This window comes from Streptomyces sp. NPDC050658 (genome assembly GCF_044457025.1).
Classification (GTDB): Bacteria; Actinomycetota; Actinomycetes; order Streptomycetales; family Streptomycetaceae; genus Streptomyces.
This window is the reverse complement of the sequence record NZ_JBITGM010000001.1, coordinates 608,164-663,616: the sequence shown is the minus strand read 5'-3', so window position 1 is coordinate 663,616 and position 55,453 is coordinate 608,164. Positions and strand designations below refer to the sequence as shown.

The window sequence follows — 55,453 nt, the reverse complement described above, 5'->3', positions numbered from 1 at the left end:
TCATCGTCGACGAGGCGCACTCCTCTCAGTCCGGCGACGCCGCGACCGCCGTCAAGTCGGCCCTGCGTGACCTCGGCCTCGACTCAGACTCGGACGACGCGGGTGCGACGACGGTCACCGTGACCGACCAGCTCAAGCAGAAGGCCGAGGAGCGCTCGCATGCCGCGAATCTCTCCTACTTCGCCTTCACCGCCACCCCGAAGGCCAAGACCCTCGAGCTTTTCGGCACGCCGGCCACGGAGAACGGCAAGGAGGTCTACCGCCCCTTCCACACCTACTCCATGAACCAGGCCATCGAGGAAGGCTTCATCCTCGACCCGCTCCGCAATTACGTCACGTACGACACTTACTGGAAGCTGGTGAACAAGAACCCGGACGAGATCGAGGTCGACCCCGCCAAGGCCAACAACCTCCTCGCCCGGTTCGCGCTCACCCACGAGCACACCGTCTCCCAGCAGGCCATCGTGATCGTCGAGCACTTCCTCGCGCACACCCGCGGCCGGCTCGGCGGGCGCGCCAAGTCCATGGTCGTCACCGCGTCCCGGCATTCCGCCGTACAGATGGCCCGCGCCATCAAGAGCTACATCCAGGACCGTGAGTACGACACCAAGTACCCGGACCTGGGCGTCCTGGTCGCCTTCTCCGGCTCCCTCACCATCGACGGCGAGGAGACCACCGAGACGAAGGAGAACGGCGGCCTCTCCGAGAGCGCGCTGCCCAAAGCCTTCGCGTACGTCCGTGCCGACGACAAGGCAGTGAAGGCGGGCGGCAAGGGGCAGCCCGAGTACAAGATCCTTGTCGTCGCGGAGAAGTACCAGACCGGATTCGACCAGCCGCTGCTCACGACGATGTACGTGAACAAGACGCTGACCGGCATCGCCGCCGTGCAGACCCTCTCCCGCCTCAACCGCACCGCCGACCGCAAGTCCCAGGCCGACCTCGCCGTGCTGGACTTCGTCAACGCCGCCGAGGACATAAAGGAAGCCTTCCGCCCCTACTTCGAGGAAGCGAACACTCTCCCCTCCGACCCGAACCTCCTCTACACCGCCCAGAGCCGCGTCATGTCCGCACCGATCATCTCCGAGCGGGAAATGGACGAGTTCGCCGCGGCCTACTTCGCGGCGAAGGAGAAGGCGGGCGGCTCCCAGGCCAAGTGGGAGAAGCTGCACGCCGAGCTGTACCGGCTGCTCTCCCCGGCGGTGACGCGTTTCGCCGCGCTGATTGAGGACGAGGACGACGAGGACAGCATCGCGACTGCGGAGGACTTCCGCGCCGACGTCAACGACTACGTCCGCAAGTACGGCTTCCTTGCCCAGATCGTGCCCTACAGCGACCCGGACCTGGAGCGGCTGCACCTCTACGGGCGCTATCTCCTCAGCCGCCTTCCCCGCCGGGCCGACGGCGGTGTCGACATAGGGGACGTGGATCTCAGCCACCTGCGCGTGGAGAAGACCGGTGAGTACGACGTCTCCCTCAACCCCGAGGGTCCGGCTGAACTCAAGGGCTTCGGCGATGGCACGGGCGGCGTGAAGGAGGCCGAGAAGTCGCTGCTGTCCGAGCTGATCGACAAGTTCAACGCGAAGTTCGGTACGGAGTTCACCGAGGAGGACGTCCTCCCCGCCTTCAACGCCGCCAAGAACGACCCGAAGGTCCGCGCCGCGGCCGTCGTCAACGACGAGGAGAACTTCGGCGTCGTCTTCGACAAGGCGTTCAACGGCTACATGATGGATCACGTCTCCACCGTCGACACGCTCGGCAAGCGCTACTTCGGCGCCGACCGCGGCTTCAAGTCCAACCTCGACCGCAGTGCGCGGAGGGCCGCGTGGCGGATGATCCGGGACGAGGAGGGGTTGGACGGGGAGTAGGCAGGGCTGAGGCACCGCTGTGCGCCTAGACAGGCGCACAGCGGTGCCTCAACGGCTGGACAGTGAGGCCATGAACCCGGTCCAGGCCTCAGCGCCAACTCCCAGTACGGGCCCGCTGGTTCGCTTCGAGTCGCGTACGAGTACGGCAGCAGGGGTGGTGGCGACCTCGACGCATTCGCCACCCTCTCCGCTGCTGTAACTGCTCTTGAACCAGGCCGACTCCGGCACCTTCGGTTCCATCCTCTGGCGGCTCATTTCTCTCCCAAGAGTCCCTCGACGAAGGCCAGCGTTTCGTGCGGCGTCAAAGCCTGCGCGCGAAGAGTCCCGTACTGTTCCTCGGCGTCTCGAACCACCGCCCGCTCGGTGTACAGGCGGCTGCTGCGCTGGACCTCAACGTAAGCCATCCTGCGTCCCTCCTGATCTTCGATCAAGGTGAATGGACCGGCCAACCCGCAATGTTCCGTGCGGTCGTTGGGCATGACTTGGATTTCCACGTTCCTCCGCCGTCCGGCCAGGAGGATCTCTTCAAGTTGGTCTCGCAATACAGTCCAACCGCCCATCGGCCGACGTAGAACCGACTCCTCTATGACGAAGCTCAGCGTCGGCATGGCAGTGCGCGAGAAGATCTCCTGCCGGGCCAGCCGTGCTGTGACGCGCTGCTCCACAGTCTCTTCATCGAGTAGCGGGCGCCGCATGGAGAAGACGGCCCGCGCGTAGTCCTCGGTTTGCAACAAGCCCGGGACTGCCAATGCCGCGTACACGTGAAGGGAGACTGCCTTTGCCTCCAGCCGGGCCATGTCCCGAAAGAACGCCGGATACTGAGCCCGAGCAACCTCCTCCTTCAGCGCCTTCAACACGCCCCCGGCATCCAGCACTTCATCCGCCCGGTCAATGAGCCGCGCCTGCGGAATCCGCCGCCCCTGCTCGATCGACGCGATCGACTGTGCCGCGTACCCCACCAGCTTTCCGAACTCCGCCCGCTCCAGGCCCGCCCGCACCCGCAGCAGCTTCAACTGCTGACCGAACGCGCTCACCACGCCCGATCCCGGATCGTCCTCCGGCCGCTGACCGACCTCGGCCCGTTCGCCCTCGTCCTGAGCGGTCATCGTGACTGCCTCCCGCCGAACCTGCCTCGCCCCGCACCACGTACAGGCGCCCGCACGCCGCGTACAACGGCCCCGCGACCGCGCGTCACCGCTGGTCACGCTACGCCACCAAGCCTCACCGTAGGGCCATGACCAGCAACCCCGCGAACAACACCCTCCCCGCCCAACTCCAGCTCCCCAGCCGCCACTTCGGCATGCGTTTCAGTCCCACCCCACGCGGCGCCCGGCTCGCCCGGCGGCTGTGCGGGGAGCGGCTCGCAGCCTGGGGCATCCCGTACGGCACGGACGCGCACGACACGCTCACGCTCCTCGCGGCCGAGCTGTGCGCCAACGCCGTCCGGCACGGCCGTGTCCCCGGCCGCGACTTCCGCGTGGATCTCACAGTCGAGCCCGCACCTGCTTCAACGGCGGTACGCATCTCCATCACCGACACCCTCGGCGACCGGTTCCCTGTCCCAGCCGCCCCCGATGCCGCCGACGACCGGACCGACGGACGCGGCCTGCTCCTCGTCGCGGCGCTCGCGGACGACTGGGGCTGCGATCCTCGCCCCGATGGCGCCCCCGGCAAGACGGTCTGGGCGCAGCTCGCCGTCAACGGCCCAAACAGGCCAACTCACAGCACCTGAGCCCGTACGGCTGGACGGAAGATCGCCGCTCCCGCGAAACTGGTGCCGACCACATCAGGCCATACCGGCACCGCAACAGCACCACCGTACGGCGCCGGGCAGGACGCTCGACGGGGGAACGGTGCCGGACAATCCGATCGCGGGACGCTACGAACTCCTCGAACCGCTCAGCCATGGCGGGATGGGGGACGTGTGGCGCGGATACGACTCCGTCCTCGACCGGCCCGTCGCTGTGAAGCTCATCCGGCAGCAGTCGGTCACCTCGCCCACGCTTGCCGAGGAGTTCGCGAAGCGGTTCAAGCGCGAAGCCCGCATCACCGCACGTATCCAGCACCCCGGCGTCCCTCAGGTGTACGACGCCGTACTGGACGACACGTACGAGCATCTCTATCTGGTGATGGAGCTGGTGGACGGAGTGCCGCTCACCGCGTACATCCACCCCGCCCTCCACGCCGACCCCGCGCAGCAGGCCCGGCCGCCGTTGCCCATCAGTTGGGCCGCCGCAGTCGCCGCCCAGGTCGCCACCGTGCTCTCCTGGGCCCATGACGTCCCGGTGATCCACCGGGATCTGAAGCCGGGCAACATCCTCGTCGCGCGCGACGGGACGGTGAAGGTCCTCGACTTCGGCATCGCGGCCATGCTGCGCACCGACGTCACCAAGCTGACGGCGACCGGCAGCCCCATCGGCACCTACCAGTACATGTCGCCGGAACAGGTGTGGGGCGGCCGGGTCACCCCGCAGGCCGACCTCTATGCGCTGGGCTGCGTCCTGCACGAACTCCTCAGTGGGTGCCTGGTGTTCACCGCCGACAGCGAGTACATGCTGATGTATCAGCACGTCAACGCGGAGCCGACCCCGCTGCGGAAGCTGCGCCACGATGTACCCGCCGACCTCGAGGCTCTCGTCCTCCATCTGCTGCGCAAGGCTCCCGAGGAGCGGCCCGCAGACATTCAGGAGGTGTACGAGCGGCTCCAGCCCTTCCTGCCGTCACCCGGCGAAGAGCCCGTGCCCCAGCAGGCGGTTCCAGGCCAAGTGCCCGACCCCACAGGGATCTTCCGTCGCCCGTACGCGCCCCGCCCGCGCGCCGGGGCGGCCCAGTCGCCGTACCCCGCGGTGCCGGACGCACCCGCAGCTCCCGCACCGCTGCCGGAGGCGCTGCGTGCGCAGATCAAGGAGGTCCACGCGCACTACGCCGCGTTGATGGAGGAGGAGCGCTACGCCCAGGCCGCCGAGGTCGTCGGCGAAATGGCCGAGCCGGCCGCGCGCGCCTTGGGCAGCGACAACAAGGCTGTGCTGGGGCTGCGCATGCGCCGCTCCGTGAGCCTTCTGCTGGGCGGGGACTTCCGGGCGGCCCTGCCCGAGTTCGACGCCCTTGCTGATGCGTACGCCAGGACAGGAGGGCCCACCAGCAGGCAGGCTCTCGACTGCCGTGCGCAGGCTGCCCGTTGCCGCGCCGAACTCGGCCAGGTGACCGACGCTCTCGCCGCACTGCGGGACGTGCTGGACGCTGTGCGGTCCGTCGACAGCGACGTCAGCGAGGACGCGGTCGTGCTGCGGCGCGACATCGGCATGCTGCTGCTCGCGCAGGGGAGGGCGGCCGAGGCGCTCGAGCTGCTTGAGCCGCTCCACTCGGACCTGCTCTTGGTCCTGGGGCCCGATGACGAACTCACTGCTGAGATCGCGGAGACCCTAGCCGTCGTACGCCTTGATCTGGACGGACCCGCGAGCGGCTGACGGCTTCCCGGAACTTGCCGGACGGCCGGTGACGGTGTGCGAGCATCAGGAAATCCAGGGTGATCGTGTGCGGCCATGGGCGCCACGGCCCTGCAGGGAGGGGACGGGCATTGAGCACAACCAATTCCGGTGGCCGTGAGGCCGACGTGACGCTGCAGGTGCGCCAGGTGGAGCGCGCGCTGCGGAGTACGTACGAGCACCTGCTCGACGTGAGCGACCTGGAAGGCAGGCCGTCCCAGGAACGGAACCCGCGGCTGCTCTCCCGCGCGCTGACCGCGCAAGCCGTACGGATCGTCACCGGGTTCAGCCCGCAGGAAGCCGCGTTCACCGTCATCGACGGTGTGGCCGATCAGGGCATTGACGCCATCGCGGTGGTGGACGGGCCGGAAAAGCACGTCTACCTGGTGCAAGCGAAGTGGAGTGAGCGAGGCAGGGCCTCCAGCGATCGCCAAGCCGTGCAGGAACTCCTCACTGGACTGCGCCTCATCGACGACGAGGACTTCGCCGAGTTCAACCCGCGGGGCCGACAACTGGCCGAGCACGCCAAGACGGTGATGTCGAGCGGGCCCGTTCCCGTCACACAGGTGATCGTCCTGATGCGGGCCGACGACGTCACCGACGGTTTCCGGCAGGCGCTGGACGTGGGGGAGCGGGAGTTCAACCGCAATGGTGATGTGCTCGACCACCGCATCATCCTGGGGCCGGAGGTGTGGGCATCCGTACGGCAGGATCTGGCCCCCAGATCCGTCGACCTCACCGCGGATCTCTTCCCCTGGTTCGCCGTGAGCTCGCCGTACGAGTCGTACCAGGGAGTCGTCCCGGCCGAGTGCGTGGCCGAGTGGATGGCTCATGGGGCTGACCTGTTCAACCTGCACATCCGTAGCCCTCTCGGCAGGACTCCGATCAATAGTGCGTTGACCGGAACTCTCACCCAGGAACCGGAGAACTTCTGGTACTTCAACAACGGCGTCACTGTGCTGTGCGAGTCTGTCGAGAAGAGATACCACTCCATGAGGGCCCCGGAACGTGTTCCCCTGGGCCTGACTCTGCGCAACGCACTCGTGGTGAACGGAGCACAGACCGTTCGGTCCGTTGCCGAGGCGCTGGCCGACGACGGGGCCGCCGCGACAGCGCAGATCGGTGTGCGGATCATCGTGACGGGCGGGGAACAGGGGTTTGGGAGGGAGCTCACACAAGCGACGAACCGTCAAAATCGGGTCGAGCCGCGTGATTTCATCGCACTCGATCCCGTGCAGGCATCGATTATGGAGGAGCTGCGGGCCGAGCTCGGTCTGGAGTACAGCATTCGGCGCAGCGAACTCGAACCCCAGGAGGCGATTGGTTGTTCCGTCGTGGAGGCGGCCTGTGCTCTGGCCTGCGCTCACGCCGACAGCCAGTACGCCGCCCGTATGGCCATCACTCTCGACGTGCTGTGGGAGCGCGGCACGCAGGGCATCTACGATGTGTTGTTCCGGCCCCAGCCGGGTGCCTATCTGGTGTGGAACGCGGTAGGGGTGCTGCGTGCGGTGCGCCGAACCCTCCACCAGTTGCGATCGCGGTACGAGGGGCGGGGCGCGGCACTGACTGAGCACGGCGTATACCTGCTCACCCATCTCGTCTTCCGTCTGCTGGACACCGAGGCCATCGACGAGCCCGACCCCGACCTGGAGTGGTGTGCCCGGGCCACCGGCCGGGTGCCGGAGCTTGTGGAGCAGCTGCTGCCGGTCCTGGCGGCGGCCATAGACGAGCGCTACACGGCACGGTCCCAGATCCGGGCCGTGTGTGCGGACCCCGTCCGCTGCCGTGAAGTCACCGACGACGTCATCGGCATCCTGACGGCGCCCGAGAGCCTCAGCGTCCCCGACACGTACCGCCGCGCCCGGACACAGCGCAAGCGCCGCAGACCCAACGCGGTCTCGGTCCTCATCGATCAGAGGCTCCTGGACGACGGGACGGCGCTCACCCTCCATTCCGCCTACCCGGTCGAGGTGGATGCTCTGCGGGTGTGGCTGGCCGAGGACGAACGGCGGGCACGGGCCACCTGGGTCAACCACCGCTCCAAGCCCATCCTCTGGGCGGCCGACGGCAAGCAGTACTCGCCAGCCGGCCTCGTCAGCCGTATATGGGAACTGGCCGAGTGGAAGGAACGGCCAGTGGCCAACCAGGGGACCGCCCGGTGGGTGACCTCCACCGGCGAGACACTTGCCGACCTGGCATGGCGGGCTCTCGAGGCGCTGGAAGACGCGCCCGAAAGCGAATCCGGGAACGATTGACGCGCAGGGCGCTCGGCGTTGCCCTCGGTGCCGCGCCCCGATCACGAGGAAGAAGCGACGACCATGCCCCACCTCGCCTTCGACATTGCCTTCTGCGCGCAGCTCGGCAAGTTGCAAGGACCTGTCAGGCAAGGTGTGTTCGATGCCTGGGAAAAGTTCGAGCGACTCACACTGGATCAGCTCTTCAAGGATCCCGGCCTGAAACTGGAGTCCTTGAAGCAGGCCCGTGACTCCCACATCCGTACGATCCGCATCGCTCAGGGCACCCGAGGGGTGGTCCTCGCGCCGACCAGCGGGCAGACGTTCGTCCTTCTGCGGGTGATGCCCCACGACAAGGCCATCGCCTGGGCCGTGAAACAGAAGGCGAGCATCAACACGGTCACTCGGGGCGTCGAGAGTACGAGGAGGCGGATCGGAAGGGACGCGGCAGTGCCCTCCCCGTCGCCGCTCGCCGGCAGGTGTGGCGAACCATCGAGGAGTTCACCGGGCGACTGGCCGCCGACGGGCTTCGCAGCTACCTCGGAACGTGTGCCGAGGCTGCCGACGTACTACAGGCGGAAGGCCCGCGGTACCGGCATATCGTCGTGGACGAGGCCCAAGACCTGCACCCGACGCAGTGGCGCCTACTGCGCGCCGCCGCACCGGCTCGTCCGGACGATCTGTTCATCGCGGGCGATCCGCATCAGCGCATCTACGACTCGAAGGTGTCCCTGAAGGCGTTGGGCATCAACATCGCGGGCCGCTCCACCAAGATGCGCAAGAACTACCGAAGTACACACGAAATCCTCAGCTGGTCCACGGCCCTTCTGGTCGGCCGCCGCTTCGAACAGCTGGCGGACGAGGCCCGGAACGAGACGCTTCTCGGCTACCGCTCGGCCCTGCACGGCAACGGCCCCGAGATGCACGGCGCCGCTTCCGAGGAAGCGGAACTTCATGCGCTCGTGGTTCGCGTCCGCCGCTGGGTGGACGACGGTGTGCCGCCCGGCGACATCGGTGTCAGCGCCCGGTTCAACAGGACCTGTGACCAGGCTGCCGACCGCCTCCGCGCCGAGGGCATCGCTGCGGTGCGCTTGCGTGCGAACGCGCTGGACGACGCGGACGCGGTCCGGGTCGGCACGATGCACTCCTTCAAGGGCCTGGAGTTCCGTTGCGTAGCCGTCATCGGTGCGCACGACGGAGCGATGCCCTTTCCTGGGGCGGTCACCTCCGCCGACGTGGACAGGCTCCAGCACGAGGCGGACATGACGGCCGAAAGGTGCCTGCTGTTCGTCGCGTGCACACGGGCACGCGACGGGCTGTACGTCTCCTGGCCCGGTACGCCGAGCCCGTTCCTGACGGAAGCCGGCGCGGTCTGAACGGCGTCGGACGAAGAATCCCAAACACAGTGCTCTAGTAGTGCGTCGGGGGTTCCTTCTACCTTCGGAGGCGTTGTTCGACGGCTCGGGGAGAGGTTAAGTGGGACTCAAGATGCTGTGGCTGCTGGTCATGGTGCTGGCCGCGCTTGTGGTCGCTCTGACGGCGTGCGTTGTCCAAGTGGTGGGAGGCGCCAGGGGTGCGGCAGTGGTTCAGAGCGCCGCACTCGCATTCGGCGGAGCCCTGACACTGGGCGTTGTGGTTGCGACATGGCTGGGGCAGTCGTGACGGCGGGCCAGGAGACCGAAGGCCCTGAACGTCAAGTGACCGAAGCACGCACTGAACTGAATGCGGTTGCCGAGGTCTGGAAGGCGCTGGATGCACTCCGCGGACAGGTGATACACACGTTTGAGTACCAGCTGACCCTTCGAGTGGTCGCGCTGAGTGCCTTGGCTGCTGCGTCAGGTTCGGGTGCCGATGAGCAGAATGACGAGGTGGTGGCGGACGGCTGGCTCCGCTTGGTGGATCACGCACAGCGCGTGGTCGAAGGGGCAATGCCCGAAAGTGCGGAGACCGTTCTTCGTGAGGTATGGGACGGGGCGAGGATCACCGAACGTGTAGGGCTGGCTGGACGAGGCCTCTTCGACATGCCCCAGCTCTCCGAGGATGCCTCTCAGAGGCTTTCGAAACTGATCCTGGCAGTGCATCAAGTGCCCTCAAAGGAAGACCTGTTCGCTGCCTGCTTGGATCTCTACTCGCGCCGCATGGGCAAGGGTGGGGACTACTTCACCCCCCAGTGGCTTGCCCGACTCATGGTTGAGTTGGCCGGGCCCAGGATTGGTGAGCGTGTCCTTGACCCCGCCTGTGGTTCCGGTGGGCTCCTGGTCGAGGCGGCGCGCCAGGTGCGTTCTTGGGTAGGGGATGCCGATGAACTCACCCTGGTCGGCCGGGACGTCAGCAGTGAAGCCAGGCAGGTGGCGGCGCTAAATCTGGCAACGCACGGCCTCCGTGGAGACCTGGGGAGAGGGCCCATCGACAGCCTCAACTCTGTTGAGAATGCGCTGGAATGCGACGTTGCGCTGGTCAACCCGCCCTTCAACGCGTCGGGTTGGGCGGGTGATGCCTTCGAGCATCAACGGCGATGGCGGTTTGGCGCGCCGCCCAGGAGCAGTGCCAACTTCGCTTGGCTCCAGCACACATGGGAGCAGCTGTCCAGTACTGGGCTCGCCGTGGTCCTGCTGGCCGACGGTGCAGCCACGGGCACTCGTCTCGGCGAACAGGTCATTCGGCAAAGGCTGGTGGAAGCAGACGCCTTGGCTGCCCTGATAGCGCTGCCCTCGGATCTCTTTCCGCATAACCGCAATTCGGCCTGCCTCTGGATCCTCAGCAAAGACAAGGGGCAACCGCGTTGGGGGCACAATCCCCGTCGTGAGCAGGTGCTCTTCATTGATGCACGCACGGTCGGCAAGGCGGCGGACCGGGGTCGCAGAGTGTTCACCGGCAACGACATCCACCGCATTTGCGCGACATTCGCCAGTTGGCGTGCGGACTCCATCGGCCCTGTGCGCCCCAACACGTACGAGGATGAGGACGGCTGGTGCCGTTCGGTTTCACCACAGGAGATCAAGCTCAATGGCTACGACCTGAAGCCGGCTCATTACGTCCCGAAGCTCAACGCGGGCGTTGTGGAACCCAACCCTGCAACGGGAACCCGGGCCCTGACTGCGGAGCTCTACGCACTCTTCGACGAGGCGCGTGACATCGAGTGGCAGCTGCGCACCTTGCTGGACGACGCATGAGGTCGGAGGACGCGGAGGCGCGGCTCTTGGAGTCGTCGGAATGGGGAGAGTACCGACTGGCAGACCTGCCGGGCGTGGACACCGCCACTTACGGGATCGTGGAGCCGGGGCCGTACTCCAGAGGCGGCTTTCCCTTGCTCCAAGCCCAGGGCATCGCCGATGGAGCTCTCCAACCCGACTCCGAACTTCTCATCAGTGCACGGGTCCATGAGATGCACCGTAGGACGTGGTTGACACCTGGGGACGTCGCTCTCGTGGTGGTCGGCCGCTTCGGCGCAGCGGCTGTAGTCGACGACGAACACAGTGGGTGGAATGCGGCTCGTTCCGTGGGTGTCATAAAGATCAACTCGGTGGGCAGGTTTCACCGCATGGGCCACTGGATCCGCCACTGGCTCAGGTCGTCAAGGGCTCGCGAATGGTGCGAGGGCCGGACAACGCAGTTTGCGAGGACGACGTTGAGCGTCGGTGCCCTCCGCCAATTGCCCGTCCCGTTGCCGCCGCGTGCCGTGCGCGAGCACACGCTCGACCAGCTGGATCTCATCGACCGGAAGACAGCGGTGAACTCCCGGATCGCAGCCCGCTCCGTAGATCTGGCCGACGCCTACTTCGAGGAGTGGAGGGGGCAGGAGGGCCATCCGCATATGCGACTGTGCGGCGAGGTAGCCCAGGTTCGCGGCGGGGTATCCGAGGGGGCGGTCGATCCCGTGGCTGACTCATTGCGAACGGTCGCGCACGTAGCCCCTCAGGAGATCCTTCAGAGCCCCACTCCGTACCTCGGCAGTCCTGCGCAGCAGATCACCGTCAGCGCCGCAGACGTCACGGACGGGTCTGGGCTCCTCGTCGCAACCAAACCCGGGGAGCTCAAGGTCCTCTGGGCTGCTGCACCTGTCGTCCCGAAACGCGGGGCTGTCGCAGTGCGGCCGGAGACCGAGGAGGACGGTCTGTGGCTGCTGCACGAACTACGCATGGCAGGACCGCAGCTGATGGCTCGAGAGCGACGTAGGCACACGCGTGAACTCAGCAGACGAGCCTTCTCTCAATTTCAAGTCCAATGGCCCAGCACGGACGTGCGAGCACGCTTCAGCCGTATCGCTGCACCACTGCACCACCGCGCCCAAACCGCGATCCAGGAGAATCGGATGCTTGCGGACCTCGCGGGCGAGGTGGTCAACGAGATGGCCGCTGAGGTGATGTGGTCGAGCTGAGAGGAGTCCAGCGGGGTCATCCGGTCCGGCTCGGTGTAGCCGGTCGTTCTGTTCGGCTTGCGGCCTGTGTCCACCTGGCGGTTGTCCGCAAATTGGAGGTAGGCGCTTGTGCCCGGGTCTGACGCCACGGTCGCGGCGGATTACGTGCGCTCGTGCACGTCTTGTGCACACCGACCACTTGGGTAGGGCGTCAGCTCAGGTACAGCAGGAAGCGATAGAACACCCGGCTATCCCCGGCGTACAGCCCGACTCGTCTGCCGCTTACGCCCCCGCTCCGGCCGGATCAGCGCCCCTCGTCGCGCAATGCCGAGCGCTCGCATTCGCGAAGGCGCAGAACCTGCTGATCGTCTCCTGGCAGCTGTTGGGGCTGTCGCAGAGGCTGGGGGCTCGTCCGGCGGTCCAGCGTTGCCAGGGGCCGTCCGGGGTCAGGAAGCGGGCCGCGCGGTCGGCTTCGTGTTCGGTGTCGAGGTGCAGGAGCGCGCCGAGCGCGGGCTCCTGGTCGTAGTCGAGATCGGGTCGGGGCAGGTAGTGGTCGAGGTAGGTGGCCAGGAGATCCGCGTCCGCCGGGGTGCCGAAGTCGGCGAGGGCGACGCAGTAGGCCTGGCCGGCGAAGCCCATTTCGCTGGCCAGCAGGAGTTCGCCGAGGCGTTCGCGGAACTCGGTCCTGCGGGCGACGGCTATGAACCAGGCCGCCGTCCGGCGCTCGCGCCATCCGCCTCCCAGGAGGATGCCCACTTCTCGGGGCGTGATCTCGGCGGCGGCCTTGCCGAGCCGACGCTCGAACCGGTCGCGCTCGCGGCCGGTCATGGCCAGGACGCGGCCGCCCAGGGCGAGGTAGCGCCCGTCCTTCGCGACGTATCGGGGGATCAGCCTGCCGAGTTCGGGATCTCTGTCGGGATGACGCATGCCCGCATTCTGTCGGGCCGTCGCCGGGGCGGCTGAAATTGGCCGTAGCATGTCAAGAATCATGGAGGTGTGTCTTGCCACCTCCAGGGCCCCATGCCTCAATGGCGGCTGTGCGAGTTACTGACTGGTTGTCATAACTCGTTCTCACCCCCCGCATTCCCCCCACCTGAAGGCAGGACCCCTCATGAGGCATGGCAGCAGTGTGTTCAGCGGCAGGCACGGAAGATTCGGGATCGGGCGCAGGGTTGGTGCCGGGTCCGCGTTGGGCGTCGGGCTCGTCGCCGTCGGGGCGATGGTGATGGCGCCCGCCGCCACCGCCGTCACCCCCGAGACCGCCACCATCTCCTTCGACTGCGGGTCGTACGGTTCGGGCACGGCCACCCTCAAGGCCACCCAGGACGGGACCGCCGCGACCATCAGCGTGTCCACCTCCGCGATCTCCGCGCCCATCGACATCGCGGCGGGCTCCGTACAGTCCACCCTCACCCTCACCAAGAACGGCTCGGACACGGCCACCTTCACCGGCAAGTCCAACCCGGCCATCCCCGCCGGCGGTGAAGTGTCCACCGGGCCGCTCGACGGGACCGTCGCCATCGGCGACAGCATGGAGGGCAAGTCCCTCAACGTCGTCGTCCTCGGGATCAGCGTGACCTGCAACGCCACCTCGGCGCAGGCTCCGGGGCCGTTCGTCTTCTGATCGTTTTCTGACCGTCTTCTGACGGACCCAGGGATCTGTCCGGCACACGGGACGGCATCGCTCAGCGGTCGGCGGTGTCGTCCCCTGACCCTGGCCTCGCCTCTTCTTTCAGGGGGCGCCAGTACTGGTTCTTGCTCTCGTCCCTGACCAGTACACCCAGGTCCTGCAGCATCTCCCTCAAGTCCCTCGCGTCCGTCCCCGCCTTCCGCTTCAGCGCCGCCTCCCGCGCCGCAAGCACCGCGTGGGCCTCCGTGGGCAGGTCCGGGACTCCCGGGATCCAGCGCTGGAAGAGGCGCGCGTGCGGGTCCGCCTCCCGCCACGGGTAGCCGTGCGCCCGGAACGACCTCGCCAGCTTCGCCGCTGATGCGGTGCGCGGGCCCCGCGCGAACTCGCGTGACGTTCCGTCCAGGATCACCAGGTCCTTGCCGTCCAGGAACACCGCCGACACGTCGGACCGTTCGATCGTCCGTACCCGGTCGCGCTGGTCCGTCTCCAGCCGTGCGTCCGTCAGCTTCAGCTTCAGGGCCTCGGTGATCTCCGTGACCGCGATGAGGAGTCCCGCCACCAGGCCCACCGCCGTCACTACGCCCGCCTGCCACGGCTTGTCCAGCGAGCCGACGAACGTGATGCCGTCCCGCCACGGCAGCACCGGCGACTCCGCCACCCAACGGGCCAGCGGCGGCAGGGCGACGGCAAGGAGCAGGCCCAGGACGGGCATGCCGATGAGTACGACGAGCAGGTCGCCGCGCGGGTAACCGAGCGCCGTCGTACGGTTCTTGGCGAGCGGGAGGGGGCGGCGCAGGACCTTCTTGCCGGGTGCGGGCGTTGCGTGCTCTTCGCGGGTCATGGTCATGACGCTAGGCGCGCGGGAGCCACCGGAGCTGCGGCCTAAAGTCGATGGGCCGCAGACTTCGGTAGCTGGCTCCCGCTCCCCGCTCCCCGTCTCCGGCTGCCCGCTCCCGGCTCCGGGCTTCCGGCTTCCGGCTTCTCTGCTCCTGGTTTCCGATTTCCGGTTTCCGGTCTCCGGCTTCCCCGCTCTCCCGGCTCGGAGCGTCAGACCTTCTCCAACGGGCGGTGCGGCCCCTCCGGCAGCTCCACCTCGATCACGTCGCCCGGGCGTACCTCGCCGCCCTGCCTCACCACGCTCATCACGCCCGTCTTGCGGACGACCTCGCCGGTGGTCTCGTCGCGGCCGACGACCTGCTTGAGGAGGCCCTCCTGGAAGGCTTCGATCTGGGCGCACGGATTGCGCAGGCCCGTGATCTCGACGACCGCAGTGTCGCCCAGGCGCAGCAGCGTGCCGGTGGGCAGGGCCAGCAGGTCGATGCCCGTCGTGGTGACGTTCTCGCCCAGCGCGCCCGGCGTCACCTCGTACCCCTCCGTCGCCAGCTCTTCGAACAACTCCCCGTGAATCAGGTGCACTTGGCGCAGGTTCGGCTGTGTCGGGTCATGCGCTACGCGTGAGCGGTGCTTGACCGTCACCCCGGAGTGCACGTCCCCCTCGACGCCCAGTCCGGCCAGCAGCGTGATGCTCTCCCGGTTCGGCTTGGTGAAGGAGTACGTTCCGTTGCTGCTGACCGCGGTGATGCTCGCGCCCATTGTGCGGGTCCCCTCTCGTGACAGGCGGCCTCGAAGCCGCCCGGTGTTGTCCGTGCCCGACCCAGCCGTCGAGCCTATCCGTCGCCCTCAGGCCACCGGCATCAGCGTCAGATACGCCAGGCCCAGGACGTTGCGATAACCCCGCAGCCAGCTGTCGCGCTGGCGGTCCGTCTTCTCTCGGGTCTCGGCGGCCAGCGGGTGGTCCGGGTTGGCGGCCAGCCACTCCTCCACGTCCGAGCGGTAGCCGGACTCGAACTCCTCCCACTCCTCCGCGCCCGCCGTCTCCACCCACAGGGGGCGGAAGCCCGCCGCGATCGCCGCGTCCACCAGTTCGGCGAGGTACAGGTGCTCGCCCGCGCGGGCGTCCGGCCACATTCCGGCGAGTTCCTCGGCGGTCGGCGTGCGCTGCCAGATGCCCTCGCCCAGCACCACGCGGCCGCCGGGGCGGACCAGTCGGCGCAGTTCGCGCAGGGCCTCCGTGGTGTGGTGGGGCGGTTCGGCCGCGCTGAGCGCATGGCTCGCGCCGATGCAGAGGACCAGGTCGGCGGGTTCGCGGGCGGTGTCCCGCGCCGACTCCTCGGCGAAGACGACGCGGTCCGCGAGGCCGCGCTCCTCCGCCGCCGCCCGGCCCCTCGCCAAGTCCTCCGCGTTCAGGTCCACGCCCGTACCGGTGGCTCCGGGCGCCGCCGCGAGGAACCTCAGCATCAACTCGCCCCAGCCGCAGCCGATATCGAGTACGGAGCCGACGCCCGGCGAGACCCGCTCGACCAGTCGCACGGCCCGCGCCTCGGAGAGCGGGCCGTGGAAGGTGAGGCGGGTCAGGCGGGGAGGAGGGCTGGTGCTGGTGGTGCCCGTAGTGGTGTCCGTCATGGGAGGGGACGCTAACTCGTCAACTCAAGCGGGGGACAGCCGATTTCGCCCGGCGTTCCCCGCGGCGCCTCACCGCCTCACCCCTGCCCGCCTCGCTCTTGCCCGCCTCGCTCTTGCCCGCCTCGCCCCTCACCCCTCCGGCGACGACGAGTACGCGTCCTCCTCCGAAGCCGCCGCCGCCTCCTGCTCCCTCACGTTCCGCTGCCGCGAGCCCACCGACACCAGTACCCCCACCGCCGTACCCGCGAGGGCGGCCGGCACCATCCAGGCCCGGTTGAAGGAGTGGCCGAGCGAGCTGTCGAGCGAGTAGGCGCCGGGGCCCGTGACGGCGAGGGCCGCGGAGACCAGGCCCAGGAACGCCGGGTATTCGTAACCGCCGCCCTGGCTGAAGAAGCCGTTGGGGGCGTGCACGGCGGTCGCGCCTGCCATCGCGCCCGCCGCCGCGGAACCGGCCGCCGGGGTCGCGAGGCCGAGCGCGAGGAGTACGCCGCCGCCCGCCTCGGAGAGTCCGGCGATCATGGCGTTCGCCTTGCCGGGCTTGTAGCCGATGGACTCCATGAACGCGCCGGTGCCTTCGATGCCGTGGCCGCCGAACCAGCCGAAGAGCTTCTGGGTGCCGTGCGCGGCGAGCACCGCGCCGGTGCCGGCTCGGAGCAGCAGTAGGCCCAGGTCGCGGCGGTCGAAGCAGGAGGTGGTCATGGTGTCTCCGGGGGCGCGAGGGGGAGGGGCGGTCATAGGTGAGGAGGGGGAGCGGCGGTCATACCCGTCCCCCCACTGCCTCCACCGTCCGTCACACCCGCCCCGCTCACCCCGTACGCTCGGCCGTCCGGGTGACCCGGCCCGAGTGGCCCCGTCCAGCGGTGGACCCGTCCAGTGGCGGCCCCCGGCGCCCGGTGTGAACGTAAAGCCATGAGCATTCAGGTAAACCGGCTCTCCGACCCGACGGTCTCGGCCTTCGTCACCGCCGTCAACGCCAACGACAAGGCCGCGTTCGAGGCACTTCTCACGCCCGGCGCGACGATGTCCGACGACGGTTCCGACCGGGACATCGCCGACTGGACCGACCGCGAGATCTTCTCCTCCAACGGCCATATGGACGTGGAGAGCGAATCGGACGGCGGCCGAACGCTGCTCGTCTCGTACCGCAACGACACCTGGGGCGAGATGCGCACGAAGTGGCGCTTCACCGTGGAGGGGGACAAGATCTCCCGCTTCGAGACGGGTCAGGCCTGACGTCTCGGCAGGGCAGCCGTTCCGCGCCCCGTTCGTGCCGGCCGCTCCCCAGCGCGGGCACTCCCGGAGTTTCGTGGCACGGCTGCCCTGCCCCCTCCCCCTCACAGTGGCTGGTGGGACTTCAGCGGGTCTCCTGGTGGGACTTCAGCGGGTCTCCCGGCGGGTCCTCAGCGGGTCTCGCGCCGGGTCCTCAGCAGGTCTCCCTCCGGGACCCCAGCAGGATCCGGCAGGACCTCAGCAGGTCCTCAGTGGCAGCTCTTGTACCCGCGGTCGCTCGTGCTCCACGAGCACGAGTCCTTCAGTGAACCGCTCGGCTTGATGAGGCGGGCCTTGTCGCTGGTGTTGTTCCAGACGTACGAGCCGCGGCCCCAGTAGCGCACACCGGACGCGTTCGTTCCCTTGCCCGTGCGGACCTTGACGGTCTTGCCCGCGCCGATCTTGTAGCTGCCGAAGGTGTACGTGTAGCCGGTGTTGTCCTTCAGCTTGTAGCCCTTGAGCTGGATCGCGGACCCGGTGTTGTTGTGGATGTTCACCCACTCGGCGTTCAGCGAGGAGTTGGAGCGGGTGTCCCGGCCCGGGCTGTCGTACTGGATGTAGCCGAGGTGCAGGCCGCTCTGGTGGCGCGCGGCCGCGGTCGCCGGTGATGCGGCGAGCAGCGAGACCGAGAGCGCGGAGGCGGCGAGGACGGCCGGGACCGCGGAACGTATGCGCAAGGTGTGCTCCAGGTGTGCTGTGAGTGTGCCCTCGATGTGGATTTCCCGTGGAGGGCTCGCTGAGCATACTGGGCGTGATGCGCGTAATTGACGCGGTGCGGGAAATTCCGCTTGTGAAGATATCGGCCGACCGTGAACACCTGGTCACGGTCGGCCACTTCAGGCGGTTCCCTAACCCCGCCCGATGAACGGCATGTTCGTGGCCAGCACCGTCGCGAACTGCACGTTCGCCTCCAGCGGCAGCTCCGCCATGTGCCGCACCGTTCGCGCCACATCCGTCACGTCCATCACCGGCTCGGCCGCCAACTCCCCGTTGGCCTGGAGGATTCCGGACTGCATCCGCTCGGTCATGTCGGTCGCCGCGTTGCCGATGTCGATCTGGCCGCAGGCGATCCGGTAGGGGCGGCCGTCCAGGGAGAGGGACTTCGTCAGGCCGGTCAGCGCGTGCTTCGTCGTCGTGTACGCGATGGAGTGCGGCCGGGGTACCTGGGCCGAGATGGAACCGTTGTTGATGATCCGGCCGCCCTGCGGGTCCTGCTCCTTCATCTGCCGGAACGCGGCCTGAGCGCACAGGAACGCGCCGTTGAGGTTCGTGTCGACCACGTGCCGCCACGCGTCATAGGGCAGCTCCTCGACGGGGACCCCGCCGGGACCGAACGTACCGGCGTTGTTGAAGAGGAGGTCGAGGCGGCCGAAGCCCTCGCGTACGGCTGCGAAGAGCGCCGTCACGTCTTCGGGGCTCGACACATCGGTGCGCACGCACAGGGACGTGGCGTCGGGGACCAGTGCCGCGGTCTCCTCCAGCGTCTCCGTACGCCGTCCCGCCAGCGCCACGGACCAGCCCGCCCGCAGCAGTTCGACCGCGACGGACCTGCCGATCCCGGATCCGGCCCCGGTGACGACAGCGGTCCTCGGATGCCCAGTTAGCTCTGCGTTCATGGCCCCGCAGCGTACGGGAGGGGCGTCCACGCGGACATCATCCGCCCGCCATATGGCTGTTGTGTACGCGACAGGCTGGCGTCGTCGCCCGCCACTTGCATGCCCCTGACACCAATCGTCAGGGGAGGGTCACATGACACCCGCAGGCAAGGACCGCACCGACGAACTCCAGGCCGCAGCGCGCCACTTGGGCCGCCGCCGCTTCCTCACCGTCTCCGGCGCCGCGGCCGCGCTCGCCTTCGCCACCAACCTGCCGACGGCGGGCGCCGCGAGCGCCGCCGAGATGGACGCGCGCAAGATCGCCGACGACCCGTTCACCCTCGGCGTCGCGTCCGGCGACCCGCAGCCCGGCTCCGTGCTGCTCTGGACCCGCCTCGCCCCGAAGCCGTACGAACCGGGCAGCGGACTGCCGAACGAGCGCGTCACCGTGCACTGGGAGCTCGCCCACGACGCCCGTTTCCGCCGGATCGCCAGACGGGGCTCGGTCACCGCCCACCCCGAGTTCAACCACTCCGTACACGTCGAGGTGGGCAATCTCGACAGCGCGCGGACCTACTACTTCCGCTTCAAGGCCGGCCAGTGGATCAGTGACACCGGCCGCACCCGCACCGCGCCCGCGGCGGGCAGCAAGGTCAGCGCCCTGACGCTCGCCGCCGTGTCCTGCCAGGCGTACCACGACGGCTACTTCACCGCGTACAAACACCTGGCCGAGGACGACGTCGACGTCGTCTTCCACCTGGGCGACTACCTCTACGAGTACGCCGTCAACGCGGTCGGCGGCGCGCGCAACTACACCGACCGCACGCTCCCCGCGCTCTACAACCGCGAGACGCAGACCCTGGAGGACTACCGGCTGCGGTACGCCCTCTACAAGTCCGACCCCGATCTGCGCGCCGCGCACGCCGCGCACCCCTTCGTCGTCACCTGGGACGACCACGAGGCCGAGAACAACTACGCGGGCGACCTCGACGAGAACGGCAACCCGCCCGCCCAGTTCCTGGTCCGCCGCGCCGCCGCCTACCGCGCCTACTGGGAGAACCAGCCGCTGCGCCGCCCGCAGCAGCCCGAGGGCCCTGACCTGCAGCTCTACCGCCGCGTCAAGTGGGGACGGCTCGCCCAGTTCGACATCCTGGACACCCGGCAGTACCGCTCCGACCAGGCCTACGGCGACGGCGCGGACATCCCGGGCCCCGAGTCGGCCGACCCGAAGCGCACCATCACCGGCGCCACGCAGGAGCGCTGGCTGATCGACGGCTGGCGCGGCTCGCGGGCGCTGTGGAACGTCGTACCCCAGCAAGTCACCTTCTCCCGGCGCAAGCTGGACCTGAACGCGCAGGCGAAGGTCAGCATGGACGCCTGGGACGGCTACAGCGCCTCCCGCGACCGTGTCCTCGCCGGGGCGAAGTCCGCCGGCATCGAGAACCTGATGGTGCTCACGGGTGACGTCCACGTCGGGTACGCCTTCGACATCAAGGCCGACTTCGACGACCAGTCGTCCAGGACCGTCGGTACGGAGATCGTCGCCACGTCCATCGCGAGCGGCAAGGACGGCGCGGACAAGCCCGCGAACTGGGACACCTACACCAAGGCCAACCCGCACCTGAAGTTCTACAACGGGCGGCGGGGGTACGTGACGGTCGCCCTCGGCCAGGAGTCCGCGCGGGCCGACTTCAAGACCGTGTCGGCGGTGACGACGCCGGGCGCGCCGATCACCACGGCCGCCTCCTTCGTGACGGAGGCGGGCAACCCGGGGCTGAAGCCGGCCTAGGAGTCCGGCCGGGGTGCGCTCACTCGCCCGGGTAGCGCACCCCGATCCGCTCGCGTACCTCGTCCAGGGTCCGCATCACCGCGAGGGTGCCTTCGAGGGGGACGAGGGGGGACTCGGTGTCGCCGGCGCGGAGCCGGTGCATGACCTCGGCGGCCTCGTGCTTGAGGCTGTCGCGGGGGCCGTCCTCGGGGGCGGCCGTGAACTCCTCGGGGTCGCGGCCGTCGCGGTGCAGCACGAAACGGTCCGGGAAGAAGAAGCCGTGCGGGATGTCGATACGGCCCCGCGATCCGGTGACGGAGGCGGCGACAGGGGTGCCCGCGTTGATGGAGCAGTGCAACAAAGCGTGAGCACCGCTCTCCCAAGAGAGCAGCATTCCCGTCTGGAGATCAACGCCCTCTTCCGAGAGCGCCGCTCTCGCGCTCACCCCCGACGGCTCCCCGAGCAGCAGCTGCGCGAACGACACCGGGTACACCCCGAGATCGAGCAGCGAGCCGCCGCCCTGCGCCGGATCGCGGAGGCGGTGCGAGGGAGGGAAGGGCCCGGCGAGACCGAAGTCGGCCTGCACCGTGCGCACTTCACCGATCGCCCCGTCGTCCACCAGCGCCTTCAGCCGCCGCACCAGCGGATGGCAGTACATCCACATGGCCTCCATCAGGAAGAGACCCCGCCGCCGCGCCAGCGTCACCAGCTCCCGCGCCTCCCGCGCGTTCAGCGTGAACGCCTTCTCGCAGAGCACCGCGCGGCCCGCCTCCAGGCACAGCCCCGCCGCCGCCCGATGCGCCGAGTGCGGTGTCGCGACGTACACGACGTCGACGTCCTCGTCCTCGGCCAGCGCGTCCCACTCGCCGTACGCGCGCGGTATCCCGAACCGCTCGGCGAACGCCTTCGCCGACGCCTCCGTCCGCGAGGCCACCGCGACGACCTCCGCGTCCGGCATGTCCAGGAGGTTCGCCGTGAACGACGCGGCGATGCCGCCCGTCGCGAGGACGCCCCAGCGCACGGGCTCACGATTCTCTTCCACTACGGGGGCCCCTGTCCGTACCGCGGCGTACCGCGGAAATGGTCTCAACCAGCACAGCTGAGCTGAGAGCATAGGTAATCGCACGCCTAATCGGGAGGGAATCCGCATGCCGGAGCACGGCAGCCGCACGACGAGTGGGTCCGAGGACCCCCTGATACGGCAGTCCCCACCGGCAGAGCCGAGCGCCCCCGGCACCCCGGGCCTCGCCGCCCGGCGACGCACCGGACTCCTCGTCACCCTCGCGCTCGGCGGCCTCACCGCGGTCCCGCCGCTCTCCATGGACATGTACCTGCCGGCGCTCCCGGAGGTCACCCGCGCGCTGCACACGTCCGCCGCGACCGCCCAGCTGACCCTCACCGCCTGCCTCACCGGCATGGCGCTCGGCCAGCTCGTCGTCGGGCCGATGAGCGACAAGTGGGGGCGCCGCAGACCCCTCCTCATCGGCCTGTTCGTCTACATCCTCGCCACCGCCATCTGCGCCTTCGCGCCCACCGCCGAGCTGCTCATCGGCTTCCGGCTGCTCCAGGGACTCGCGGGCGCCGCCGGCATCGTCATCGCCCGCGCCATCGTCCGTGATCTGTACGACGGCGTGGAGATGGCCAAGTTCTTCTCCACCCTCATGCTGATCTCCGGGGTCGCCCCGGTCGTCGCACCGCTCATCGGCGGCCAGGTCCTGCGCTTCACCGACTGGCGCGGCATCTTCGCCGTCCTCACCGTCGTCGGCATCGCCCTGACCGTGCTCGTCTGGCGGCGCCTCCCCGAGACCCTGGCCCCCGAGGACCGGCACAGCGGCGGCACCGTCGAGGCGCTGCGCACCATGAAGTCGCTCCTCGCCGACCGCGTCTTCACCGGCTACATGATCGCGGGCGGCTTCGCCTTCGCCGCGCTGTTCGCGTACATCTCCGCGTCGCCGTTCGTCATCCAGGAGATCTACGGAGCGTCCCCGCAGACCTTCAGCCTGCTCTTCGGCGTGAACTCGGTGGGCCTGATCATCGTCGGCCAGATCAACGGCAAGGTACTCGTCGGCCGGGTCAGCCTCGACAAGGCGCTCACCTTCGGACTCGTCGTCATCACCCTCGCCGCGACCGCGCTGCTCCTGATGACCTCGGGCGTCTTCGGCGACGTCGGCCTCGCCCCGATCGCGGCCGGGCTCTTCGTCCTGATGTCCGCGATGGGCCTCGCGATGCCCAACACCAACGCGCTCGCCCTGATGCGCACCCCGCACGCCGCGGGCTCCGCGTCGGCGCTGCTCGGCACCTCCTCCTTCCTCATCGGCGCGATCGCCTCACCGCTCGTGGGCATCGCCGGCGAGGCCACGGCCGTCCCGATGGCCGTCGTCCAACTGGTCTGCGCCCTGGCGGCGATCGGCAGCTTCGTGGGACTGTGCCGACCCTGGCAGCGGACGACGCGGGGGGAGGCGGACCACTGACCGCGCCACGTCTTCTGCGCCCCGGCACCCCGGACCGCGCGGGGCTCCGACCGGCCGGGATGGACCACCTGGTACGCGGGGTGCGCGCCCTCACGTACGGCGAGCGGCCCTGGTGCGCGGGCGCCGTGGTACTCGCGGGGCGCGGCCCGGTGATCGCCGTCGAGGAGGCCGCGGGCTTCGCCGTGCGCTACTCCGGATACGACCCCGTGGCCGACGCGGGCATCGAGCTGCCGCCCGAGCGGCGGGTGCCGGCCCGCACCGACACGCCCTTCGACCTGGCCTCGCTGACCAAGCTGTTCACCACTGTCGCCGCGATGCAGCAGCTGGAGCGCGGCACGCTCGGCATCGACGCACTGGTCTCCGCGTACCTCCCCGAGTTCACGGCCGCCGCCGAGCACCGGATCACCGTGCGGCAGCTGCTCACGCACACCTCGGGGCTGCGTCCCGAACTTCCGCTGTACGCCTGCCGGGACGACGGGGCACGGCTCGCAGCCCTGCGCGCGGAGGCCCCGTCCGCCGAACCCGGCGACTACCTCTACTCCGACCTGAACATGCTGCTCCTCCAGCACGTCCTGGAGCGCATCACCCGCCGCCCGCTGGACGTCCTCGTCCGTGACGGCATCACCCGGCCGCTCGGCATGGCGGCCACCGGCTTCGGACCGCGCCCGGACGCGGCGGCCACCGAGGACCAGCGCAAGCCGTGGGCCAAGGCCGACCGGGGCATGCTGCGGGGCCAGGTGCACGACGAGAACGCCTGGGCGCTGGGCGGCGTCGCGGGCCACGCCGGGCTCTTCTCCACGGCGCGGGACCTCGCGGTGTTCTGCCGCACGCTGCTGTGCGGCGGCTCCTACGGCACGGCACGGATCCTGGGCCCGGACTTCGTGGAGCTGATGCTGGCGGCGCCGGGGCTCGGCTTCGGGGTCGACCAGGAGTGGTTCATGGGGGAGCTGGCGGGGCGGGGCGCGGCCGGGCACACCGGCTTCACCGGTACGTCCCTCGTCCTGGACCCGGCCACGGACACGTTCCTGATCCTGCTGGCGAACACGGTGCACCCAAGGAGACGGGACGCCGACAGCGGACCTCGGGCTCAGGCGGCCACCCGTCTCGCCCGGGCTGCCCGCTGACCCCCGTCGAGGGTTCGTGAGTCGTTCCGCCGCCTAGAATCACGGGGTGAACGTCCCGACCTCCCCGGTCCCTCCGGCCGAAGCCCTCCGCGCCGCCCTCTCTGGTCTCCTCGCCGGCCTTCCGCCCAAGCAGGCCGCGCAAGCCGTCGACCGGCTGATCGGCAACTACCGGGGGCGCACCCCGACGGACGCCCCGATCCTGCGGGACCGCGCGGACGTCGCCGCGTACGCCGCGTACCGGATGCCAGCGACCTTCGAGGCGGTACGTTCCGCGCTCGGGGCGCTCGCGGACGCGGCGCCCGCGGGGTGGGCGCCCGGCAGCCATGTGGACGTCGGCGGCGGGACCGGTGCGGCCGTCTGGGCGGCGGGCGCGACATGGGGCGGCGAGCGGCCGGTCACGGTCCTCGACTGGGCCGAGCCCGCCCTCGCCCTGGGCCGTGAACTGGTGGCCGGCGTCCCGGAGTTGAAGGCCACGCGGTGGCAGCGCTCTCGTATCGGATCGGCGCTCACCATCGAGAGCACTGATCTCGTCACGGTGTCGTACGTGCTCAACGAGCTGACGGAGGCCGACCGCGAGGCCCTGGTGGACGCGGCGGCGGCAGCGGCCCAGCAGGCCGTCGTGATCATCGAGCCCGGCACCCCCGACGGCTACGCCCGCATCATCGCCGCCCGCGACCGGCTGATCGACGCCGGTTTCCGGATCGCCGCGCCCTGCCCGCACAGCTCCGCCTGCCCGATCGTGCCCGGCGAGGACTGGTGCCACTTCTCGGCCCGCGTCAGCCGCTCGTCCCTGCACCGGAAGGTCAAGGGCGGCTCATTGGCGTACGAGGACGAGAAGTTCGGCTATGTCGCCGCCGTGCGGTTCGACCCGGTGCCGGCCCCGCAGCGTGTCGTACGCAAACCGCAGATCCGCAAGGGCCAGGTCCTTCTCGACCTGTGCGCGGCGGACGAGACGCTGCACCGCGAGACGGTCACCAAGCGCCACGGGCCGCTGTACAAGGCGGCCCGCGACGCGGGGTGGGGCGACGCCTGGCCGCCCCACCCGGAAGGCTAGGGCCTGTCCGGCGGATCTTGCCCGGGACGCGGTGGCCCGGCACGCGCAGCTGCGGTGTTGTCGTCCATCGCCATCGCTGTCGTCCATCGCCGTCGCTCCGCGATGCCTCAGTCCTCCGCCTTGCAGCTGCACGCACCAGACCACCGCCCACCGGCAGAGACAAGGCACCGCCCACAGGAGCCGGCCAGATCCGCGGGAAAGGCCCTAGCCGCGCAGCTCCTGCGTGCAGCACTTCACGCTGCCGCCGCCCTTGAGCAGCTCGGTCAGGTCCATGCCGATGGGTTCGTAGCCGCGTGCCCGCAGCGGTTCGAACAGGCCGACCGCGGCCTGCGGGAGCAGCACGTGCAGGCCGTCCGAGACCGCGTTGAGCCCGAGGGCCACCGCGTCCGCCTCCTCGGCGATCAGCGCGTGCGGGAAGAGCCGCCGCAGCACCGCCCGGCTGCCCGGCGAGAACGCGGGCGGGTAGTACATGACGTCGTTCGCGGTGTCGTCCAGGACGGCGAGCGCCGTGTCGAGGTGGTAGTAGCGGGGGTCGACGAGGTCGAGTCCGAGCACCGGGCGGCCGAAGAACTCCTGGGCCTCCCCGTGCGACAGGGGGCTCGCCCGGAAGCCGCGTCCCGCCAGGACGCAGGAGGACGTGACGGCGAAGTCGCCCTCGCCCTCGTTGATGTGCGCGGGTTCATGGATGTCCGTGAAGCCGTGCTCCCGGAACCACTCCAGGTGGGCGACGGCCTCGGGCTCGCGCTCGGGGTGGGCGAACCGGGCGCCGAGCACACGGCCCTCGACGACGGTCGCGCCGTTCGCGGCGAAGACCATGTCCGGCAGGCCGGGGCGCGGGGTGAGCTCCTCGACGGTGTGGCCGAGCGAGCGGTAACGATCCCGCAGGTCCTCCCACTGGGTGACGGCGAGCGGCACGTCGACCGGTTTGGAGGGGTCCATCCACGGGTTGATGGAGTACGTGACCTTGAAGTGTGCCGGTGGGCACATCAGATAGCGCCGGGGTGTGGCGCGCCGAGGAAAACGACTCAACGAGGGCTCCTCACGTACCGCGGTGGTCAGCTGCCGCCTGCTGTGGGGCAGTTGCTGACCATGGTGCGGTGTGCGGAGCCCTCGCGCTGTGATCTGAACGGGTGGTTGTCATCACTCGTCGTGCGCCGAGCGGCCTTCCTGGAGTTTGCGCAGCAGCTCACGCTTCTGCGCCTGCGGGCTGAGCCCGCCGCCGATCTGTCCGCCGCGGCCCGCGCCGCGCAGCGTCTTGCGGGAGAGCTTGGAGCGCGTACCGCCGACGCCGAGCATGTTTCCTGCCGCACCTCGCGACATGTGCGTACCTCCGTGGTGGGTCGATGTGACCTGGTTAGACGAGACGTCTCGTCTCGTTTCATTGACTACTTTGAACGAGACGGAGCGTCTTGTCAAGGGTTCGAGAGACGGTACGTCTCGCCTCGTTCGCTGCTACATTCGGGCCATGGCCACGAAATCCGCCCCTGACCCCACGCGCCGCAGCGAGCGTTCGCGCCGCGCGATCTACGACGCCGCCCTCGAACTCGTCACCGAGGTCGGCTACGGCAAGGTCACCATCGAGGCGATCGCCGCCCGCGCGGGCGTCGGCAAGCAGACGATCTACCGCTGGTGGCCGTCCAAGGGTGCCGTCCTGCTCGACGCCTTCCTCGACCTCGGCGAGCAGGCGAACGAGGCGGTGAGCAACGAGGCGGGTGTCGAGCCCCAGCACGAGATCCCGGACTCCGGAGACCTGGAGGCCGACCTCAAGTACGTCGTGCGGGCCACCATCGACGAGTTCAAGAACCCCAAGTACGACGCGCCCTGGCGGGCGCTCGCCGCCGAGGGGATGATCAACCCGGAGCTCGGCGCCGAGTACGTGGAGAAGCTCCTCGAACCCTCGCTCCAGCTCTTCGTGAACCGCCTGGAGCGCGCCAAGGAAGCGGGCCAGGTCGCCCCCGGAGTCGACCCCCGCATCGCCCTCGAGCTGTGGTCGGGCCCGCTCGCCCAGCGCTGGCTGCAGCGCACGGGCCCGCTCACCCACGAGTACGGCGACAAGCTCGTCGAGTACGCCCTGTACGGCATCTCCCCGCGCTGACCGCCCCTTCGCTCAGGTCCGGTTGACCGGCCACCGGGACCGCAGCGCCGCGGTGCCCCCATTCTTCACGCCCTTCACGCCCTTCACGCCCTTCACGCCTTTCACCGGCGTCCGCGCGAGCAGCCCGGGCCGGTCCGTGATCACGCCGTTGCAGCCGAGCCGCAGCACCCGGTCACGCTGCTTCGGAGTGGTCACCGTGTGCGCCCACACCCGTGGGATGCCGGAGTTGACCGCCCGCACGAGATCGCTGTCCCGCGCCTTGTGGTCCACGTCCAGTACGTCCACGAACCGCGCCCAGCGCTCCGGCTTGTCGTCCCGCATCTGCGTGCTGGAACGCCACAGCTGGGCCAGCAGGCCCATCCGGTGCGCCCGCACGGCGACGGCCGGATCGTTGGAGTTCACGAACACCGACCGGGTCAGACCCCGGGCGCGGATCATCGAGCCGAGCGCGCGCAGACCCCGCGGGTCCTTCGCCTCCAGCATCAGCACGATCCGCCCGCCGAAGCGGTCCAGGACCTCCGCCACCGTCGGCGGCCGCTCGGGACGCCAGTTGCCGGGCAGCGTCACGCCCGGCCGCAGCCGGACGTTCTTCCACTCCCGCAGGGTCAGCGCGCGCACCGGCCCCGTGGACGTCGTCGTACGGTCCAGGGTCTCGTCGTGCATCGCGACGAGCGTGCCGTCGCGCAGCATCCGGGTGTCGACGTCGATGACCTGGGCCGTGCCGCGCTCGTACGCGGCCACCAGGCCGGACATGCTGTTCTCGGGGACCTCCAGGGCGCCGCCGCGATGGGCGGTGTAGACGACGCGGGGGAGCGCCTCGACGGTCAGGGGGCCGCCGCCCCATTCGATCGGGGCGACCGGGCCGCCGGGTGCCGAAAGGGCCAGCGTGGTGAGGCTGGTGAACCCGGCGAGGCCGCTGAGCACAGTCCTGGTGACCATGGCGAATACGGTAGGGGGGCATATCCCCAGTTAGTACGTAATGACGCGCGATGTCACCCAGCGGCTGGCATCACCCCCGCTACCCCGGATGTGGGCTCTGGCCCCCCGAGGCGCAGGATGGTGCGACCATGGGAGATGCTTCTCGGCACAAGTGTGAGGTGAGGGGATAGATGGGCGCGGAGTTCGATCGCCGTTCCGGCGGGCAGAGCAGGATTTCCCAGTGGCTTCGCCGACGCCCCCGTCCACAGGACGCGACGGGCGACGACGCGGGGCGCGAGGAGCTGCTGCTCGCCGCGGCCGCCGCGGGGCTGCCGCTCTCACCGGCCGCGCACCCTTCCGCGTACCGATGTTCCTGCGACCGCATCGGGTGTCCCACGCCCGCGCGGCACCCGCTCTCCTTCGCCTGGCAGACGCAGGCCACCACCGACCGCGCGCAGATCGAGCGATGGGCCCGGCACCAGCCGCAGGCCAACTTCATCACCGCCACGGGGATGGTGCACGACGTGCTTGACGTGCCGCTGGACGCGGGGCGCGCGGCGCTGGAGCGGCTCCTTGCGGACGGGGTCGAGGTGGGGCCCGTCGCCGAGTCCGAGGGAGTCCTCGACGAGGGGCGGATGCTCTTCTTCACGCTGACGCGGGGCACGCCGGAGGACGAGGACGAGTGGTGGCCCTGCGAGCTCGACTGCCACCCCGAGACGATGGACGAGCACCCCGGACTGCGCTGGCACTGCCGGGGGTCGTACGTCCTGGTGCCGCCGGCCCGGCTGCCCGGGGATCTCGAGGTCCGCTGGATCCGGGGCCCGGAGTTCGCCCTGCCGGAGCCGCTGACGCTGCTGGAGACGCTGACGGACGAGTGCGCTCGGGTCGCCGGGTCGCCCAGGGATGTCGCGGCTTGGCCGATGCGGGGCTGAGGCAGGGCCTGCGGGTCTGCTCAGCCCGAAGCGGGCTGGGGGCCTACTCGCCCTGTGCTCCCGTCAGCCCCTGGATCCGGCTCAGGAAGCTGACCTGGCCCGAGCCCTTCGGGTCCACCACCACCTGGTTCGAGACCCGCTCCAGGGTCACCGACTGCTTTACGTCGCCCTTCAGGAGCGGCTTCACGTCCGCGTCGACGGTGAGGCTGACGCCCTTCGCGGCGGTCTGCTTCTCGTAGTGGTGCGTCGAGAAGAACACCATCGCCCCGCCGTCCGCGGTGCGCAGACCCACGGGCGCGAACGTGCCCTCGTTCTGCGGCTCGTCGATGTACTGGACGGCGATGCCCCTGCGCTTGGTGTTCTTGTCGCGGAACGCCTTCCACGTCGACGTGTGGTCGCCCGGCGCGAACGTGTCGCCGCCCGACTTCAGATACTCCGTGTACTCCTTGCCGAGCTTCCCCGGCGCCACAGCCAGATCGGCGGAGTTCACCTCGACCGGCTCGGCCCAGCCGTCCTTGTCCTTCTTCAGCTCGGGCATCTTCGCGGGCGCCACCAGGTTCAGGTACGACGCCTCCCACAGCTGGTCCTTGCCGCCCTTGGTGAAGACCAGCACCCAGCGCAGGTCGCCCCGCCGGTTGGACTTCGTGTCCGCGACGAACCACCGGGGCCAGCCGGCCTTCTTCGGGATCGAGAACTTCGCGTCCGTCAGCTCCAGCGGCACTTGATTCGGATTGCCGCCGGGATTCTGCGCGCCCTTCGACTTCAGGCCCGCCTGATTGATGGCACTCAGCGGCCCCGTGACCCGCGCCGCGTCCAGAGCGGGGTCGTACGCCTTCTCCGCCTTGTTGTACGCGACGAGGAAGTCCTTCAGGGCGCGCTCCGCCTCGGCCTTCGTCGCCGTGGGAACGACTTCCCGCTCGCCGTGCACCGTCACGCACCCGCTCGCGGTCATCGACAGGGCGGTCACCGCTGCCGCCGCCGAAACCGGCCGGCCGAGCCTGCGAAGTCTGCGCACCTTACTCATGGGTCCCTCCACCTACGCCCTTCCCGGCCCCGAACCCTACCGGGGCCGGGAAGGGCGTCAGCAGGCGGTCAGACCTCTGGGCGGCCGGGGCCGCCGGAGGTCCTACAGGTAGTGGAACCAGCCGTTGTAGGTGGTGCCGGTCGGGGTGCCGTACATCCAGACGTTGCCGTGCTTGTTGGTGGTGTAGCAGACGGCGTAGAAGCTGCCGCGCGGAGGCACGTAGCCCTTCTTCTTGTACTTGACGCCGGGACCGTTGCGTATGTTGGCGCCGTTGAAGCCGACCTGGACGACCTTGTTCTTGATGTTCACCGTGCAGGCGGAGCCGCCGACGGCCGCGGCGGTGGGAGCCGTGGCCAGCGAGCCGCCGACAGCAAGCAGCGCGGCGCCCAGCAGACCGACAAGTGGCTTACGGATAGCGGTAGTTCTCAAGAAATTCTCCCCGTGTTCTCGATGATCAGTGACCGATCATAGGTGCGGGGAATCGAGACCGAGCCGGTCGCTCAGCCCTGTTCCGGAACTGTTGCCTTCTCCTGTGCCGGGGTCTCGCGGCGGGTGGACCTCGTGGGGGCGAAGAAGAACGCGAGTGTCGGGATCAGGTACAGCAGCCACACCGTGACCTGGACGACCGTCGGGTCGGGCTGGAAGTTGAAGACGCCCTTCAGGAGCGTGCCGTACCAGCTGTCCGGCGGGATCGTCGCACTGATGTCGAACGCCTTGTCCTGCAGCCCGCCGAGGAACTCCGCCTCCTGCAAGTCATGCACGCCGTACGCCAGAACACCCGCCGCCACGACCACCAGCATGCCGCCGGTCCAGGTGAAGAACTTCGCCAGGTTGATGCGGACCGCGCCCTTGTAGAACAGGAAGCCCAGCACGATCGCCGTGAGCAGGCCGAGCAGCACGCCGATCAGCGGGCCGTGCGTACCGTCGTTGGAGGCCCGCACCGACGCCCACACGAACAGCGCCGTCTCCAGACCCTCCCGGCCCACGGCCAGGAACGCCGTGGCGACCAGCGCGCCCGTGCCCATCTGCAGGGCCGCGTCCAGCTTGCCATGCAGCTCGGCCTTGAGATGACGGGCCGTACGCCGCATCCAGAAGACCATCCATGTCACAAGCCCCACGGCGACGATCGACAGCGAACCGCCCAGCGCCTCCTGCGCCTTGAAGGTCAGCTCCTGCGAACCGAACGTCAGCGCGCAGCCGAAGCCGAGCGCGATCGCGCAGGCGACGCCGATGCCGATCCAGATCGGGCGCAGCGCGTCGCGCCGCTCCGTCTTCACCAGATACGCGATGAGAATGCAGACGACCAGGCTGGCCTCGAGGCCTTCGCGCAGGCCGATCAGATAGTTGCCGAACATGAACTCAGTCCGTTCCCCTCAGCTGAACAGCGCCCGGCCCCACCAGTCGTCCTTGTCGCGGACGCCCGGCGGGATCGCGAAGACCGCGGAACCCACGTGCTGGATGTACTCGTTGAGGACGTCGGCGCGCGCCAGGCTGCGCTGCACCGGGATGAACCCCGTGCGCACGTCACGCTGGTACGCGAGGAAGAAGAGCCCCGCGTCCAGGCGGCCCAGGCCGTCGGTGCCGTCCGTGAAGGAGTAGCCGCGGCGCAGGATCGTCGCGCCGTCGTTGCTGTCCGGGTGCGCGAGCCGGACGTGCGCCTCCGGCTTCATCGCCTTCAGGAACGGCTCGTCGTGCTCCTTCGCCTTCCCGACCGGCGCGCCCTCGCCCTTGTCGCGCCCGAAGATGTCCTCCTGCTCGCCGAGCGGAGTCCGGTCCCAGGTCTCGACGTTCATCCGGATGCGCCGCGCGACGAGATACGAACCGCCGGCCATCCAGCCGGGCCCGTCCTTCTCCCCGACCCACACATGCTCGGCGAGGGCTTTCGCGTCGTCCCCTGCGATGTTCCGCGTACCGTCCTTGAACCCGAACAGATTGCGCGGCGTCTGCGCCCCCGGCGTGGTCGACGACGTCTTCCCGAAGCCGAGCTGCGACCAGCGCACCGCGACCTTGCCGAAGCCGATGCGGGCGAGGTTGCGGATGGCGTGCACGGCGACCTGCGGGTCGTCAGCGCAGGCCTGTACGCAGAGGTCGCCGCCGCCACGGGACTTGTCCAGGTTGTCGCCGGGGAACTTGGGCAGGTCGACCAGCGCGTCGGGCCGCCGCTCGGCGAGGCCGAACTTCTCGAAGAGGCCCGGCCCGAAGCCGATGGTGAGGGTGAGCCGGGACGGCTTGAGGCCCAGCGCCTCACCGGTGTCGTCCGGCGGCGCCTCGGCGAGACCGCCGACGGCACCCTCGCCCACCTCGTGCCCCGCCGTCATCCGCGCGGCGGCCTTCGTCCAGTCCTTGAGCAGCTGCACGAACTGCTCGCGGTCCGCCGTCTTCACGTCGAACGCCGCGAAGTGCAGCCGGTCCTGTACGGCGGTCGCGATGCCGGCCTGGTGCCTGCCGTGGAAGGCGACCGCGCCGCCCACGGTCGCGGCGGGCACGGTCTCGTCCCCGGAGCGCGCCATCGCCACCGCACCGCCCGTGACGGCGGCGCCGAGCGCGAGGCCCGCACCGCCCCAGCCGAGGAGTGAACGGCGGGAGGGGGAACCGGAGTCGCCGGTGCCCTCGTCGTCGTCCGGCAGCGTCACGCCGCCGGGGTCGCTCGTGGTCTCGGTCATCGTTCCTGATCCCCCCTGCCGCTACTTGTTCTTGCCCACGACGGCGGCGGCGAGCTTCGACAGCGGCTCCGCGAGCGCGTTGACGCCGTCCGACAGTTCCTTGGTGTCCGCCTTGTCGAGCTTTTCGTACGACGTGAACGTGTACGAGTCCTTGCCGCCGCCCGTGCGGTACTTGCCGAGGAGCTTGTCCAGGGCGGCGAACTGCTTGTCCAGCTCCTTGGTGAGTGCCGGGTCGTTCTCCGAGGCGACGGCCTTCAGTAGCCCGTACGCCTTCTCCGCGCCCTCGACGTTCGCCTTGAAGTCGACGAGGTCGGTGTGCGAGTAGCGCTCCTCCTCGCCGGTGACCTTGCCGGTGGCGACCTCGTCGAGGAGCTCCTTGGCACCGTTGGCCATGGAAGTGGGAGTGATCTCCGCCTTGCCGACCCGCTTCTGCCAGTCCTTGAGATCCTTGTCGAGCCGAGTGGCAAGCTCCTTGTCCCGCTCGGTGATCTTCTTGTCCTGCCACAGGGAACGCTCCAGACGGTGCCAGCCCGTCCAGTTCTTCTCCACGTCCTGGCCCTCCTCCAGACCGTCCTCGCGGAGGTCGACCTTCGGGTCGATGTCGCCGAACGACTCGGCGACGGGCTCGGTGCGCTCCCAGCCGATACGGGAGTTGGCGTACGCCTTCTTCGCGGCGTCGATGTCGCCCTCGCGGACGGCGTCGGTGAAGAGCTTCACCTTGGGGATGGTCTCGTCGGCCTGCTGCTGCGCGTAGGCGCGGTAGTCGGCGACGGCCTTGTCGAGGCGGGGGTCGCGCTTGACGGTCTTGCCGCCGGTGACCGTGACCTTCTGGCGGATGCCGTCGCCCTTCATGCCGGGCTTGCAGGCGATCTGGTACGAGCCGGACTTCACCTCGGCGGTGAGCCTCTGCTTGGTGCCGGGGCCGATGTTCTCGCGCTCGCTGACGATGCGGTCGTCGGGGAAGAGGAGGTAGACCTCGGTGACCTTGGAGCCCTTGTTCTCGATGGCCAGCTCGACGTGCCCCGAGGTCAGCTTGGTCTTGGAGACCTCGCACTTGTCGTCGGTGGCGATGACGTCGACGGTGTTCCCGCCGCCGCTCTTGGCGTCGCTCTTCTCGGTGCAGCCCGTGATGGCGGTGAGGGCTGCCGCTGCGGCTACGGCGGTGGCGACAGAGAGGCGGGCGGGGTGCATAGGGGCTCCAAGACGGGTCACGGGCGGGTTCGCGGTTGGTTCGCGGTTGGTTCACGGACGAGGCACGGACGATTCCGGCTGCCGCTGAGGCGGACCTAACTTAACTGAGCCTTACCTGCTCGATACCCAGCCGTTCCGTGATTCACCTCTCAACTCGAGGAGGTGCTCACAGGGCGGTCACGGTGGGGTTTTGAGCGCTTCATGGAGTGGTAAAGCGGAGGTCAAGGGGGAGTGGGGCCCGCCCCCCTACAACCGCACCGGCGTAACCAAAGGCGCCCCCGTGCGCGGGTGGGGGAAGACCTCTACCGGCTGGCGGTACACCTCGCTCAGTAGCCGTGCCGTGAAGATCTGGGACGGGGGGCCCTCCTCCGCCACCTCGCCGCCCCGCAGCACCGCCACCCGGTCCGCGTACGCTCCCGCCAGGCCGAGATCGTGCAGTACGACCACCACCGCGTCCCCCGCGGCCGCCCGCTCCCGGCAGACGCGCAGGACCAGTTCCTGATGGCGCAGGTCGAGTGCCGCGGTCGGCTCGTCCAGGAGGAGCAGGGGTGCGCCCTGCGCAAGGACCCGCGCCAGTGCCACCCGGGCCCGCTCGCCGCCGCTCAGGGCGGAGAACGGGCGGGCGGCGAACTCCGTCACCTCTGTCGCGGTCATCGCGTCCCGCACCGCCCGGTCGTCCTCGTCCTCCCGCGGCGTTCCCGCCCAGGGCGCGCGGCCCATGCGGACGACGTCCTCCACGGGGAAGGGGAAGGAGAGAGCCGCCGCCTGGGGCAACACCGCCCGTCGCAGGGCCAGTTCACGCGCGGGCCACGACGCCGCCGAGCGGCCGCAGACCGTCACCGTGCCCTCGTCCGGCGGGACATCCGCCGCCAGTGCCGCCAACAGAGTGGACTTTCCCGCCCCGTTGGGGCCGACGAGGGCCAGTACCTCGCCCGCCCGTGCAGCAAGGGACACCCCCGACAGCACCTCTCGACCGCTCAGCCGCACCCGCAGGCCCGACGCCTCCGCCAGCACCTCGCCGGGAGGGAACGGCTCCGGCAGGACGCGCCCGCCACCACCGGAGGAGAACAGTCGGTGGGCGATCCGGTCGATCATGCCCAACCCCCTTGCTTGCGACGGGTCCTGCGCAGCAGCCAGAAGAAGAACGGGCTGCCGAACAGGGCGGTCAGTACCCCCAGTGGCAGTTCGGCCGGTGCCGCGACGGTACGTGCCGCCAGGTCCGCGCCCACCAGTACCACCGCCCCGCCCAGCGCGCTCCCCGGCACCAGGAACCGATGACCCGGGCCCGCCGCCATCCGCAGCAGGTGCGGTACGAGAAGCCCGACGAACGTGATGATCCCGGCCACGGCCACGGCCGCGGCCGTCAGGAGCGCCACCACGAGGACCAGGACCAGCCGCAGCCGCTCCACGTCGACGCCCAGATGCCGGGCCGGCCGCTCGCCGAGTGCCAGGAGGTCCAACTTCCGTGCGTACAGCGGCGCCACGGCCAGACCCGCCACCGCGCACGGCAGTACGGCAAGCACCTTCGGCCATGTCGCCTGCGCGAGCGAGCCCAGCTGCCAGAAGGTGATCTGCGTGACCTGTGCGTTGTCCGCGAAGAAGATGCAGAGCCCGATCAGCGCCCCCGCGAACGCGTTCACGGCGATGCCGGTCAGGATCAGCGTGACGACCTCCGTACGGCCGCCGTTGCGGGAAAGGACGTACACGAGAAGGACGGTCGCGAGACCGGCGACGAACGCGCAGACCGTCACCGTCCAGTTCCCGAAGAAGCTCAGGCCCAGCGCGATCGACGCCACGGCACCGACCGCCGCGCCCGCCGAGATCCCGATGACACCGGGCTCGGCGAGCGGATTGCCGAACACGCCCTGCATGAGCGCTCCCGCACACCCCAGCGAGGCCCCGACGAGCAGCGCGAGCGTCACGCGCGGCAGCCGCACGTTCCACAGCACGCTCTCGCCGACCCGGTCGAGCGCGGCCCCGCCGAGCCCGATCCGGTGCTGGACGGAGCTCAGCACGTCCCCGAGCGGGATGTCGTAGGCCCCGATGCCGGCCGAGAGGAGGCAGAGCAGGACGAGGGCCGCGGCGAGGCAGAGGGTGAGGGCGGCGGTCGCGCTCCGGCGGCGGGTGCGCGGTGCGTCGGGCGCATCGGGCGCATCGGTCACATCGGGCGTGGCCTTCTTGTCGTCCATCGGCTCGGGCTTGGTGGTGACGGTCACTTGTCGTCCCCGTACAACTGGTCCACCAGTGACTTCAGGACCTGGTCGGTCCGCGGCCCGTAGTTCAGGAGCACCCCGTCGTCGATCGCGACGATCCGGCGGTCAAGCCCCGCCGGCGTCTCGGCGACGCCGGGGACCTTGAGCAGTCCCTCCACCCCGTCGACCGAATCAAGTCCCTTGGACATCACGAGGATCGCGTCCGGCGCCGCCTTGGCCAGCGCCTCGCTGGTGATCGCCGTGAAGTCCTTCTCCAGGCCCGACGCCTTGCCCGCGTCGACCGCGCCCGCCGCCTCCAGGAGCGAGCCCGCCCCCGAGTCGCGCCCGCCGAGCAGATAGACGGAGGCCGACCCGCGCAGATAGAGGAAGGCCACGCGGGGCTTCTCCTTGCGGTCGGCCGCCGGGATGGATGCCCGTACGTCCGAAATCCGCTTCTGTGTACGGGACTTCAGCTCGTCGCCCGCCTTCTCGACGCCCAGCGCCTTGGCCACCGCGTCGATCCTCGGGCCCACGTCTTCCAGGCTCTTCGCCGGTTCGAGCACGACCAGTGGAATGCCCGCGTCGCGGATCTGGTCGATCGCCTCGGCCGGCCCGGTGGACGTGTCGGCGAGGACGACCGTCGGCTTGAGCGACAGCACACTCTCCGCCGAGACGTCATGCGCACGTGTCACCACCGGCAGCTTCTTCGCCTGTTCGAAGGTCGCGGTGATGTCGCGGGCCACGACGTTCTTGCCGAGGCCCAGCGTGAACACGATCTCGTTCAGGCTGCCGGTGAGCGGCACGATCCGGCTGGTGTCCTCGACGGTGACCTTCTTGCCGTCGGCGGACGTGACCGTCGCGGGCAGCTTCGGCTCGGGGCGGGACTTCAGCGGCTCCACCCGGTCGGGCGCCGACGCCGCGGCCTTCGCCTTCGGGGACTGCCCGCCCCCGTCGTCCGATGACCCGCACCCGGTGAGGGCGAGGGCGAGAACGGCGGTCCACGCGCCGGCGATACGGAGTGAGCGCGGCATACGCAGCACCGAATTCCACCGTCCTGTCGTGTAGTTGGGCTCTTCCCGGGGGGCTTGCTGTGGTCCTGCTGGGGTCTTGCTGTGGTCCTGCTGGGGTTTCTCCGGGGTGCTGTGGCCGGTGAGTCCTGGAGAGGAGGCTTCCGGCTGAAGCGATCATAGTTTAGGTTAGCCTTACCTCATTAGCTAGGTATGAGCAGGACACAGACAGGACCTGGAGGGGACCATGTCGTCGTCGAGACGGGCGCGGGCAGCCGCCCGCGCCGGAGCCGTGGCGGTGCTCACCGCACTCGTCGGAGCGCTGCTTCCGATGACCGCCGCGCACGCCCAGAGCCGTACGGTCCAGGGCGGTCGGCTCGACTGGGGCATCAAATCCTCCTTCCAGAGTTACGTCACCGGGCCCATCGCCCAGGGCACGTCGACCTTGCAGGGCGGCGCCGCCACGGTCGGCGGCAGCCAGTTCCGCTTCCATTCGGCGAAGGGGTCGTACGACCCGGACAGCGGGGCCTTCACCGCCGGGTTCTTGGGCGGGGTGCGCTTCACGGGGCACAAGAAGGGCGGGTCGTACGAGCTGGACCTGACCATCAGCCGCCCCACCGTCAAGATCTCCGGCGGCTCCGGAACGCTCTACGCCGACATGGTCAGCAAGGCGAAGGGCACCGGCAAGGTCACCACGAGCGCCCAGGTACCGCTCGCGACGCTCGGCATGTCCGGCATCGACATGAAGGGCGGCACCGGCCCGATCGCCCTCAACAACCTTCCCGCGACGCTCACTTCACAGGGCGCGAAGGCCTTCGCCGGGTACTACACGGCGGGGACCGAACTCGACCGGGTGAGCCTGTCGACGGATCTGGCGGCGGCGTCCGCGGGCTCCGACGGCTCCAGCGGCTCCGGGGGCAAGAAGGAGCCGGGCGACAAGTCCGCGAAGAAGCCTTCCGGCGAGAAGGCGAAGGCCGGCCGGATCGAGGACGCCGCCGTCGACTGGGGCGTGCGCAGGACCTTCCGGGAGTACGTCACCGGATCCATCGCCAAGGGCGAGTGGAAACTGTCCGCCGGGGCCCAGGACGGCGGTGCGCTCTTCCGCTTCCCCAAGGGGGAGGGGTCGTACGACAAGAAGAAGCAGACCCTCGACGCAGACTTCGCCGGAGCCGTCCGCTTCACCGGCGCGCACGGCCTCGACCTCACCCTGAGCAAGGTCGCCGTCGAGGTGAAGGACGGCAAGGGCACGTTGTACGCCGATGTCGACAGCAAGGGCGGCAAGGGCGGCAAGGGCGACAAGGGGGCCGTCGAGAAGAAGGCGCCGCTGGTCACCTTCGCCGCCGAGGAGTTGGCGCCGAAGGGCGGGCTCGTCTCCCTCACCGAAGTGCCCTCGAAGCTCACCGCCGACGGTGCCGAGGCGTTCGGCGGCATGTACAAGGCGGGCACGGAGATGGACCCGCTCTCGCTGGCCGTCGCGCTCGACGCCGGTGCCGAACTGCCCGCGCTGCCGGACCTCGGGTCGTCCGCGAGCCCGACACCGCAGCCGGAGTCGAAGGACCAGTCCGGGCCCAAGACGGAGAACGCCGCCGACTCCTCCGACTCCTCGTCGTCCGCCCTGCCGATCGGTGTGGGCGCGGGCGTGGCGGTGCTGCTCGCCGCGGCGGTCGCGTTCGGTGTCGTACGCAAGAAGCGTGCGACGACGGAGGCCGCTTCGGATGCCGCCGGCTCGGACGCCACTGGCTCGGACGCCGCCTCCGGCTCGGGTTCCTGACCCCGTCCGGGTCCCGCACCGCCCCCTTTCACTTCCTCACTCGTCTCTCAAAGGAGAAGACCGACCATGGCCGCCATCCGCCGTCCCATATCTCTCGCCGCAGCCGTCGCGACCGCCGTCACGCTCGGCGCGACCGCCCTCACCCTGCCCGCGCTCGCCGCCGACGGCGGCGCTGCCGCCGCGCCGCAGGTGGAGCTGAAGGACGGCACGCTGGACTGGGGCTTCAAGGAGTCCTTCCGCAAGTACGTCACGGGCATCGCCATGGGCAAGATCGAGGCCACGGACGGCGCCAAGCAGGCAGCGGACAACGGGGTGTTCACCTTCACCGACGGCACGGGTACGTACGACACCGGGACGCACGCCACCGACACCGCGTTCAAGGGTGCCGTCCGCTTCTCCTCCACGGTGCACGGCTTCGACATCAAGATGTCCGACGTGAAGGTCCGCACCGAGGGCACGGGCGGCGCCATCCAGGCCGACGTCAGCCTCAACGGCACCGCCCAGAACGACATCGACCTCGCCAAGCTGGACCTGACCGGCATCAAGCCGGGCCAGGGCGAGGGCGGCGCGATGACCTTCAAGGACATCCCGGCGACGCTGACGGCGGACGGCGCCAAGGCGTTCAACGGCATGTACAAGGAAGGCGACAAGCTCGACCCGGCCACGCTGACGGTGAAGGCGGGCGGCGCCCCGACGCAGCAGCCGACTCAGACGCCGAAGCCGACGGACAAGCCCACCGAGTCCCCGAAGCCGACCGAGAAGCCCACCGCGACCCCGAGCCCGACGGACAAGCCGACCGTGACCCCGAAGCCGACCTCCACCTCCGACGCGCCCGCCGGCAAGGTCTACGACGGCACGCTCGGCTGGGGCGTGAAGGAGTCCTTCCGCCGCTACGTCGAGTCCGGCGGCGGTGCGACGCTCTCCGGCGGCGCCGAGAAGAACGACAACGGCTACGACTTCCCGTACGCCAAGGGGGATGTGGACAGCGACGCGAAGAAGCTGACGGCCTCCTTCGGCGGCGCCGTCCGCTTCCAGTACAAGGCGCACGGCATCGACATGAAGTTCGGTGACATCAAGGTCGCGGCGAACGGCACCAAGGGCACGCTGACGGTGGACGTCACCACGCCCAAGGGCACGAACAACGACGTGAAGTTCGCGACGCTGGACCTCTCGAAGGCGTCGTACAAGGCCAAGGACGATGTCGTCCTCCTCGACAAGATCCCGGCGGCGTTCACGGCGGCGGGCGCGGAGCAGTTCGCGAACGAGACGACCGGCTCCATGTACAAGGAGGGCGACGCGATCGACCCGGTGACGGTGGCGCTGTCGGTCGCCGACGGGGCGCAGCTGCCGGGCGGCGGTGGCGGTTCGACCGGCGGCGGTTCGTCGGACTCCGGTTCCACCGGCGGGGGTTCGGCCTCACTGGGCGGTGGCGGCACGGTCGGCGGCGGGACCGGGGGTTCGCTGGCCTCCACGGGTTCGTCCGCGCCGGCGGGTGCGCTGATCGGGGCGGCCGGGGCGGTTGTCGTGGCGGGCGCGGGCGCGGTGTTCCTGGCACGGCGCAAGGGAGTCGCCAGGTCCTCCCTGTGAGAATCTCCCTGTGAGGAGCGGTCGTCGCGGTGCTTGAATGCTGCGGTGACTGAACCTTTGGACAGCCTGGACGTCGTACGGGTCTTCTGTGGGCCCGACGGGCGGTACGGCAATGAGCTGGGCGTCGTACGCGATGGCGCGGTGCTGCCCGAGCGGGTGGACCGGCAGGCGTTGGCGGCGAAGCTCGGCTACAGCGAGACGGTGTTCGTCGATGACCCCGAGCGCGGGGTCATCGACATTTACACGCCCAGTGCGCCGCTGCCCTTCGCCGGGCATCCGTGCGTGGGCACGTCGTGGCTCCTGGACGTGCCCGAACTCGTCACCGAGGCGGGGGTGGTGGAGGCCCGGCAGGACGGGGAGTTCACCTGGATCGCCGGGCGGGCGGAGTGGGTCTCGGGCAAGACGACGCGGCGGTACGGGAGTGTCGCGGAGGTCGACGCGCTGGGGATTCTGCCGCCGGGGGAGTGGATCTACGCCTGGGCGTGGGAGGACGAGGCGGCGGGCCGGGTACGGGCTCGCGGCTTCCCCGGGCGTGGGGACGGCATCGACGAGGACGAGGCGACGGGGGCGGCGGCGCTGCTGCTGACCGCGGAGCTGGGCCGGGCGCTGAACATCCGGCAGGGCCGGGGCTCGCAGATCCTCACCGCGCCGGGTCCTGGCGGGATCGTCGAGGTGGGCGGCAGGGTACGACTGGCACCGACTCGGGGCTGAGGTGTCGCCTCCGGCGGTGTGGTGGCCGTCATCACCGGCTCCGCCGAGCTCGTCCTCAAACGCCGGACGGGCTTGAGCGCGTGCGCTGGGGCCGGATTCCGCCCCACCCACCCACCCGCCCGATCACCCCGAATCAGCCCACCTGCCCCGGACGTACTGCCTGGGGCGGGCGGGCAATCGCCGGTAATCGGGCGGGTGGGCGGGAAACATCCGCCGTGAAGCGGCGGGCCGGCGCGGCGCCGCAGTCGAAATCGACGCAGGCGCGGACGGGGTCCGCTGCGGGGCAATCGGGCGGGTGGGTGGGAGAGAGATCCGCCGCGGAGCGACAAGCAGCGGTCGCTAAGCCGAGAGAGGGAACTCCTCGCCCAGCTCGCTGAACACCGCCGTGTTCAGAGCGAAAGCGCGCTTGCACTCGTCCACGATCCGCTGTCGCTCCAGTTCGTCCCGTACGACCTCCCCGAGGCCGTCCAGCAGGTCGCGGTAGCCCCGCTTGAACGCCGCGGGATTGGCGATCCCCTCGAAGACGTAGAAGCGGACGCCGTCGCCCTTGCGGGCGAATCCCCACGTCTGTTCCGCCTTGCCGCGGATGATCTGGCCGCCGGAGAGGTCGCCGAGGTAGCGGGTGTAGTGGTGGGCCACATAGCCGCCGGGCCACGTACGCGCGCATTCGGCCACCCGGTCCGCGTACGCCCGCGTCGCCGGCAGCGGGGTCAGCCCCGCCCGCCAGTCCGCGCCCCGCAGATGCGCGAGGTCACGCTCCAGCTCGGCCACGCGCAGCAGCTCCGGCTGGATGAACGGTCCGGCGACCGGGTCCTCGCGGAGCGCGTCCGCGCCGTCCTCCAGGGCGCGGTACACGAACCACAGCTGCTCGGTGTAGCGCGCGTACGCGTCGACGCCGAGCCTGCCGCCCAGCAGATCGCCCATGAACGTCGAGGTCTCCGCCTCCGTGTGCTGCTCGTGCGAGGCGGTGCGGATCACCGTGGAGAAGGGCGTGGACGGCGTATCCAACGGCGTACCCATGAGAGACCTCCGAAACCGAAGACAACCGAAGAAAGGCGGGAACCAGTGCGACCGCTACCCCGATCATTCAGGTTAGGCTTACCTAAGTCAACTGGTTCCCGACGTTCTGTCGGTAAAACGCTACCCACTCAGGGCTCAGGGAAGCGTAAGGATCTCCGCCCCGCTCTCCGTCACCACCAGCGTGTGCTCGAACTGCGCCGTCCGCTTGCGGTCCTTCGTCACGACGGTCCACCCGTCGTCCCACATGTCGTACTCGTACGTGCCCAGCGTCAGCATCGGCTCGATGGTGAACGTCATGCCGGGCTGGATCACGGTCGTCGCGTGCGGGCTGTCGTAGTGCGGGACGATCAGGCCGGAGTGGAAGGACGTGTTGATGCCGTGCCCGGTGAAGTCACGGACCACGCCGTAGCCGAAGCGCTTGGCGTACGACTCGATGACACGGCCGATGATGTTGATCTGGCGGCCCGGCTTGACCGCCTTGATCGCACGGTTGAGGGACTCACGGGTCCGCTCCACGAGGAGCGTGGACTCCTCGTCGACGTCACCGACCAGGTAGGTCGCGTTGTTGTCGCCGTGCACGCCGCCGATGTACGCCGTCACGTCGAGGTTGATGATGTCGCCGTCGCGGAGGACGGTGGAGTCCGGGATGCCGTGGCAGATGACCTCGTTGACCGAGGTGCACAGCGACTTCTGGAAGCCGCGGTAGCCGAGGGTGGAGGGGTAGGCGCCGTGGTCGCACATGTACTCGTGCGCGACGCGGTCCAGCTCGTCGGTGGTGACGCCGGGGGCGATGTGCTTGGCGGCCTCGGCCATCGCGCGGGCCGCGATGCGGCCCGCGGTGCGCATCAGCTCGATGGTCTCGGGGGTCTGCACCTCGGGCCCCGTGTACGGGGTGGGCGCGGGTTTCCCCACGTACTCCGGGCGCCTGATGTTTCCCGGGACGGGGCGGATGGGGGAGAGCTCCCCTGGTACGAGCAGTGACTGGCCAGACATGCCAGCGAGTCTAACCAGGCGCCGTGGGGCAGCATGGCGGGAGAGAGAGGAGCAGACCATGGCGCTGTTCAAGAAGCGGACCGCCGGCAAACCGGGTGAGTGGTACTACTGCCTGGAGCATCAGCGGGTCGAGGAGGGCCCCGACTGCCCGGGCAAGGACCGCTTCGGTCCGTATGCCTCCAGGGAAGAGGCGCAGCACGCGATGGAGATCGCCGCGGAGCGGAACCTGGAGTGGGACACGGACCCGAAGTGGCATGACCAGGCCGACGGGGGTGAGCGGTAGCCGCCGTCCGCTACGGAGCCGTGGTGGCCTCCTGTTCGGCCCTGCGCCGCCGCCCCGCGTCCTCGTCCGTGCTCGCGTCGTAGGACACCAGCTTCGGGAGCGCCGCGGTCAGCGCGCCGACCGCGGCCACACAGGCCAGGCCGCCCGACCAGACGGCGGTCCGCGTGCCGGTCCAGCCGGCGGCGGCCCCCGCGCGGACCTGGCCGAGCTGCGGGCCGACGCTGTAGGAGAGGACCTCGATGCCGGCGAGCCTGCCCCGCAGCTCGTCCGGGATCGTCTGGTTCCAGATGGTCGAGCGGCCGAGCCCGCTGAGCATGTCGCCCGCGCCCGCGAGGGCCAGGCAGACCAGGACCAGCCATACGTTCGAGAACCACCCGGCGGCCGTGATCGCGAGCCCCCACCCGGCGGCCCCGAAGATCACGAGCAGCCCGTGCCGCCGCACCCGTGACGTCCATCCGCTGGTCAGGCTGAGCAGCAGCGAGCCGACCGCCCCCGCCGCGTACATCAGGCCGAGCGACCACTCCGCGTCCAGATCCTCCGCGAGAAACGGGAAGATCGTGTTCGGGAAGGCGAAGAACATCGCCGCCATGTCGATCGCGTACGTCCCGAGCAGCACCGGCCGCGACCACGCGTACCGCGCCCCCTCCGCGAGGCCCTTCAGCGACGGCTTCTCCGCGTCGTGCGCGGCCGGTGCGGGCGCGATGCGGACGCACAGGGCGACGGACGCGGCGAAGCCGAGAACCGTCACCGCGTACGCGGAGGCGTGCCCGGCGTACGCGACGACCAGGCCCGCCAGGGACGGGCCCGCGATCGCGCCGACGTTCCAGCGCAGGGAGTTGAGCGCCGCCGCGGCCGTCAGCTGGTCGTGCGGCACGATGCGCGCCATCAGTGAGTCCAGCGCCGGACGCTGGAGGCCCGCGAGCGCCGAGACGCCCGCCGCGACCGCATAGAGCGGCCACAGCATCGGCTCCGGGAGCAGCGCGTTCACCAGGAGTACGGCCGCCAGCACGCCCAGCCCCGCCTCGGTCAGCAGGATCACCTTGCGGCGGTCCACGGCATCGGCCAGCGCACCCCCGTACAGACCGAAGACGATCAGCGGCACCAGCTCGACCGCGCCCATCGCGCCGACCGCGAGCGGGGAGTCCGTCAGCTCCTTGATCTGCAGCGGCAGCGCGACCAGCGCCATGAAGCTGCCGAAGTTGGTGACCAGACCCTGCACCCAGAGCAGCCGGAAGTCACGGGTGGACCGCCAGGGCGACAGGTCGGGCAGTATCGAGGAGAGCGAGGAAGAGGGCGACGGAGACACGAAGAGCCATGCTCAGCGCCGCACCCCCGGTTCGGCAACCGATTTCCGGCGCCCTGGACGCGAGCCCCTCACCACCGCGCCGGCGGCGGCGCCGTCAGCTGATCGGCCAGCCGCGAAAGCCGGTCCCGCAGCCGCCGCCGCCCCCGCGCCGCCGGCAGGGAGTTCTCCCCGCTCGCCGCGCTCACCAGATGCTGCACCGTGTCGAGGTCGAGATCGGGGGTGTCGGGGACGGCCAGCGCCTCGTGCGCCATGGAGTGCAGTTCGCGGTCCCCGGAGTCCAGGGCGAGCACCGTCGCGCCCGCCGCCCGCGCGTCGTGCACCCGCTCCAGGAGCCCCGCCCCCGGCGCGTCCGGCGCCACCACGAGCAGCGTCTCGCCGCGCCGCGCCGCCTCGATCCGGCCGAGCCCGGTCGACAGATGCGCGGGATCGCCGGGCCGCACCCGGTGCCGTACCAACGTGGGCGTCAGTTCGGGCGTCCCGGACCACGCGGCCTCGTCGACGAGATGCGCGGCCAGATGCCACGGCTCGTACTCCTCCGTGCCCACGAGGAGCAGTCCGCCGCCGTGCGGCACCACGGAGGAGCGCAGCGTCCCCGCGAAGCGGCGGGTGGCGCTCGGCCACTCGGTCCCGGCGAGCACTTCGCGCAGCAGCGCGACCCTGACGGCGTCCATGGGGCCGCATCCTGCCCCAACGAGCCACTCGTCAGGCGGAGTTCACCGGGAATTCGCCCGGGATGGGGAGTGACCCGGGATGGCTGATGAGACAACTGTTCCCTTCCGTGCGGGTCGTGAGGGTTACGCGAGCTTCCGGATCCCCGCCGTCGTGCGCACGAACTCCGGCACCCTGCTGGCCTTCTGCGAGGGGCGGGTGGGCTCGCAGGAGGACTTCGGCAACATCGACGTCGTACTGAAGAGGTCGACCGACGGCGGCCGGACCTGGGGTCCGCTCCAGGTCGCCGCCAAGAACGGCGCCGACCTCGCGGGCAATCCCGCCCCCGTCGTCCTCGCCACCGGGCGCGTCCTGCTCGTCCACGTCCGCAACGCCGCCGCGGCCACCGAGGACGCCATCCGGCGCGGCAAGGTCTCCGCGGCGAACGGGCGGCGGATCTGGGTGCAGCACAGCGACGACGACGGTCTGACGTGGTCGGCCGCCCGGGAGATCACCTCGCAGGTGAAGAAGGCGAGTTGGCGGTGGTACGCCACGACCCCCGGGCACGCCCTGCAGACCAGTGCCGGCCGGATCGTCGTCCCCGCCAACCACTCCCTGCCGCCCGCCGGTACCGACAACGGCACCGAGGGCAGGTACAACGGCGGGCACTGTCTGCTCAGCGACGACCTCGGCCGGAACTGGCGCATCGGCTACATCGACGACAACACCGACGGCTATGTGAACGTGAACGAGACCACCGCGGCCGAACTCCCCGACGGGCGGCTCTACTTCAACACCCGCAACGACTCGCCGTCGCCCGGCACCCGCGCCGACGCCCACTCCCGCGACGGCGGCCAGACCCTGGTCAGGCCCTTCCGGCCGCAGGCCGGGCTCGTCGGGCCCGTCGTCGAATGCAGCGTGCTCCAGCTGCGTACGCCGGACGTGCTGCTGTTCTCCGGGCCCGCCGACCCCGGCTTCCGTGCCCTGATGACGGTGCGCCGGAGCCGCGACGGGGGCACCACCTGGCAGGACGCCTACACCGTGGACGGGCTGCCTGCCGCGTACTCCGATCTCGTGCGCGTGGACGACGACACCGTCGGACTCCTCTACGAGACGGGCGACTTCAGCGCGTACGAGACGATCACGTTCCGGCGGATACCGGTAGTGGCGCTGGCCTGAGGCGTGCGGTGAGTAAGGTCGGCCGTATGACCTCTAACGACAGTGTGCAGAAGGCTCCCGCCAAGGATCCGTGGGAGCTGCCCGACGTCTCCGGACTCGTCGTCGGCGTCCTCGGCGGCACCGGCGACCAGGGCCGCGGCCTCGCCTACCGCCTGGCCCGCGCCGGCCAGAAGGTGATCATCGGCTCCCGCGCCGCCGAGCGGGCCCAGGCGGCGGCCGACGAGCTGGGGCTCGGCGTCGAGGGCGCCGACAACGCGGAGTGCGCGCGGCGCAGCGACATCGTGATCGTCGCCGTGCCGTGGGAGGGGCACGGAAAGACCCTGGAGTCGCTGCGCGAGGAACTGGCCGGCAAGCTCGTCGTCGACTGCGTGAACCCGCTCGGCTTCGACAAGAAGGGTGCCTACGCACTGAAGCCCGAGGAGGGCAGCGCCGCCGAACAGGCCGCCGCCCTGCTTCCGGACTCGCGGGTCACCGCAGCCTTCCACCATCTGTCGGCCGTCCTGCTCCAGGACGTGGACGTCGCGGAGATCGACACGGACGTGATGGTGCTCGGCGAGGCCCGCGCCGACACGGACGTCGTGCAGGCCCTCGCCGCACGCATCCCCGGCATGCGCGGAGTCTTCGCGGGCCGGCTGCGGGGCGCCCACCAGGTCGAGTCCCTGGTGGCCAACCTGATCTCCGTGAACCGCCGCTACAAGGCCCACGCGGGGCTGCGGGTCACCGACGTCTAGGGCGCGCGAGGGCATGGGGGACACTGGAGGGAATATCTGTCGCTTTTCCCTCGATCAGGAGCCGACCCCCATGCCCCGCCTCGCTCTCTACGCCCTCACGGTCTGCGCCCTCGCCGTCGTCGCGGCCGTGGTCTCCTTCGTCCAGGGCAGCTGGCTCGGCATCGTGTGGGTGCTGCTCGCCGGGCTGTCGTCGAACATGGCGTGGTACTACCTGCGCCGCGCGAAGCTGCAGCGGGACGCGGCGGCTAGCTGACGAGCTCGGGGATGTCCGGGGTCCCGTCCCAGAAGCGGTACAGCTCGTGGCCCCAGTACGTGTCCCACTCCGTGACGCCGAGCCCGCGCAGGATCGCGTCGATGGCGTCGAAGAAGACCTCGTTGACCTCGGGGATCCACAGGATGCCGAAGACGGCGATCAGACCGAACGGCGCGAACGGCTCCACCTGACGGCGGATCTTGTACGAGAGCCACGGCTCGATCACGCCGTAGCCGTCCAGGCCCGGGATGGGAAGAGAGTTCAGGATCGCGGCCGTCACCTGGAGCAGGGCGAGGAAGGCGAGCGCGTACCGGAAGGTGTCCGGGACGCCGGACAGGGCGTCCAGCCAGAACGGCGCCGTGCACACCACGGCGAAGGCCACGTTCGTCAGCGGACCGGCCGCCGAGATCAGGCTGTGCTTCCACTTCCCCCTGATCCGGCCGCGCTCGATGAAGACCGCGCCGCCGGGCAGGCCGATGCCGCCCATGATCACGAAGAGCACCGGGAGCACGATGCTGAGCAGCGCGTGCGTGTACTTCAGCGGATTGAGGGTCAGATAGCCCTTCGCGCCGATGGAGATGTCGCCGCTGTGCAGGGCGGTGCGGGCATGCGCGTACTCGTGCAGACAGAGCGAGACGATCCAGGCCGCGGTCACGAAGAGGAAGACCGCGAGCCCCGGATTGTCGGCGAACCCGGTCCAGGCGGCCCAGCCGGACACCGCGGTGACGGCGGCGATCCCCAGGAACACGGGACTGATCCGCCGGTCACTGCGTCGGGTGGGAGCGGTGGTCATGGGGCGGGGCTCCTGGGGGTGACGGTTCGGCCGGTTGTCGTACGGGACCGTACCCCGGCGTACGGCGAAAACGACTCGCGCGGCCGCCTGGTTCCAGGCAGGATCGGTCAGTCTGTGGGTGGACCCGCGCCGGGGCTCGGTCCTGGGGCACCGCCCCGCACCCCGCAACGCCGGAGGGGCTGTCAGTAGCCGTCCGACGACCACCAGAGACAATGGACCCCGTGCGCTACCGCATCCTCGGCACCACCCAGGCCATCCACGCCGACGGGACCCCGCTCCCCATCGGCGGACCACGGCTGCGCGCCCTGCTCACCGTCCTCGCCCTGCGAACCCCACGAGCCGTCCCCGTGCCCGCCCTCGTCGACGAGGTGTGGGACGGCGACCCGCCCGCGGACGCCCCCGCGGCCGTCCAGGCGCTCATCGGCCGGCTCCGCAGAACCATCGGCGCCGACACGATCGTCTCGGCCGACGGCGGCTACCGGCTGCGCGCCGAGCCCGACGACATCGACCTGTACCGCTTCGAGCGGCTCACCGGCGAGGGCACCCGCGCCCTGGCCGACGGCGACGCCGCCAAGGCGGCGGTCGCCCTCGACGACGCGCTCGCCCTCTGGCAGGGCCGGCCCCTCGCCGACCTGCCCGACCGCACCGCCGAGGCCGCCCGCTGGGAGTCACGCCGCCTCGACGCCCGCCGCGCCCGCCTGACCGCGGCACTCGCGCTGGGCCAGGCCGGGCAGGCGCTGCCCGAGCTGACCGCCCTGTGCGAGAGCCACCCCCTGGACGAGCCGCTGCAGGCCCTGCGGCTGCGGGCGCTGCGCGACGCGGGCCGCCCGGCCGAGGCGCTCGCGGCCTACGACGGCGTACGCCGCCTCATCGCGGACCGGCTCGGCGCCGACCCGGGGGCCGAACTGCGCGCCCTGCACGAGGAGTTGCTGCGCGCCGACACCCCGGTGGCAGCCGCGCCCCGCCGGCCGGGACGGCCGCAGGGCAACCTGCGCGCCAGGCTCACCTCCTTCGTCGGCAGGGAGGCCGACATCGAGGCCATCCGGGGCGACCTGGAGCAGGCCCGCCTCGTCACGCTGCTCGGGCCCGGCGGCGCCGGGAAGACCCGGCTCTCGCAGGAGGCCGCGGAGACCGTCGCCGGGGGAGTGCCGGACGGCGTCTGGCTGGCCGAGCTCGCCCCGGTGGAGGATCCGGACGCCGTGCCCGAAGCCGTCCTCACCGCGCTCGGCGCCCGCGAGACGGTGCTGCGCGGCGCCGGCGCGGAGGAGATGCGGGCGGTGTCGGACCGGCACGGCGACGACCCCCTCGTACGGCTCACGGAACACTGCGGGCCCCGCCGCATGCTGCTGATCCTCGACAACTGCGAGCACGTCATCGACGCCGCCGCCCACCTCGCGGAACAGCTCCTCGCGCACTGCCCGGGCCTCACGGTCCTCGCCACGAGCCGCGAACCCTTGGGCGTGCCGGGGGAGTTGCTGCGTCCGGTGGAGCCGCTGCCGGGGCCGATCGCGCTGCGGCTCTTCGCGGACCGGGGCGCGGCGGCGAAGCCCGGCTTCCGCGTCGAGGAGGACGGCGAGGGCGGGGCGGCGGCGGCCGAGATCTGCCAGCGGCTCGACGGCCTTCCGCTGGCCATCGAACTGGCCGCCGCGCGCCTGCGGATGCTCACGCCGCGGCAGATCGCCGACCGGCTCGACGACCGCTTCCGCCTCCTGACCACCGGCGCGCGCACGGTGCTGCCCCGTCAGCAGACCCTGCGCGCGGTCGTCGACTGGTCCTGGGACCTCCTCGACGAGGCCGAGCGGACGGTCCTGCGCCGCCTCTCCGTCTTCGCGGGCGGCTGCGACCTGGCGGCGGCGGAGGCGGTGTGCGGGGGCCCGGAGGGCGGGGCGTCGGCGGTCTCGTCGTACGACGTCGCCGACGTGCTCGGCTCGCTCGTCGACAAGTCCCTCGTCGTCGCGGCCCCTTCGGCGCGGGACGGCATGCGCTACCGGCTCCTGGAGACCGTCGGCGAGTACGCGTCCGAGCGGCTCGGCCAGGCCGGCGACCGGGCGGCGGCCGAGCGCGCGCACCTCGTGTACTTCCGGGAGTTCGCCCGCGTCACCGAACCGCTGCTGCGCGGCAGCGGCCAGCGCGCCGCCGTCGAACGGCTGGAGGGCGAGTACGAGAATCTGCGCACCGCCCTGCGGCACGCGGTCGCGGCGCGGGAGGAGCAGGAGGCGCTCTGTCTCGTCCTCTCGCTCTCCTGGTTCTGGACGATCCGCAATCTGCGCATCGAGATCCGCAACTGGTCGCGTGATGTCGTCGCCCTCGGACCCGATCCCTTCGTCCGCCCGGTCCCGACCGTGGAACCGCTCTACGAACGCTGTACGGCCCACCCGCTGCCCATGCGCCCCGACGTGCTCGCCGAGGCGCGCCGCGGCGTCCACCTCATCCAGCTCTCCGTCATGGACATGAACCTGGAGGCCTGGCAGACGCCCGAGGCCAAGGAGAAACTGGCGGGCATCAGGGAGGCGTACCGGCCGGGTCTGCCTCAGACCTGCTGGTCGCCGGGGAGCCTGTGGTTCTTCGCGGTGCTCTTCGGCGGCGAGGTGGACCGGCTGCACACCATCCTCGACGCGACGATCGCCACCTGCCGGGAGCGCGGCTACGAGTGGGAGCTGGCCTCCGCGCTCCAGCAGCGGGCCAACATCCGCGCCAACCGCACGGACTGGGCGGGTGACGCGGGCCGTGACGCCGACGAGTCCCTGGAGATCTTCACCCGGCTCGGCGACGTGTGGGGCATGGCCGAGGCGCTCTCCTCGCGCGGCGAGGCCCATGAGCGGCGGGGCGGCTTCGCGCGGGCCGCCGAGGACTTCAGCGCGGCCATCGCGTACGCGGAGGAGCTGGGCGCGCCCGCGCAGGCGACCGTCCTGATGGCCCGCCTCGGTGCGGTCCTCGTCGAGGCGGGGGAGCCGGTGCGGGGCGAGGAGCTGCTGTGGGGGGTCCTGGAGCGCGAGTCCAAGAGCGGCCACAGCGAATCCATGCCGACCGCCCGTTTCTTCCTCGTCGACCTGCTCGGCCGCACCGGCCGCACGGCCGAGGCGCGCGAGCAACTGCGGCTGCTGCGCGAGGAGTTCAAGGTCGTCGACTTCGCCGTCTTCGACAGCTTCATGCTCGGCGCCGAGGCCTGGCTCGACACCCAGGACGGCCGGTACGCGCAGGGGCTCGCCGCGGCGCGCGACGCGGTGGAGAAGTCCATCGACCCGCTGACCCAGATGATCGCGCCGCATGTGACGTCCCTTCATCTCACCATCGCCGCCCGCGCCCTGGCGGGCATCGACGGCGGCCGGCACGCCGAGGGTGCCGCCCGGCTGATCGGCGCGGCCCAGCGGGATCTGCCGCCGGGCCACTTCCCCACCGCCCTGGAGCGTGACGCCAGGGCCGCCGCGGTGGATTCGGCGCGCGCCGCGCTCGGCGACACGGCGTACGAGGCGGCGTACGCGGAAGGCGGCGGCCTCTCCGCCGAAGAGGCCGTCGCCCTCTGCGACACGTACATCGGCTGAGCCGCCCGGCGGTCCGCCGGGCGGAACGCTCAGCTCTTCGTACGGAACTTGTGGATCGCGATCGGCGCCATCACCAGAGTGAGCGCGGCCGACCAGATGACCGTGATCCACACGTCGTGCGCGGCCGGGCCGCCCACCATCAGTCCGCGCGCTGCGTCCGCGAGCGAGGACAGCGGGTTGTAGTCGGTGAAGGCCTGCAGCCAGCCCGGCATGGACTGGGTCGGCGCGAAGATCGACGAGCCGAACTGCAGCGGCATCAGGACCAGGAAGCCCATCGCCTGCACGGACTGGGCGCTCTTCATGGAGACGCCGAGCACCAGGAAGATCCACATGATGGACGTGCCGAACAGCGCGGACAGGCCCACGGAGGCGAGCAGTCCGCCCCAGTTGGTGATGTCGAAGCCCACCATGACACCGACGATCATCATGATCGTCGTCGCGAGGAGCAGCCGCATCAGCTCCACCACGATCTTGGCGAAGAGGACCGAGCCCTGGCCGATCGGCAGGGTGCGGAAACGGTCCATGATGCCGTTCTGGAAGTCCTGGTTGAAGCCCGTGCCGACGGACATGGCGATGCTCATGCTCATCATCGCCAGCATGCCCGGCACCACGTACTGCACGTACTGGTCCTGGCCGCCGCCGAGCGCCTGGCCGATGGACCCGCCGAAGACGTACACGAACAGCAGGGTGAAGACGATCGGCATCATGACCGCGTCCAGGATCGACTCCGGGTCCTGGCGGATCCAGAGCAGATTGCGGCGGACCAGCGCGCTGGTGTGCCGCACATGGTCGCGCAGTCCTATGCGGGCGTCGGCCTGGCTCTTGTCGAGAGGTGCCGTCAGGGTGGTGGCGCTCATACGGCGACCTCCTCGAGTTCGTTTCCGGCCGGGCGGGCGTCCTGCGGGGCGCTGGCCTTCTGGCCGGTGATGGAGAGGAACACCTCGTCCAGGCTGGGCAGTTCGGTGGTGACGGAGCTGACCGTGATGCCGCGCGCGGTGATCGCGCCGACCACGGCGGTGAGCTGCTCGTCGCTGAGGATCGGGACGAGGACCGTGCCGGACTCGGCGTCCACCGCAGAGGTGGCGAGGCCGGTCAGGCCGAGGTCGTCAAGGGCGTTCGCCAGCGGGCGCAGCTCCAGCGGGTCGGCCGGGCGGACCCGCAGGGTGCGGCCGCCGACCTTCGCCTTCAGCTCGTCGATGGCGCCGTTGGCGATGACCTTGCCACGGTCGATGACCGTCAGCTCGGAGGCCAGCTGCTCGGCCTCCTCCATGTACTGGGTGGTGAGCAGGACGGTCACGCCGTCCCGCACCATGCGCTTGACCTCGGTCCACACCTCGTTGCGGGTGCGGGGGTCGAGGCCGGTCGTCGGCTCGTCCAGATAGAGGACGGAGGGGCTGCCGATCATCGAGGCGGCCAGGTCGAGCCGGCGGCGCATGCCGCCGGAGTACGTCTTGGCGGGGCGGGTGGCGGCCTCGGTGAGGGAGAACCGCTCCAGCAGGCCGTCGGCCCTTGACCTGGCCTCCTTGCGGGGCAGGTCGAGCAGCCGCCCGATCATGTACAGGTTCTCGCGGCCGGAGAGCTTCTCGTCCACCGATGCGTACTGACCGGTGAGGCCTATCACCCGGCGCAGCTGGCGGGGCTGGCGCACCACGTCGTACCCGGCGACATGGGCCGTGCCCGAGTCGGGGGTGATCAGGGTGGAGAGGCAGCGGACGAGGGTGGTCTTGCCGGCGCCGTTGGGCCCGAGCACACCGAGGACGGTGCCTTCCCGTACGTCGAGGTCCACGCCGTCCAGTGCTTTGGTCTCGCCGTAGTGCTTGACCAGTCCCCGCACGGTCACGGCGCTCTCTGCGCCTCCGGGGTTGTCGTCGATTCGCGTCATGCACCCCAAGCTGCCAGACGCCACCGACAATCCACCGACAAGCTGCCGACAGCCCGTCGACGGGGGAAGATCGACGGGCTGCCGTGGTGCCGCTGTGGCTCGGTGCCGGGCATGGCGTGCCCGGCGGTCATGGGTGCCTCAGGGTCAGTGGACCGCGTGCTCCTCGGCGGGGAACGCCCCGCCCACCACGTCCTCGGCGAACGCCTTGGCCGCGCCGGACATCACGCCCCGCAGATCCGCGTACTGCTTCACGAAGCGCGGCATCTTGCCGCCGGTGAGACCCAGCATGTCCGTCCACACCAGGACCTGCGCGTCGCACGCGGCGCCCGCGCCGATCCCGACGGTCGGGATGTGCAGGGAGCGGGTGACCTCGGCGGCCAGTTCCGCCGGGACCAGCTCCAGGACCACCGCGAACGCGCCCGCGTCCTGCGCGGCCTTGGCGTCGGAGAGCAGCCGGTGCGCCGCCTCGTCGCCGCGGCCCTGCACCCGGTAGCCCATGGTGTTCACGGACTGCGGGGTGAGGCCCAGGTGGGACATGACGGGGATGCCGGAGGAGACCAGCAGCTCGGTCTGGGGGAGCGAGCGCTCGCCGCCCTCCAGCTTCACCGCGCCGACCCCGGCCTCCTTGACCAGGCGGGTCGCGGAGCGCAGGGCCTGGACCGGGCCCTCCTGGTACGAGCCGAACGGCAGGTCGCCGACGATCAGGGCACGCGACGTGCCCCGTACGACGGCCGCCGACAGCATGGTCATCTCGTCGAGGGTGACGGGCACGGTGGTGTCGTACCCGAGGTGACAGTTGCCCGCCGAGTCGCCGACCAGCATCACGGGGATGCCGGCCTCGTCGAAGACGGACGCGGTCATCGCGTCGTACGCGGTGAGCATGGGCCACTTCTCGCCGCGCTCCTTGGCGGCGGTGATGTCCCGGACGGTGATGCGGCGGGTGCTCTTGCCCCCGTACAGCGCCTTGCTGCTGTCGGACTTCTGGGCGGCACCCTCTGCCGGCTTCTGGGCAGCCGAAAGTTGCGTCATCGCAACGGCTCCTTCTCTCATCTCGAGGCGCCCTCACGGCGTCCCCGGATCACCTCCATGGTGGCATCGCGTGCCGTCCCTCGGCTAGTGCGTCCCGGGTGATCCGGACCATCTCTGCTCCGTCTTCGCTCCGTTCTCGCTGCGTGCCCGCTCCGTCCCCGAGGCGTCCCGGCGTACGGCGGGTAAATTCTTTCCAATACGAGACGGTCTCGTATCGAAATGGTTCTAGGGTGGAGCGCATGACCACTCCCGATGTCACCACCCCACGCATACCGGAGGCCGTGCACCGACGGCGCTGGGCGATCCTCGGCGTCCTGATGCTCAGCCTGCTGATCGTGGTGCTCGACAACTCGATCCTGAACGTCGCCATCAAGACGATCTCGACCCC

At 70.1% G+C, this 55,453-nt stretch carries 52 protein-coding genes and 1 pseudogene (2 of these 53 running past the window's edge); 24 read left to right on the top strand and 29 right to left on the bottom strand.

Annotated elements, in window-relative coordinates:
• Positions 1–1,865, top strand: partial view of a UvrB domain 3-containing protein gene (locus ACIBKX_RS03085; protein ID WP_363270713.1) — the 3' portion only. 1,318 nt of this gene lie to the left of the window's left edge; the window shows 1,865 of its 3,183 coding nt (coding positions 1,319–3,183); its start codon lies off the left edge, out of view; its stop codon occupies positions 1,863–1,865.
• A gap of 48 nt (positions 1,866–1,913) precedes the next feature.
• On the opposite strand, the gene ACIBKX_RS03080 is transcribed toward ACIBKX_RS03085, so the two are convergent.
• A complete protein-coding gene (locus ACIBKX_RS03080) occupies positions 1,914–2,105 on the bottom strand; it encodes a DUF397 domain-containing protein (protein WP_363270715.1) in 192 nt (63 codons plus the stop codon).
• Between the two features lie 11 nt (positions 2,106–2,116).
• The gene (locus tag ACIBKX_RS03075; protein WP_363270716.1) at positions 2,117–2,971 is read right to left on the bottom strand and encodes a helix-turn-helix transcriptional regulator; all 855 of its coding nucleotides are present in this window, start codon (positions 2,969–2,971) and stop codon (positions 2,117–2,119) included.
• 128 nt (positions 2,972–3,099) lie between these two features.
• On the opposite strand from ACIBKX_RS03075, the gene ACIBKX_RS03070 reads away from it, so the two are divergent.
• The 6 genes and pseudogenes from ACIBKX_RS03070 (at position 3,100) to ACIBKX_RS03045 (ending at position 11,962) form a co-directional block, all read left to right on the top strand.
• On the top strand, positions 3,100–3,597 hold the full coding sequence (locus ACIBKX_RS03070) for an ATP-binding protein (RefSeq protein WP_363270717.1): 498 nt from the start codon (positions 3,100–3,102) through the stop codon (positions 3,595–3,597).
• Between the two features lie 121 nt (positions 3,598–3,718).
• Entirely contained in the window at positions 3,719–5,332 is a 1,614-nt protein-coding gene (locus tag ACIBKX_RS03065) for a serine/threonine-protein kinase (RefSeq protein ID WP_363270718.1), read from the top strand.
• 146 nt (positions 5,333–5,478) lie between these two features.
• On the top strand, positions 5,479–7,605 hold the full coding sequence (locus ACIBKX_RS03060) for an AIPR family protein (RefSeq protein WP_399375617.1): 2,127 nt from the start codon (positions 5,479–5,481) through the stop codon (positions 7,603–7,605).
• 63 nt (positions 7,606–7,668) lie between these two features.
• A pseudogene (locus tag ACIBKX_RS03055) lies at positions 7,669–8,960 on the top strand (3'-5' exonuclease).
• Positions 8,961–9,227: 267 nt separating this feature from the next.
• Positions 9,228–10,757, top strand: a complete 1,530-nt coding sequence (locus ACIBKX_RS03050; RefSeq protein ID WP_363270720.1) for an N-6 DNA methylase — start codon at positions 9,228–9,230, stop codon at positions 10,755–10,757.
• Complete coding sequence (locus ACIBKX_RS03045) at positions 10,754–11,962, top strand: hypothetical protein (RefSeq protein ID WP_363270721.1); 1,209 nt, start codon at positions 10,754–10,756, stop codon at positions 11,960–11,962. The genes ACIBKX_RS03050 and ACIBKX_RS03045 overlap by 4 nt, the downstream gene beginning before the upstream one ends.
• A gap of 261 nt (positions 11,963–12,223) precedes the next feature.
• On the opposite strand, the gene ACIBKX_RS03040 is transcribed toward ACIBKX_RS03045, so the two are convergent.
• Complete coding sequence (locus ACIBKX_RS03040; protein WP_363270722.1) at positions 12,224–12,868, bottom strand: DUF6000 family protein; 645 nt, start codon at positions 12,866–12,868, stop codon at positions 12,224–12,226.
• A gap of 184 nt (positions 12,869–13,052) precedes the next feature.
• On the opposite strand from ACIBKX_RS03040, the gene ACIBKX_RS03035 reads away from it, so the two are divergent.
• Positions 13,053–13,565, top strand: a complete 513-nt coding sequence (locus ACIBKX_RS03035) for a hypothetical protein (protein WP_399375616.1) — start codon at positions 13,053–13,055, stop codon at positions 13,563–13,565.
• A gap of 61 nt (positions 13,566–13,626) precedes the next feature.
• On the opposite strand, the gene ACIBKX_RS03030 is transcribed toward ACIBKX_RS03035, so the two are convergent.
• The 4 genes from ACIBKX_RS03030 to ACIBKX_RS03015 all read right to left on the bottom strand — a co-directional run bounded on the left by ACIBKX_RS03030 (position 13,627) and on the right by ACIBKX_RS03015 (position 16,733).
• Complete coding sequence (locus tag ACIBKX_RS03030; RefSeq protein ID WP_363270723.1) at positions 13,627–14,412, bottom strand: hypothetical protein; 786 nt, start codon at positions 14,410–14,412, stop codon at positions 13,627–13,629.
• Between the two features lie 206 nt (positions 14,413–14,618).
• The gene (locus ACIBKX_RS03025) at positions 14,619–15,164 is read right to left on the bottom strand and encodes an MOSC domain-containing protein (RefSeq protein ID WP_363270724.1); all 546 of its coding nucleotides are present in this window, start codon (positions 15,162–15,164) and stop codon (positions 14,619–14,621) included.
• Positions 15,165–15,251: 87 nt separating this feature from the next.
• Positions 15,252–16,034 (bottom strand): class I SAM-dependent methyltransferase, encoded by a 783-nt coding sequence (locus ACIBKX_RS03020; protein WP_363270725.1) that lies wholly within the window; start codon positions 16,032–16,034, stop codon positions 15,252–15,254.
• Between the two features lie 129 nt (positions 16,035–16,163).
• A complete protein-coding gene (locus ACIBKX_RS03015) occupies positions 16,164–16,733 on the bottom strand; it encodes a DoxX family protein (RefSeq protein WP_363270726.1) in 570 nt (189 codons plus the stop codon).
• 210 nt (positions 16,734–16,943) lie between these two features.
• Here ACIBKX_RS03015 and ACIBKX_RS03010 point away from each other — a divergent pair, with 210 nt between their 5' ends.
• On the top strand, positions 16,944–17,267 hold the full coding sequence (locus ACIBKX_RS03010; RefSeq protein ID WP_363270728.1) for a nuclear transport factor 2 family protein: 324 nt from the start codon (positions 16,944–16,946) through the stop codon (positions 17,265–17,267).
• 245 nt (positions 17,268–17,512) lie between these two features.
• Here ACIBKX_RS03010 and ACIBKX_RS03005 read toward each other — a convergent pair whose 3' ends face one another.
• Both ACIBKX_RS03005 and ACIBKX_RS03000 read right to left on the bottom strand, forming a co-directional pair.
• The gene (locus ACIBKX_RS03005) at positions 17,513–17,980 is read right to left on the bottom strand and encodes a lamin tail domain-containing protein (RefSeq protein ID WP_363270729.1); all 468 of its coding nucleotides are present in this window, start codon (positions 17,978–17,980) and stop codon (positions 17,513–17,515) included.
• Positions 17,981–18,151: 171 nt separating this feature from the next.
• A complete protein-coding gene (locus tag ACIBKX_RS03000) occupies positions 18,152–18,919 on the bottom strand; it encodes an SDR family oxidoreductase (RefSeq protein WP_363270730.1) in 768 nt (255 codons plus the stop codon).
• Positions 18,920–19,052: 133 nt separating this feature from the next.
• Between ACIBKX_RS03000 and ACIBKX_RS02995 the strand changes: the two genes are divergently transcribed.
• Positions 19,053–20,687, top strand: coding sequence for an alkaline phosphatase D family protein (locus tag ACIBKX_RS02995; protein WP_363270731.1), 1,635 nt, complete (start codon positions 19,053–19,055; stop codon positions 20,685–20,687).
• A gap of 19 nt (positions 20,688–20,706) precedes the next feature.
• Here ACIBKX_RS02995 and ACIBKX_RS02990 read toward each other — a convergent pair whose 3' ends face one another.
• A complete protein-coding gene (locus tag ACIBKX_RS02990) occupies positions 20,707–21,687 on the bottom strand; it encodes a Gfo/Idh/MocA family protein (RefSeq protein ID WP_399375664.1) in 981 nt (326 codons plus the stop codon).
• 127 nt (positions 21,688–21,814) lie between these two features.
• Between ACIBKX_RS02990 and ACIBKX_RS02985 the strand changes: the two genes are divergently transcribed.
• Genes ACIBKX_RS02985 through ACIBKX_RS02975 form a run of 3 tightly spaced genes read left to right on the top strand, consistent with a single transcriptional unit; the run spans position 21,815 to position 25,315 of the window.
• On the top strand, positions 21,815–23,137 hold the full coding sequence (locus tag ACIBKX_RS02985; RefSeq protein WP_363270733.1) for a multidrug effflux MFS transporter: 1,323 nt from the start codon (positions 21,815–21,817) through the stop codon (positions 23,135–23,137).
• Entirely contained in the window at positions 23,092–24,261 is a 1,170-nt protein-coding gene (locus ACIBKX_RS02980) for a serine hydrolase domain-containing protein (protein WP_363270734.1), read from the top strand. The genes ACIBKX_RS02985 and ACIBKX_RS02980 overlap by 46 nt, the downstream gene beginning before the upstream one ends.
• A 46-nt stretch (positions 24,262–24,307) precedes the next feature.
• The gene (locus ACIBKX_RS02975; RefSeq protein WP_363270735.1) at positions 24,308–25,315 is read left to right on the top strand and encodes a small ribosomal subunit Rsm22 family protein; all 1,008 of its coding nucleotides are present in this window, start codon (positions 24,308–24,310) and stop codon (positions 25,313–25,315) included.
• A 204-nt stretch (positions 25,316–25,519) separates the two neighbouring features.
• Here the strand turns inward: ACIBKX_RS02975 and ddaH are convergent, their stop codons facing one another.
• Positions 25,520–26,344 carry a dimethylargininase gene (ddaH, locus tag ACIBKX_RS02970; RefSeq protein WP_363270736.1) on the bottom strand — a complete coding sequence of 275 codons (825 nt, stop codon included), beginning with the start codon at positions 26,342–26,344 and terminating at the stop codon, positions 25,520–25,522.
• Between the two features lie 111 nt (positions 26,345–26,455).
• Positions 26,456–26,635 carry a DUF6243 family protein gene (locus ACIBKX_RS02965; protein ID WP_363270737.1) on the bottom strand — a complete coding sequence of 60 codons (180 nt, stop codon included), beginning with the start codon at positions 26,633–26,635 and terminating at the stop codon, positions 26,456–26,458.
• Positions 26,636–26,780: 145 nt separating this feature from the next.
• Between ACIBKX_RS02965 and ACIBKX_RS02960 the strand changes: the two genes are divergently transcribed.
• Positions 26,781–27,410, top strand: coding sequence for a TetR/AcrR family transcriptional regulator (locus ACIBKX_RS02960; RefSeq protein WP_363270738.1), 630 nt, complete (start codon positions 26,781–26,783; stop codon positions 27,408–27,410).
• A gap of 12 nt (positions 27,411–27,422) precedes the next feature.
• Here the strand turns inward: ACIBKX_RS02960 and ACIBKX_RS02955 are convergent, their stop codons facing one another.
• Complete coding sequence (locus ACIBKX_RS02955; protein WP_363270739.1) at positions 27,423–28,349, bottom strand: glycerophosphodiester phosphodiesterase; 927 nt, start codon at positions 28,347–28,349, stop codon at positions 27,423–27,425.
• A 170-nt stretch (positions 28,350–28,519) separates the two neighbouring features.
• Here ACIBKX_RS02955 and ACIBKX_RS02950 point away from each other — a divergent pair, with 170 nt between their 5' ends.
• The gene (locus ACIBKX_RS02950; RefSeq protein WP_363270740.1) at positions 28,520–29,260 is read left to right on the top strand and encodes a bifunctional DNA primase/polymerase; all 741 of its coding nucleotides are present in this window, start codon (positions 28,520–28,522) and stop codon (positions 29,258–29,260) included.
• Positions 29,261–29,303: 43 nt separating this feature from the next.
• Here the strand turns inward: ACIBKX_RS02950 and ACIBKX_RS02945 are convergent, their stop codons facing one another.
• From ACIBKX_RS02945 to ACIBKX_RS02910, 8 genes are all read right to left on the bottom strand, one after another.
• Positions 29,304–30,284, bottom strand: coding sequence for a hypothetical protein (locus ACIBKX_RS02945; protein WP_363270741.1), 981 nt, complete (start codon positions 30,282–30,284; stop codon positions 29,304–29,306).
• A gap of 102 nt (positions 30,285–30,386) precedes the next feature.
• Complete coding sequence (locus tag ACIBKX_RS02940; protein WP_363270742.1) at positions 30,387–30,713, bottom strand: hypothetical protein; 327 nt, start codon at positions 30,711–30,713, stop codon at positions 30,387–30,389.
• Between the two features lie 71 nt (positions 30,714–30,784).
• Entirely contained in the window at positions 30,785–31,639 is an 855-nt protein-coding gene (gene efeU, locus ACIBKX_RS02935; RefSeq protein WP_363270743.1) for an iron uptake transporter permease EfeU, read from the bottom strand.
• An 18-nt stretch (positions 31,640–31,657) separates the two neighbouring features.
• Positions 31,658–32,947: an iron uptake transporter deferrochelatase/peroxidase subunit gene (efeB, locus tag ACIBKX_RS02930; protein WP_363270744.1), complete on the bottom strand. Its 1,290-nt coding sequence runs from the start codon at positions 32,945–32,947 to the stop codon at positions 31,658–31,660.
• A gap of 21 nt (positions 32,948–32,968) precedes the next feature.
• Entirely contained in the window at positions 32,969–34,138 is a 1,170-nt protein-coding gene (efeO, locus tag ACIBKX_RS02925) for an iron uptake system protein EfeO (protein ID WP_363270745.1), read from the bottom strand.
• Between the two features lie 246 nt (positions 34,139–34,384).
• Positions 34,385–35,233, bottom strand: coding sequence for a heme ABC transporter ATP-binding protein (locus tag ACIBKX_RS02920; protein ID WP_363270746.1), 849 nt, complete (start codon positions 35,231–35,233; stop codon positions 34,385–34,387).
• Positions 35,230–36,327, bottom strand: a complete 1,098-nt coding sequence (locus tag ACIBKX_RS02915) for an iron ABC transporter permease (protein WP_363270851.1) — start codon at positions 36,325–36,327, stop codon at positions 35,230–35,232. Before ACIBKX_RS02915 ends, ACIBKX_RS02920 begins: the two co-directional genes overlap by 4 nt.
• Positions 36,328–36,350: 23 nt before the next feature.
• Positions 36,351–37,361 carry an ABC transporter substrate-binding protein gene (locus ACIBKX_RS02910; RefSeq protein ID WP_363270747.1) on the bottom strand — a complete coding sequence of 337 codons (1,011 nt, stop codon included), beginning with the start codon at positions 37,359–37,361 and terminating at the stop codon, positions 36,351–36,353.
• A gap of 223 nt (positions 37,362–37,584) precedes the next feature.
• On the opposite strand from ACIBKX_RS02910, the gene ACIBKX_RS02905 reads away from it, so the two are divergent.
• The 3 genes from ACIBKX_RS02905 to ACIBKX_RS02895 all read left to right on the top strand — a co-directional run bounded on the left by ACIBKX_RS02905 (position 37,585) and on the right by ACIBKX_RS02895 (position 41,406).
• Positions 37,585–39,108 carry an HtaA domain-containing protein gene (locus ACIBKX_RS02905; RefSeq protein ID WP_363270748.1) on the top strand — a complete coding sequence of 508 codons (1,524 nt, stop codon included), beginning with the start codon at positions 37,585–37,587 and terminating at the stop codon, positions 39,106–39,108.
• A gap of 66 nt (positions 39,109–39,174) precedes the next feature.
• On the top strand, positions 39,175–40,695 hold the full coding sequence (locus tag ACIBKX_RS02900; protein ID WP_363270749.1) for an HtaA domain-containing protein: 1,521 nt from the start codon (positions 39,175–39,177) through the stop codon (positions 40,693–40,695).
• Positions 40,696–40,740: 45 nt separating this feature from the next.
• On the top strand, positions 40,741–41,406 hold the full coding sequence (locus ACIBKX_RS02895; RefSeq protein WP_399375615.1) for a PhzF family phenazine biosynthesis protein: 666 nt from the start codon (positions 40,741–40,743) through the stop codon (positions 41,404–41,406).
• 339 nt (positions 41,407–41,745) lie between these two features.
• Here the strand turns inward: ACIBKX_RS02895 and ACIBKX_RS02890 are convergent, their stop codons facing one another.
• Complete coding sequence (locus ACIBKX_RS02890) at positions 41,746–42,426, bottom strand: biliverdin-producing heme oxygenase (protein WP_363270750.1); 681 nt, start codon at positions 42,424–42,426, stop codon at positions 41,746–41,748.
• Positions 42,427–42,561: 135 nt separating this feature from the next.
• Entirely contained in the window at positions 42,562–43,419 is an 858-nt protein-coding gene (gene map, locus ACIBKX_RS02885) for a type I methionyl aminopeptidase (RefSeq protein WP_363270751.1), read from the bottom strand.
• A gap of 58 nt (positions 43,420–43,477) precedes the next feature.
• On the opposite strand from map, the gene ACIBKX_RS02880 reads away from it, so the two are divergent.
• Positions 43,478–43,702, top strand: a complete 225-nt coding sequence (locus ACIBKX_RS02880; RefSeq protein ID WP_363270752.1) for a hypothetical protein — start codon at positions 43,478–43,480, stop codon at positions 43,700–43,702.
• A 10-nt stretch (positions 43,703–43,712) separates the two neighbouring features.
• Here the strand turns inward: ACIBKX_RS02880 and ACIBKX_RS02875 are convergent, their stop codons facing one another.
• Both ACIBKX_RS02875 and ACIBKX_RS02870 read right to left on the bottom strand, forming a co-directional pair.
• The gene (locus tag ACIBKX_RS02875) at positions 43,713–45,008 is read right to left on the bottom strand and encodes an MFS transporter (protein ID WP_363270753.1); all 1,296 of its coding nucleotides are present in this window, start codon (positions 45,006–45,008) and stop codon (positions 43,713–43,715) included.
• Between the two features lie 68 nt (positions 45,009–45,076).
• Positions 45,077–45,679 carry a hypothetical protein gene (locus ACIBKX_RS02870; protein WP_363270754.1) on the bottom strand — a complete coding sequence of 201 codons (603 nt, stop codon included), beginning with the start codon at positions 45,677–45,679 and terminating at the stop codon, positions 45,077–45,079.
• Between the two features lie 79 nt (positions 45,680–45,758).
• On the opposite strand from ACIBKX_RS02870, the gene ACIBKX_RS02865 reads away from it, so the two are divergent.
• The 3 genes from ACIBKX_RS02865 to ACIBKX_RS02855 all read left to right on the top strand — a co-directional run bounded on the left by ACIBKX_RS02865 (position 45,759) and on the right by ACIBKX_RS02855 (position 47,819).
• Entirely contained in the window at positions 45,759–46,835 is a 1,077-nt protein-coding gene (locus tag ACIBKX_RS02865; RefSeq protein ID WP_363270755.1) for a sialidase family protein, read from the top strand.
• Positions 46,836–46,861: 26 nt separating this feature from the next.
• Positions 46,862–47,566, top strand: coding sequence for an NADPH-dependent F420 reductase (gene npdG, locus ACIBKX_RS02860; protein WP_363270756.1), 705 nt, complete (start codon positions 46,862–46,864; stop codon positions 47,564–47,566).
• A gap of 70 nt (positions 47,567–47,636) precedes the next feature.
• Positions 47,637–47,819 (top strand): hypothetical protein, encoded by a 183-nt coding sequence (locus ACIBKX_RS02855; protein WP_399375614.1) that lies wholly within the window; start codon positions 47,637–47,639, stop codon positions 47,817–47,819.
• Here ACIBKX_RS02855 and ACIBKX_RS02850 read toward each other — a convergent pair.
• Positions 47,812–48,612 carry a site-2 protease family protein gene (locus ACIBKX_RS02850; RefSeq protein WP_363270758.1) on the bottom strand — a complete coding sequence of 267 codons (801 nt, stop codon included), beginning with the start codon at positions 48,610–48,612 and terminating at the stop codon, positions 47,812–47,814. The genes ACIBKX_RS02855 and ACIBKX_RS02850 overlap by 8 nt on opposite strands.
• 212 nt (positions 48,613–48,824) lie before the next feature.
• On the opposite strand from ACIBKX_RS02850, the gene ACIBKX_RS02845 reads away from it, so the two are divergent.
• Complete coding sequence (locus ACIBKX_RS02845; RefSeq protein WP_363270759.1) at positions 48,825–52,154, top strand: BTAD domain-containing putative transcriptional regulator; 3,330 nt, start codon at positions 48,825–48,827, stop codon at positions 52,152–52,154.
• A gap of 29 nt (positions 52,155–52,183) precedes the next feature.
• On the opposite strand, the gene ACIBKX_RS02840 is transcribed toward ACIBKX_RS02845, so the two are convergent.
• From ACIBKX_RS02840 to panB, 3 genes are all read right to left on the bottom strand, one after another.
• Positions 52,184–53,011 carry an ABC transporter permease gene (locus ACIBKX_RS02840; RefSeq protein ID WP_363270760.1) on the bottom strand — a complete coding sequence of 276 codons (828 nt, stop codon included), beginning with the start codon at positions 53,009–53,011 and terminating at the stop codon, positions 52,184–52,186.
• On the bottom strand, positions 53,008–54,036 hold the full coding sequence (locus tag ACIBKX_RS02835) for an ATP-binding cassette domain-containing protein (RefSeq protein ID WP_363270761.1): 1,029 nt from the start codon (positions 54,034–54,036) through the stop codon (positions 53,008–53,010). The genes ACIBKX_RS02840 and ACIBKX_RS02835 overlap by 4 nt, the downstream gene beginning before the upstream one ends.
• Before the next feature lie 144 nt (positions 54,037–54,180).
• Positions 54,181–55,065 (bottom strand): 3-methyl-2-oxobutanoate hydroxymethyltransferase, encoded by an 885-nt coding sequence (panB, locus tag ACIBKX_RS02830; protein ID WP_363270762.1) that lies wholly within the window; start codon positions 55,063–55,065, stop codon positions 54,181–54,183.
• 239 nt (positions 55,066–55,304) lie between these two features.
• Between panB and ACIBKX_RS02825 the strand changes: the two genes are divergently transcribed.
• Positions 55,305–55,453 carry the 5' portion of an MFS transporter gene (locus tag ACIBKX_RS02825; RefSeq protein ID WP_363270763.1) on the top strand. 1,444 nt of this gene lie beyond the right edge of the window, so the window shows 149 of its 1,593 coding nt (coding positions 1–149); its start codon is at positions 55,305–55,307; the stop codon falls past the right edge of the window.

What these genes read in the sequence shown, in the direction of transcription:
- ACIBKX_RS03080 (WP_363270715.1), bottom strand. Translation starts at nt 2,105, where the DNA reads ATGGAACCGAAGGTGCCGGAGTCGGCCTGGTTCAAGAGCAGTTACAGC.
- ACIBKX_RS03075 (WP_363270716.1), bottom strand. Translation starts at nt 2,971, where the DNA reads ATGACCGCTCAGGACGAGGGCGAACGGGCCGAGGTCGGTCAGCGGCCG.
- ACIBKX_RS03070 (WP_363270717.1), top strand. Translation starts at nt 3,100, where the DNA reads ATGACCAGCAACCCCGCGAACAACACCCTCCCCGCCCAACTCCAGCTC.
- ACIBKX_RS03050 (WP_363270720.1), top strand. Translation starts at nt 9,228, where the DNA reads ATGGCTGGGGCAGTCGTGACGGCGGGCCAGGAGACCGAAGGCCCTGAA.
- ACIBKX_RS03045 (WP_363270721.1), top strand. Translation starts at nt 10,754, where the DNA reads ATGAGGTCGGAGGACGCGGAGGCGCGGCTCTTGGAGTCGTCGGAATGG.
- ACIBKX_RS03040 (WP_363270722.1), bottom strand. Translation starts at nt 12,868, where the DNA reads ATGCGTCATCCCGACAGAGATCCCGAACTCGGCAGGCTGATCCCCCGA.
- ACIBKX_RS03035 (WP_399375616.1), top strand. Translation starts at nt 13,053, where the DNA reads ATGAGGCATGGCAGCAGTGTGTTCAGCGGCAGGCACGGAAGATTCGGG.
- ACIBKX_RS03030 (WP_363270723.1), bottom strand. Translation starts at nt 14,412, where the DNA reads ATGACCCGCGAAGAGCACGCAACGCCCGCACCCGGCAAGAAGGTCCTG.
- ACIBKX_RS03025 (WP_363270724.1), bottom strand. Translation starts at nt 15,164, where the DNA reads ATGGGCGCGAGCATCACCGCGGTCAGCAGCAACGGAACGTACTCCTTC.
- ACIBKX_RS03020 (WP_363270725.1), bottom strand. Translation starts at nt 16,034, where the DNA reads ATGACGGACACCACTACGGGCACCACCAGCACCAGCCCTCCTCCCCGC.
- ACIBKX_RS03015 (WP_363270726.1), bottom strand. Translation starts at nt 16,733, where the DNA reads ATGACCACCTCCTGCTTCGACCGCCGCGACCTGGGCCTACTGCTGCTC.
- ACIBKX_RS03010 (WP_363270728.1), top strand. Translation starts at nt 16,944, where the DNA reads ATGAGCATTCAGGTAAACCGGCTCTCCGACCCGACGGTCTCGGCCTTC.
- ACIBKX_RS03000 (WP_363270730.1), bottom strand. Translation starts at nt 18,919, where the DNA reads ATGAACGCAGAGCTAACTGGGCATCCGAGGACCGCTGTCGTCACCGGG.
- ACIBKX_RS02995 (WP_363270731.1), top strand. Translation starts at nt 19,053, where the DNA reads ATGACACCCGCAGGCAAGGACCGCACCGACGAACTCCAGGCCGCAGCG.
- ACIBKX_RS02985 (WP_363270733.1), top strand. Translation starts at nt 21,815, where the DNA reads ATGCCGGAGCACGGCAGCCGCACGACGAGTGGGTCCGAGGACCCCCTG.
- ACIBKX_RS02965 (WP_363270737.1), bottom strand. Translation starts at nt 26,635, where the DNA reads ATGTCGCGAGGTGCGGCAGGAAACATGCTCGGCGTCGGCGGTACGCGC.
- ACIBKX_RS02960 (WP_363270738.1), top strand. Translation starts at nt 26,781, where the DNA reads ATGGCCACGAAATCCGCCCCTGACCCCACGCGCCGCAGCGAGCGTTCG.
- ACIBKX_RS02955 (WP_363270739.1), bottom strand. Translation starts at nt 28,349, where the DNA reads ATGGTCACCAGGACTGTGCTCAGCGGCCTCGCCGGGTTCACCAGCCTC.
- ACIBKX_RS02950 (WP_363270740.1), top strand. Translation starts at nt 28,520, where the DNA reads ATGGGCGCGGAGTTCGATCGCCGTTCCGGCGGGCAGAGCAGGATTTCC.
- ACIBKX_RS02945 (WP_363270741.1), bottom strand. Translation starts at nt 30,284, where the DNA reads ATGAGTAAGGTGCGCAGACTTCGCAGGCTCGGCCGGCCGGTTTCGGCG.
- efeU (WP_363270743.1), bottom strand. Translation starts at nt 31,639, where the DNA reads ATGTTCGGCAACTATCTGATCGGCCTGCGCGAAGGCCTCGAGGCCAGC.
- efeB (WP_363270744.1), bottom strand. Translation starts at nt 32,947, where the DNA reads ATGACCGAGACCACGAGCGACCCCGGCGGCGTGACGCTGCCGGACGAC.
- efeO (WP_363270745.1), bottom strand. Translation starts at nt 34,138, where the DNA reads ATGCACCCCGCCCGCCTCTCTGTCGCCACCGCCGTAGCCGCAGCGGCA.
- ACIBKX_RS02920 (WP_363270746.1), bottom strand. Translation starts at nt 35,233, where the DNA reads ATGATCGACCGGATCGCCCACCGACTGTTCTCCTCCGGTGGTGGCGGG.
- ACIBKX_RS02915 (WP_363270851.1), bottom strand. Translation starts at nt 36,327, where the DNA reads ATGGACGACAAGAAGGCCACGCCCGATGTGACCGATGCGCCCGATGCG.
- ACIBKX_RS02910 (WP_363270747.1), bottom strand. Translation starts at nt 37,361, where the DNA reads ATGCCGCGCTCACTCCGTATCGCCGGCGCGTGGACCGCCGTTCTCGCC.
- ACIBKX_RS02905 (WP_363270748.1), top strand. Translation starts at nt 37,585, where the DNA reads ATGTCGTCGTCGAGACGGGCGCGGGCAGCCGCCCGCGCCGGAGCCGTG.
- ACIBKX_RS02900 (WP_363270749.1), top strand. Translation starts at nt 39,175, where the DNA reads ATGGCCGCCATCCGCCGTCCCATATCTCTCGCCGCAGCCGTCGCGACC.
- ACIBKX_RS02890 (WP_363270750.1), bottom strand. Translation starts at nt 42,426, where the DNA reads ATGGGTACGCCGTTGGATACGCCGTCCACGCCCTTCTCCACGGTGATC.
- map (WP_363270751.1), bottom strand. Translation starts at nt 43,419, where the DNA reads ATGTCTGGCCAGTCACTGCTCGTACCAGGGGAGCTCTCCCCCATCCGC.
- ACIBKX_RS02880 (WP_363270752.1), top strand. Translation starts at nt 43,478, where the DNA reads ATGGCGCTGTTCAAGAAGCGGACCGCCGGCAAACCGGGTGAGTGGTAC.
- ACIBKX_RS02870 (WP_363270754.1), bottom strand. Translation starts at nt 45,679, where the DNA reads ATGGACGCCGTCAGGGTCGCGCTGCTGCGCGAAGTGCTCGCCGGGACC.
- ACIBKX_RS02865 (WP_363270755.1), top strand. Translation starts at nt 45,759, where the DNA reads ATGGCTGATGAGACAACTGTTCCCTTCCGTGCGGGTCGTGAGGGTTAC.
- npdG (WP_363270756.1), top strand. Translation starts at nt 46,862, where the DNA reads ATGACCTCTAACGACAGTGTGCAGAAGGCTCCCGCCAAGGATCCGTGG.
- ACIBKX_RS02855 (WP_399375614.1), top strand. Translation starts at nt 47,637, where the DNA reads ATGCCCCGCCTCGCTCTCTACGCCCTCACGGTCTGCGCCCTCGCCGTC.
- ACIBKX_RS02850 (WP_363270758.1), bottom strand. Translation starts at nt 48,612, where the DNA reads ATGACCACCGCTCCCACCCGACGCAGTGACCGGCGGATCAGTCCCGTG.
- ACIBKX_RS02845 (WP_363270759.1), top strand. Translation starts at nt 48,825, where the DNA reads ATGGACCCCGTGCGCTACCGCATCCTCGGCACCACCCAGGCCATCCAC.
- ACIBKX_RS02840 (WP_363270760.1), bottom strand. Translation starts at nt 53,011, where the DNA reads ATGAGCGCCACCACCCTGACGGCACCTCTCGACAAGAGCCAGGCCGAC.
- ACIBKX_RS02835 (WP_363270761.1), bottom strand. Translation starts at nt 54,036, where the DNA reads ATGACGCGAATCGACGACAACCCCGGAGGCGCAGAGAGCGCCGTGACC.
- panB (WP_363270762.1), bottom strand. Translation starts at nt 55,065, where the DNA reads ATGACGCAACTTTCGGCTGCCCAGAAGCCGGCAGAGGGTGCCGCCCAG.